This is a genomic window from Autumnicola patrickiae (assembly GCF_031846525.1).
Taxonomy (GTDB): Bacteria; Bacteroidota; Bacteroidia; order Flavobacteriales; family Flavobacteriaceae; genus Autumnicola; species Autumnicola patrickiae.
This window is the reverse complement of the sequence record NZ_JAVRHM010000012.1, coordinates 115,343-156,371: the sequence shown is the minus strand read 5'-3', so window position 1 is coordinate 156,371 and position 41,029 is coordinate 115,343. Positions and strand designations below refer to the sequence as shown.

Annotated in this window: 34 protein-coding genes and 1 tRNA gene; 16 read left to right on the top strand and 19 right to left on the bottom strand. The window is 38.3% G+C overall.

Annotated features, from left to right (window positions below):
* Window positions 1–15 precede the first annotated feature (15 nt).
* The 4 genes from RM549_RS11755 to RM549_RS11740 form a co-directional block, all read right to left on the bottom strand.
* Window positions 16–252, bottom strand: coding sequence for a DUF6327 family protein (locus tag RM549_RS11755; protein ID WP_311685034.1), 237 nt, complete (start codon window positions 250–252; stop codon window positions 16–18).
* Between the two features lie 6 nt (window positions 253–258).
* Complete coding sequence (locus RM549_RS11750) at window positions 259–603, bottom strand: phage holin family protein (protein ID WP_311685031.1); 345 nt, start codon at window positions 601–603, stop codon at window positions 259–261.
* An 8-nt stretch (window positions 604–611) separates the two neighbouring features.
* Window positions 612–1,055, bottom strand: a complete 444-nt coding sequence (locus RM549_RS11745; RefSeq protein WP_432264714.1) for a YtxH domain-containing protein — start codon at window positions 1,053–1,055, stop codon at window positions 612–614.
* Window positions 1,056–1,184: 129 nt separating this feature from the next.
* On the bottom strand, window positions 1,185–2,867 hold the full coding sequence (locus RM549_RS11740) for a glutamine--tRNA ligase/YqeY domain fusion protein (protein ID WP_311685029.1): 1,683 nt from the start codon (window positions 2,865–2,867) through the stop codon (window positions 1,185–1,187).
* A gap of 155 nt (window positions 2,868–3,022) precedes the next feature.
* Here RM549_RS11740 and folB point away from each other — a divergent pair, with 155 nt between their 5' ends.
* Window positions 3,023–3,379: a dihydroneopterin aldolase gene (folB, locus tag RM549_RS11735; RefSeq protein ID WP_311685028.1), complete on the top strand. Its 357-nt coding sequence runs from the start codon at window positions 3,023–3,025 to the stop codon at window positions 3,377–3,379.
* Between the two features lie 51 nt (window positions 3,380–3,430).
* A tRNA-Cys gene (locus RM549_RS11730) sits at window positions 3,431–3,501 on the top strand.
* Between the two features lie 51 nt (window positions 3,502–3,552).
* On the opposite strand, the gene RM549_RS11725 is transcribed toward RM549_RS11730, so the two are convergent.
* Genes RM549_RS11725 through rnr form a run of 3 tightly spaced genes read right to left on the bottom strand, consistent with a single transcriptional unit; the run spans window position 3,553 to window position 7,185 of the window.
* Window positions 3,553–4,278 carry a LysE family translocator gene (locus RM549_RS11725; protein WP_311685026.1) on the bottom strand — a complete coding sequence of 242 codons (726 nt, stop codon included), beginning with the start codon at window positions 4,276–4,278 and terminating at the stop codon, window positions 3,553–3,555.
* 30 nt (window positions 4,279–4,308) lie between these two features.
* A complete protein-coding gene (locus RM549_RS11720; protein ID WP_311685024.1) occupies window positions 4,309–4,977 on the bottom strand; it encodes a head GIN domain-containing protein in 669 nt (222 codons plus the stop codon).
* Window positions 4,978–4,983: 6 nt separating this feature from the next.
* Window positions 4,984–7,185, bottom strand: coding sequence for a ribonuclease R (gene rnr / locus RM549_RS11715; RefSeq protein WP_311685021.1), 2,202 nt, complete (start codon window positions 7,183–7,185; stop codon window positions 4,984–4,986).
* Window positions 7,186–7,415: 230 nt separating this feature from the next.
* On the opposite strand from rnr, the gene RM549_RS11710 reads away from it, so the two are divergent.
* From RM549_RS11710 to RM549_RS11690, 5 genes are all read left to right on the top strand, one after another.
* Entirely contained in the window at window positions 7,416–7,586 is a 171-nt protein-coding gene (locus RM549_RS11710; RefSeq protein WP_311685018.1) for a hypothetical protein, read from the top strand.
* A gap of 32 nt (window positions 7,587–7,618) precedes the next feature.
* Window positions 7,619–7,861 (top strand): putative signal transducing protein, encoded by a 243-nt coding sequence (locus RM549_RS11705; RefSeq protein WP_311685015.1) that lies wholly within the window; start codon window positions 7,619–7,621, stop codon window positions 7,859–7,861.
* 514 nt (window positions 7,862–8,375) lie between these two features.
* Window positions 8,376–8,810: a ribose 5-phosphate isomerase B gene (gene rpiB / locus RM549_RS11700; protein WP_311685010.1), complete on the top strand. Its 435-nt coding sequence runs from the start codon at window positions 8,376–8,378 to the stop codon at window positions 8,808–8,810.
* Window positions 8,811–9,719 carry a cation diffusion facilitator family transporter gene (locus tag RM549_RS11695; protein WP_311685008.1) on the top strand — a complete coding sequence of 303 codons (909 nt, stop codon included), beginning with the start codon at window positions 8,811–8,813 and terminating at the stop codon, window positions 9,717–9,719.
* 12 nt (window positions 9,720–9,731) lie between these two features.
* Window positions 9,732–10,172, top strand: a complete 441-nt coding sequence (locus RM549_RS11690; protein WP_311685003.1) for a GNAT family N-acetyltransferase — start codon at window positions 9,732–9,734, stop codon at window positions 10,170–10,172.
* A 1-nt stretch (window position 10,173) separates the two neighbouring features.
* Here RM549_RS11690 and RM549_RS11685 read toward each other — a convergent pair whose 3' ends face one another.
* The 6 genes from RM549_RS11685 to RM549_RS11660 all read right to left on the bottom strand — a co-directional run bounded on the left by RM549_RS11685 (window position 10,174) and on the right by RM549_RS11660 (window position 18,675).
* Entirely contained in the window at window positions 10,174–11,805 is a 1,632-nt protein-coding gene (locus RM549_RS11685) for a S41 family peptidase (RefSeq protein ID WP_311685001.1), read from the bottom strand.
* On the bottom strand, window positions 11,793–12,173 hold the full coding sequence (gene rnpA / locus RM549_RS11680) for a ribonuclease P protein component (RefSeq protein ID WP_311684999.1): 381 nt from the start codon (window positions 12,171–12,173) through the stop codon (window positions 11,793–11,795). The genes RM549_RS11685 and rnpA overlap by 13 nt, the downstream gene beginning before the upstream one ends.
* Window positions 12,174–12,353: 180 nt before the next feature.
* Window positions 12,354–14,240 carry a M1 family metallopeptidase gene (locus RM549_RS11675; RefSeq protein ID WP_311684997.1) on the bottom strand — a complete coding sequence of 629 codons (1,887 nt, stop codon included), beginning with the start codon at window positions 14,238–14,240 and terminating at the stop codon, window positions 12,354–12,356.
* 52 nt (window positions 14,241–14,292) lie between these two features.
* Window positions 14,293–15,987 (bottom strand): S8 family peptidase, encoded by a 1,695-nt coding sequence (locus RM549_RS11670; RefSeq protein ID WP_311684994.1) that lies wholly within the window; start codon window positions 15,985–15,987, stop codon window positions 14,293–14,295.
* Window positions 15,988–15,995: 8 nt separating this feature from the next.
* Complete coding sequence (locus RM549_RS11665; RefSeq protein WP_311684992.1) at window positions 15,996–16,862, bottom strand: MBL fold metallo-hydrolase; 867 nt, start codon at window positions 16,860–16,862, stop codon at window positions 15,996–15,998.
* A 31-nt stretch (window positions 16,863–16,893) separates the two neighbouring features.
* Window positions 16,894–18,675 carry a cation:proton antiporter domain-containing protein gene (locus RM549_RS11660; protein WP_311684990.1) on the bottom strand — a complete coding sequence of 594 codons (1,782 nt, stop codon included), beginning with the start codon at window positions 18,673–18,675 and terminating at the stop codon, window positions 16,894–16,896.
* Window positions 18,676–18,917: 242 nt separating this feature from the next.
* Here RM549_RS11660 and RM549_RS11655 point away from each other — a divergent pair, with 242 nt between their 5' ends.
* Together RM549_RS11655 and RM549_RS11650 are read left to right on the top strand one after the other, a co-directional pair.
* Complete coding sequence (locus RM549_RS11655) at window positions 18,918–20,948, top strand: cation:proton antiporter (RefSeq protein ID WP_311684988.1); 2,031 nt, start codon at window positions 18,918–18,920, stop codon at window positions 20,946–20,948.
* A gap of 157 nt (window positions 20,949–21,105) precedes the next feature.
* Entirely contained in the window at window positions 21,106–22,989 is a 1,884-nt protein-coding gene (locus RM549_RS11650) for a cation:proton antiporter domain-containing protein (protein ID WP_311684986.1), read from the top strand.
* Between the two features lie 2 nt (window positions 22,990–22,991).
* Here RM549_RS11650 and RM549_RS11645 read toward each other — a convergent pair whose 3' ends face one another.
* The 4 genes from RM549_RS11645 to lepA form a co-directional block, all read right to left on the bottom strand.
* A complete protein-coding gene (locus tag RM549_RS11645) occupies window positions 22,992–23,750 on the bottom strand; it encodes a YebC/PmpR family DNA-binding transcriptional regulator (protein ID WP_311684984.1) in 759 nt (252 codons plus the stop codon).
* 137 nt (window positions 23,751–23,887) lie between these two features.
* Window positions 23,888–24,190 (bottom strand): type II toxin-antitoxin system RelE/ParE family toxin, encoded by a 303-nt coding sequence (locus tag RM549_RS11640; RefSeq protein WP_311684981.1) that lies wholly within the window; start codon window positions 24,188–24,190, stop codon window positions 23,888–23,890.
* Window positions 24,190–24,390: an addiction module protein gene (locus tag RM549_RS11635; RefSeq protein WP_311684977.1), complete on the bottom strand. Its 201-nt coding sequence runs from the start codon at window positions 24,388–24,390 to the stop codon at window positions 24,190–24,192. Before RM549_RS11635 ends, RM549_RS11640 begins: the two co-directional genes overlap by 1 nt.
* 47 nt (window positions 24,391–24,437) lie before the next feature.
* Window positions 24,438–26,234, bottom strand: a complete 1,797-nt coding sequence (lepA, locus tag RM549_RS11630; protein ID WP_311684975.1) for a translation elongation factor 4 — start codon at window positions 26,232–26,234, stop codon at window positions 24,438–24,440.
* A gap of 325 nt (window positions 26,235–26,559) precedes the next feature.
* Between lepA and RM549_RS11625 the strand changes: the two genes are divergently transcribed.
* The 4 genes from RM549_RS11625 (at window position 26,560) to RM549_RS11610 (ending at window position 31,660) form a co-directional block, all read left to right on the top strand.
* Window positions 26,560–27,828 (top strand): sugar MFS transporter, encoded by a 1,269-nt coding sequence (locus tag RM549_RS11625; RefSeq protein ID WP_311684972.1) that lies wholly within the window; start codon window positions 26,560–26,562, stop codon window positions 27,826–27,828.
* Window positions 27,829–27,918: 90 nt separating this feature from the next.
* Window positions 27,919–28,737: an N-acetylmuramic acid 6-phosphate etherase gene (murQ, locus tag RM549_RS11620; RefSeq protein ID WP_311684969.1), complete on the top strand. Its 819-nt coding sequence runs from the start codon at window positions 27,919–27,921 to the stop codon at window positions 28,735–28,737.
* Between the two features lie 6 nt (window positions 28,738–28,743).
* Window positions 28,744–30,351, top strand: coding sequence for a glycoside hydrolase family 10-like protein (locus tag RM549_RS11615; RefSeq protein WP_311684964.1), 1,608 nt, complete (start codon window positions 28,744–28,746; stop codon window positions 30,349–30,351).
* An 88-nt stretch (window positions 30,352–30,439) separates the two neighbouring features.
* Window positions 30,440–31,660 (top strand): C40 family peptidase, encoded by a 1,221-nt coding sequence (locus RM549_RS11610; protein WP_311684961.1) that lies wholly within the window; start codon window positions 30,440–30,442, stop codon window positions 31,658–31,660.
* 12 nt (window positions 31,661–31,672) lie between these two features.
* Here RM549_RS11610 and RM549_RS11605 read toward each other — a convergent pair whose 3' ends face one another.
* Window positions 31,673–32,623, bottom strand: a complete 951-nt coding sequence (locus RM549_RS11605) for an N-acetylmuramoyl-L-alanine amidase (protein ID WP_311684959.1) — start codon at window positions 32,621–32,623, stop codon at window positions 31,673–31,675.
* A 132-nt stretch (window positions 32,624–32,755) separates the two neighbouring features.
* Window positions 32,756–34,693, bottom strand: coding sequence for a glucosamine-6-phosphate deaminase (nagB, locus tag RM549_RS11600; RefSeq protein ID WP_311684956.1), 1,938 nt, complete (start codon window positions 34,691–34,693; stop codon window positions 32,756–32,758).
* Between the two features lie 270 nt (window positions 34,694–34,963).
* Here nagB and RM549_RS11595 point away from each other — a divergent pair, with 270 nt between their 5' ends.
* The 3 genes from RM549_RS11595 (at window position 34,964) to dusB (ending at window position 40,948) form a co-directional block, all read left to right on the top strand.
* Complete coding sequence (locus RM549_RS11595) at window positions 34,964–36,727, top strand: glycoside hydrolase family 3 protein (RefSeq protein ID WP_311684953.1); 1,764 nt, start codon at window positions 34,964–34,966, stop codon at window positions 36,725–36,727.
* Between the two features lie 113 nt (window positions 36,728–36,840).
* A complete protein-coding gene (locus tag RM549_RS11590; protein WP_311684951.1) occupies window positions 36,841–39,246 on the top strand; it encodes a TonB-dependent receptor domain-containing protein in 2,406 nt (801 codons plus the stop codon).
* A 709-nt stretch (window positions 39,247–39,955) separates the two neighbouring features.
* On the top strand, window positions 39,956–40,948 hold the full coding sequence (gene dusB, locus RM549_RS11585; RefSeq protein ID WP_311684949.1) for a tRNA dihydrouridine synthase DusB: 993 nt from the start codon (window positions 39,956–39,958) through the stop codon (window positions 40,946–40,948).
* Window positions 40,949–41,029 lie beyond the last annotated feature (81 nt).

Here is a 41,029-nt window from a genome sequence, read left to right as displayed (position 1 = left end):
TAATTCTCTGGTTGGTTACTTCTTTGAACTTGCCACCATCTTCTTAATCCCCATTATTTTAGAAATAGCTTTAAGAATAAGTGCTTTCTGAACCACCGATCCAAATAGGTCACTACCAATAACCTTAGGTGAAATATTAGACTTCACTTGATCTACGCTTAATTTTACTTCTTCCTTATCTATATCTGTCTGAAGTTTTAATATCTTCAGATCTCTGTCAACTTGATCGTAGGAAGTGTATCTCTTTTTCATATCAATTTATTTAAAAAAGGATTCAGACGCCTTGGTTAAAATAAACTGTCCGATCTTCTTTCTTAAGAGTAAAATTAGGATTACTAATAGCAAATAAAATCCACCCACAATCCAGAATCCTGCACTGGGTGAATCTAATGCTGCGCTAATAGCAACTGCGCCTGCAATGGAGAGAAAAATTAAAGCGAACACTCCAAAGAAAAATATAAGTAAAAGGTTCACTACAGCAGTAACCCCCTTTACTCCACCTTTAAAGGCTTTTAATTTAAAATATTCGGCGTTGCTTTTGGAATAGGATTTAATATTTCCCTTTAATTCCTCTATGCTTTCGCTTAATTTTTCAAATGCCATAAGTTAAATTATAGTACTGCTTTTCCTGTTGTACCTGGTTTACCTACAACTGGTTCTCCGGGCTTAACCTGGCCAGATGTCGTATTTTCTGAGGTACTTAAAGAACCAGAACCTCCACTATTCGCTTCTCTTTGCAATTTCGCATTTTGCTTCTTTAATTCTTCAAGTTTTGATTCTAAAGCAGATAAAATATCATCTGCCTTATAGCTGGCAGAAGAAAGTGTTTCTTCAAGACGGCTTTCAAATTCAGCACGAGCCTTTTTTGCCTTTTCTGTAAGGTTAGATGAAGTTTCTTTGTACTTCTTATTTAGATCTTTTTGAGCTTTTTCAGCATCTCTTTTTAGTTTGCTTCTGGTTTCTTCACCACTACCCGGAGCATATAACAGTCCGATCCCTGCTCCAATAGCAGCTCCTGTAAGTAATGTAAGAAAAGTGCTTCCTGTATTTGCCATAGTTGTTTTGTTGATTTAGTTATTAATAACCACAAATATAAGGGAATAGCATCTCTGGCGCTGTTAATAACCGGTTAATATGTATATTTCCTTTGCTAAAATATTCTTAATTAAGACCGCTGCACAGCCTTAATTTCCAGACTTTTTAGCCCAGGAATCTCTTAGCGTGACTGTTCTGTTGAACACCAGGTTTTCTTTAGTAGAATCTTTGTCGACACAAAAATAACCTATGCGCTGGAATTGAAATTTGTCCTGTACCTGCGCTTCCTGAAGGCTTGGTTCCAAATAACCTTTTATGACTGTGAGAGATTCTGGATTAATAAGATCTACAAAATCCTTTTCCTTATTGGCATCAGGAGCTTCTTCCGAAAATAGCCGGTCATATAGCCTTACTTCAGCCTCAATAGCGTGCTTTACAGAAACCCAATGTAGTGTGCCCTTTACCTTCCGCAGCGATTCGGGAGTACCGCTACCACTTTTGCTTTTAGGATCGTATGTACAGTGAATTTCAATAATATTTCCGTCATCATCCTTTACAACCTCTTCACCTTTGATGATGTATGCATTTTTTAACCTTACTTCTTTTCCAAGGGTAAGCCTGAAGAATTTGCGATTAGCACTTTCTTTAAAATCTTCCTGTTCGATATAAAGCTCCCTGGAAAATGGCAATTTTCGAGTTCCTGCACTTTCATCTTCGGGATTGTTCTCTGCTTCCAGCCATTCTTCCTTACCTTCCTCGTAATTCGTAATCACAAGTTTTACAGGATCCAAAACAGCCATAACACGCGGTGCAGTTTTATTAAGATCTTCCCTGGCGCAAAACTCAAGATGAGCTACGTCAATAATATTTTCTCGCTTCCCTACTCCAATTGATTCAGCAAAATTACGAATAGAATCTGGGGTATAACCTCTTCTTCTTAATCCCGAAATGGTAGGCATTCTTGGATCATCCCACGAATTCACAATTCCCTTTTCTACCAGTTGCAGCAATTTTCTCTTGCTCACAACGGTATGACTCAAATTTCTACGGGCAAACTCTCTTTGTTTGGGTAAAAATTCTCCAGGTTTGCTCACTTTGTCCAGGAACCAGTTATACAATTCTCTATGCGGAAGAAATTCCAACGTACAGAAAGAGTGCGAAACCTGCTCGATAAAATCGCTTTCACCGTGTGCCCAGTCGTACATTGGATAAATTTTCCAACTGTCTTTTGTGCGATGGTGGCTTTTGTGTAAAATCCTGTACATTACAGGATCGCGCATTAACATATTTGGAGAAGTCATATCTATTTTAGCCCGTAAAACATGAGCACCTTCAGCTGTTTCACCGTTCTTCATTTGCTCAAATAGCTCCAGATTCTCTTCTACGGAACGTTTACGGTATGGACTTTCTTTTCCAGGTTCTGTTGGTGTTCCTTTTTGATCTGCAATTGCTTCTGAAGCCTGGCTATCCACATAAGCATAACCATTTTTGATAAGCTTCACCGCCCAGTCATATAGCTGCTGGAAATAATCTGAAGCATAACATTCCTTTGCCCATTTAAAGCCTAACCATTCCACATCACGTTTAATGGCATCTACATATTCCTGTTCTTCTTTTATAGGATTAGTATCGTCAAAACGTAAGTTCACAGGCGCATTATACTTCTCCCCCAGTCCAAAATTTAGACAAATGGAAGAGGCATGGCCTATATGCAAATAACCGTTTGGTTCTGGCGGGAAACGAAATTTTAGATCTTCATTTTTATATTCAGATTTTAAATCTTCTTCTATAATTTGCTCAATGAAATTGAGGGATCTTTTTGCTTCAGACATAGTTGTATTTAAATAATAAACAAAGTTACCAAAAATAAGATGTCCGCGAATGCTCAGGACAATTAAGAATATATAATTTTACTTCAATAATTTAAATCGGAAATTAATATAGTAGCAGAAACTTCTTCAGCAGTTATATTTGTAAAAAAATAATAGTGGGAAAAATTAAATTAAAGAATATTAGAGTATTTGCATATCATGGTTGCCTGATTGAAGAAGGTAAAATAGGTAGTGATTATCGTGTAGATTTAACTGTAAATGGGGATTTATCTCACTCTTCTAAAACTGATAATCTGGAAGATACCATAGATTATGTTCATTTAAATAAAATAGTGAAGGAAGAAATGGCTATACGTTCCAAATTGCTTGAAAACGTGGCAGAAAGGATCATTAATCGTACTCTTGAAGAAATCCTTCTTGTGCAGAAGGTGAAAGTCGAAGTTTCTAAAATTAACCCACCAATTGGAGGAAATGTTGCCATGGTTACAGTTAGCAGAAGTAAATCCCGCTAGATATTAGTTTTAGAAATTAAATTTTTATTACATTTGCCATCCAGAAAAAATGGCATCGTGGCCGAGTGGCTAGGCAGAGCTCTGCAAAAGCTCGTACAGCGGTTCGAATCCGCTCGATGCCTCAAAAAGCTTCCTTGTAACCAGGGAAGCTTTTTATTTTTCAAGCAATTCCTTTAAATCTCCAGATGTTCACTAATGATATCCCGAAAATTGCCATTTTCAGCAATAGTCTCAATTTGATCTTTTATATCGCCAGCCTGATCTGGAAAAGCTCCCTGGAAAATAAGAATTCCCCCAAAGAATATAAGTAGAACACTAATCCCTCTCTTCATATAATAGATGCGATTGGGTGTTAATTGATGATTCAGTTTTTTGGCAAGAAGGATTTTGAAAATATCAATAATTAGATAGGTTCCTAATACTGAAGAGAAAAATAGGATAATGCGATTGGTTTCCATGTCCATTTTTGGCGTAAAAACGATTACCAAACCCAACCAGAAGCCGAGTACTCCCACATTAATGAAATTGAGCAGAAAGCCTTTTGCTGCCAGCCCCAGGTAATCACTTTTACTGAGTTTCCTGATTTCTGGAGTTTCATCTTCTTCTCTATGAAAAATCCTTTTGGTTCTAATAAAACTCATTAAACCGTAAGTGGTAAGGATAGCACCTCCAAAAATAAAGAGGGCAGGATCATCTTTTATACTATTAAGAAGCTTGTTAGTACTGAAATAAGCTATAAACAAAAAAACAATATCTGCCAGAATCACTCCCATATCCAGGGCAAATGCCGCTCTAAAACCTTTTATAGCCGCAGTTTCCAGTAAAACAAAAAAAACAGGTCCAAATAAAAAGGCCAAGAAAAGACCTAATGGAAGACCTGCTAAAATATCCTGTAACATAATCTATATATGTTCCGCAAATTAAATGCTTCAGTTTCTTCTTATAATTTTTCCGCCGAGAAATGTTTGCTTATCAATAACTTCAGGATCACCATAAACGTTTACAGTTCCGCCTGCGCGTACTTTAGCTGTAACTTTATTTGAGGCATTAATATCTCCTACTCCACCGGCACTTACCTCTATTTCTACATTTTCAGATTTTAAATTTCCTGCATGGAATTTTCCTCCGGCCCTTATCGTCACCACCTGATTCACCGTTTCACCTTCTACCTCAATTTCCCCTCCCGTAAAAGCTTTGGAATTTAAATCCTTAACATCAACATTAGCAAAAATTAAAGATCCTTCCTGTACCTGCAATTCAAATTCCTGTTGCTCAATTTTATCCTTCAGTCGTATGGAAGAACTCTGAAATGCGTTTAGTTTTTGCAACTCATTGTAATAAATCTTTATCCTGGTATTATCCCGTTTCCAGATATTATCCAGCTTCATTTTTACCTTCAGGACCCCGTCTTCAGCGGTAATAGTAACTTCTTCCTTACTCTGCCCGCCTATAATGGCTCTATTGTTATCCCCACGAATGAGTTCAACTTCTAGTCCGTTATAAACTTTTACTTCTGAAAAATTTTCTAATTCCTGAACGATATCCTGCGCTGAAAGCATGCCGCTGAACAGCAACAACAGAAAAGTTATCTGTTTCATCTGAAATTATTTGTTTTCGACTTCTTCTTTTAATCCAAGTAAATTAAAATCGAGATGACGTTTAAGCAAATCGGCATTTTTAACGTTTACATAAACTTCATCTCCTAACTGGTAAGTTTTCTTAGTCTTCCTGCCTACTACAGCATAATTTTCCTCATCAAATTCGTAATGATCATCTTTTAAATCCCTTAACCTGATCATTCCTTCACATTTATTTTCGATAATTTCAACAAAAATACCCCAATCTGTCACTCCGGAAATAACCCCAAGAAAGTCTTTGTCCTGGTGATCCTGCATAAATTTAACCTGCATGTATTTAATGGAATCCCTTTCGGCACTGGTAGCCAAACCTTCCATATCACTGCTATGGTGACATTTTTCTTCATATTCATCCTGACTGGCAGTAGGATTATTGTCCAGATAACGCTGCAATAATCTATGCACCATTACATCGGGATAACGTCTTATAGGGGAAGTAAAATGTGTATAAAAATCGAAGGCCAAACCGTAATGGCCAATATTTTCTGTCCCGTAATACGCTTTACTCATGGTTCTGATAGTAAGTGTATCTACCATATTTTGCTCTTTAGTACCCTGAACATCCACAAGAAGTGAATTTAAAGAAGAAGCAATAGAATTTTTGTCCTTCAAATTAAGTTTATGTCCAAACTTTGAAACTATAGTCTGTAGTGATGCCAGCTTAGCATCATCAGGCTCGTCATGACAACGATACACAAAAGTCTTTTTAGGATCTTGTTTTCCTATAAACTCTGCTACTTTTTTATTGGCCAGCAGCATAAACTCCTCAATAAGTTTATTGGCATCTTTTGAAGTTTTAAAGAATACACCAACAGGTTCATTTTGTTCATCAAGTTGGAATTTCACCTCTACCTTATCAAAAGAAATTGCTCCTTCGCGCATTCTGCGGGAGCGCATTATTTTTGCCAGTCCGTTAAGCTCTGTAATCGCTTCTACAATTCTGTCATCAGCTTTATAAGCATCTTCTTTTATCGAAATGCCAGCAGGAATATCTCCTCCCCTGGTTTCGATAATATGTTGGGCTTCTTCATAAGCAAAACGAGCATCTGAGTAGGTTACGGTCCTCCCAAACCATTGTTCTACAACTTTTGCGTTCTTATCTATCTTAAATACTGCGGAAAACGTGTATTTTTCTTCGTTTGGTCTTAAAGAACAGGCATTGTTGGAAAGAATTTCGGGTAACATGGGAACTACCCTATCTACCAGATATACAGAAGTTGCTCTTTCATAAGCTTCTTCGTCCAGAATTGTATCGGGTTGAAGGTAGTGTGAAACATCTGCAATATGGATACCTACCTCAAAATGCCCATTATCGAGCTTCTGAAAACTAAGTGCATCATCAAAATCCTTGGCATCTTTAGGGTCTATCGTGAAGGTTAAAACGTCCCGCATATCTCGACGCTTTTTAATCTCAGACTCCTGGATAGAAGTATCTATCTGATTTGCAAACTCTTCAACCTCTGATGGGAAATCGTGGGGAAGTCCATATTGGGCCAAAATTCCGTGAATTTCTGTTTGGTGCTCTCCCGGAGTACCCAGTACTTTAGTTATTTTTCCGAAAGGAGAATCGGCTTTTTCAGGCCATTCCTCTATTTCTACAACGACTTTATCTCCATCTTTCGCATCCTGAATTTTGTTCTTCTGAACGAAAATATCAGTGTACATTTTAGGATCATCAATTTTTACAAAGCCAAAGTCTTTTTTAAGATCTAGAATTCCGACAAATTCGTTTCTTTTTCTGTTAATAATCTTTGTTACCTCCCCTTCAGACTTCTTCTTTCTTCTGTTGTTGTAGACATAAATTTCTACTTCATCGCCATGAAAGGCAGTGTTAAGATAATTTTGGGGAATAAAAACATCATCTGCTAGATCTTCAACCATTACATAACCAAATCCCTTTGTGGTCATGTCCAGTTTTCCTGTGTAGTAATTCTTACGCCCTTCTATTTTAAATTTCCCGCGTTCTACCTGTTCAATTTGCTTCTTTGCAGCTAATTGTGCAAGGTGTTTGGTAATTTGATTCCTGCTTCCGGGATCGTCTACTCCTAAAATTGATGCTATTTGTTTGTAGTTATATGCTTTACCTACGTTTTTACGTAGGATATCTATAATTTTCTTGGATAGGTCACCAAGATTTTTGGTAGAGCTGCTTTTCTTCTTTTTCTTCATAAATTATTTAAACCATAAAATTACAGCTTAAAAATTACATTAAAGATTTTTATAAGCAAAGTTTTGTGAAACAGCTAACCCGACACGTCTAAGTATAAGTATCAGGCACTCCAAAACTTAGGTAGTAAGAATATTAAAAAAAATTCGTAAAGTGTTATAATTATCTTAATAAATCCCTAATTTTGTAGTTCTATCTCTCCCCTTTGTTATGACAATTAAAAGACAATAGTATGGGACTGAGTAAATCAAATAAGGTATCACTTCTTTTCTTTTTTATATTCATTTTAGGAGTGATTGGATTTGTCACTTACATTAATTCATCACTTGATAAAAACTCCAGTGCAGATCCTATCTTCTCTCCTGATGATCTGCAAAATACCTCTTTAACCATTCAGGATTAAGTATTATATTTATAAGGCTATTTTTTCCTGCTATGAAAAATTTTAGTTGCCTTGCAACCTTCACTTATCCTCATGAATACCTGGTAATCCAGTCCATTTTTAATCAGGAAAATATACGTTATTTTCTTCAAAATGAGACTCTTATAGGTATATTCCCTTACTATTCCAATGCCTTGGGTGGAATAAGGCTTATGGTTCACCCAGAAGATATAGATCAGGCTAAAAAAATCCTCGATTCATTTACAGACAGATCTTCGCATTTAAAAATAGTATAGTTGTTAACAGCTATTATTATATTATTTATTTCTTCTTTTTTAAAAATCTAAAAATGTAGGTGATTATAGTGTGTTAATTTGTAGAACAATTTTTTCAGTAATTGTTTGTTATTTCACTTGTGATTTTTTCATAACAGTTTATCAACATAAATAAAGAATTATAAAGTCTTGATACTCTTATGACTTTAAGATTTACTTAACAGATGTAAATAATCAAATGTTAATATAAATATTCACTTTTTTCCAAAAAATATATGTTTATAACGTGAATTTATATGATGATAAGTTGCGCAAAAAAGAACGAGTTAATTTTTCATTATCCCGGTTATTTTTTGCTATTGAAATTATATTCTTCTTCACCAAAAAAGATTGTGAGATTCTCATCCCATGTTATCCACATAGTAGTGTCGATTAGAAGTACCTGAAAACAAAGGATTTTCAAAAAGTAATTAACAATTGAAAAAGTGTAGGTTAATAAGGCTTTTTTTACCTTTGTTTCTCTAATAATATAAAGATGAAAATAGCAATAGGAAACGATCACGCAGGTACTACCTACAAAGAAAAAGTAGTGGAATATCTTGAAGATAAAGGAATTGAAGTTATTAACTATGGAACAGATTCTGAAGATAGTGTAGATTATCCAGATTTTGTCCACCCCGTAGCCAAAGATGTTAGTGACAAAAAAGTTGATCTTGGTATCATTATATGTGGTAGTGGGAACGGGGCGAATATGACTGCGAACAAGCATCAGGCTATACGTTCTGCGCTTTGCTGGACTGCTGAAATTGCAGAATTAGCACGTAGCCACAACAATGCAAATATCCTAAGTGTGCCGGCACGATTTGTCTCTGTTCACCAGACAATAGATATGGTCGATACTTTTTTAAATACAAAATTTGAAGGAGGACGGCACCAGGATCGGATAGATAAAATACCTTCAAAAGAATAAATGGGGCACTATCATAGCCATAGTCACTCTCATGAGGTGCAGGGGAAAAACCTGCTAATTTCCATTTTTCTTAATATAGGTATTACAGTTGCACAAGTAATAGGGGGTCTCTTAAGCGGAAGCCTGGCCTTACTTTCTGATGCATTACATAATTTTAGTGATGTTGTCTCCCTTGTAATAAGCTATATTGCTAATAAACTTGTAAAAAAAGAGGCATCTTTAACCCGTACTTTTGGTTTAAAAAGAGCTGAAATTATTGCGGCTTTTGTAAATGCCGCTACACTAATAGTTGTAGCTGTTTTGTTAATAAATGAGGCCGCACATAGATTTCAGGAACCTCCAAATATTAATTCCAGTCTTGTTATCTGGCTATCATTACTGGCTATAGCGGGAAACGGTTTTAGCGTTCTTCTTCTAAAGAAAGCTAGTAGCACTAACATGAATATGCGTTCTGCATATCTTCATCTCCTAACAGATCTTATGGCTTCTGTAGCAGTTTTAATTGGTGGGATTTTAATGAAATATTTTCAGCTATTCTGGATAGACAGTGTTCTTACCCTTGCCATAGCTATTTATCTGATTGTTGTAGGATGGGACCTATTAAAATCTTCGGTAAGGGTGTTAATGTTATTTACACCAGATGATCTTGCTCTGGAAGAAATTGTAAAGAAAATTAGTGAAATTCCTGAAGTGAAAAATGTGCATCATGTGCACGTTTGGCAGTTAAACGAGGAAGAAACACATCTGGAAGCTCATATAGATTTTAATGAGGATATTTCCCTGTCTCAATTCGATATTATATTGGATAAAATTGAGGATTTGGTTTACCACGATTTCAACATTAACCACGTAAACATACAACCGGAATTTGGTAAATGCGATGATAAAGATCTTGTTGTACAGGATTAAAAATTAAAATGAATGAAAATAGAAGTCAAGCGTTTTCAGCAATTAACTACAGAAGAATTATATCAAATTTTGCAGTTACGCTCTGAAATTTTTGTGGTTGAGCAGGATTGTGTTTACCAGGATATAGATGGAAAGGATCAAAAAGCACTACATGTTTTAGGTTATAAAGACAACCATTTAGCGGCTTATACCCGTTGTTTTGATAAAGGTTTTTATTTTGAAGAAGCCTCTATAGGACGAGTTTTGGTAAAGGAAAACCAACGAAGACATAACTACGGACATAAAATAATGGAAGCATCTATAGAGGCAGTAAGAGAACACTTTAAAACGGCAAATATCAGGCTGTCCGCTCAACAGTATCTTATAAAATTCTATAATAGCCACGGATTTTCAACAACCGGTGAAGGTTATCTTGAAGATGGAATTCCGCATATAGCCATGGTAAACTCTTAAATTATTTCAGAATTTCAGAGTAACGTTGTTGATTTTTGAGTATTTCCTGAGCCTCAATTATTTCAGGATTGTGGACCACATAATAATCATAAAGGCCTTCTTTGTAGAAATATCTTTTAATAATTTCATCTGTAAGTAAACTGGTTATTTCAGGTTTTTTTTCTTCCAGTTCCTTTGTTTTATACTTTTCAATTTCAGAAAAAATATTTTTGTATTCCTGGATGATTTTATCTTCAAAACCTTCTTTTTGCGCCGTTAACAGCACTTCTTCCAATTCCTTTTCTGTGTTAGTTTGATAATAGAACCCTGAAGTTTCTAAAAATTTCCTGAAAGCGTCGTAATCATCTTGGGTTAATCTAAAATCCTGAAGGTTTTCCAAATCGTGCTCATAGTAAAATTCTGTGGCGAAATCAAAAATGGCTGACTGTGTTAACAAAGCCTGAGTGATTCCACTATATTCAGAAGTTTCCAGACGTATATCTGGTAATATTCCGCCACCATCAAATACTGTTCTGCCGTTTCTTGTGGTGAATTGATTGTAATCTTCAGTCTTTGTTCTAATCGCATTTCCTTCTTCATCCCTGCTGCGATAATCCAAAGCCTGGATACATCTTCCGCTGGGGGTATAATACCTGGAAATGGTAACTTTTAGCTGTGTACCATAAGCAAGTTCTTTTGGTCGCTGGACCAGTCCCTTCCCAAAACTTCTTGCGCCAATTATTACACCACGATCCAGATCCTGAATGGCTCCAGCCACTATCTCACTTGCAGAAGCACTTCTACCATCCAGAAGAACTACCAATGGAATTTTTGTATCAACTGGCTCCTTCTGTGAAAAATATTCTTTATTATACTTTTCAATGACAGATTTGGTAGAAACAATTAGCTCACCTTTATCAACAAAAATGTTGCTGACATTTATTGCTTCAGAAAGAAGTCCGCCGGGATTTCCTCTAAGATCAAGAATAATTTTTTCGGCACCTTTATTTTTTAAATCTTTTAGAGCTCTTGCAGTTTCCACAGAAGCTTTAGCATTAAACCTGGATAAGACAATATAGCCGCTGTTATCTTTTAATAATTTGTAAAACGGAACAGCCTTTAAATTCACAGATCCACGGGTAAGGGTTGTGGTTTTTATTTCTCCCTGTCGTCTATAAGTGAAATCTACTGTAGAATTATCTGCGCCATTTAGCAGTTCTCCCGCATCTTCTTCAAAGTCTGATACGTTGATATTCCCTATTTTAATTATTTCATCTCCTGCCTTTAATCCGGCTTTATCTGCAGGGTAACCTTTATAGGGTTCAACAACAGTAATAGCATCTTTTCCCATCTTTATGGTAGCCCCTATTCCGGTATATTCACCTGTATTATTAATTCGTGCCGCTTCCACGTCCTGTTCATTCCAGTAATTGGTATAAGGATCCAGATCCTGCAGCATGGCTTTAATGGCTGTATCCATTAACTGCGGGGGATTTGTTTCATCAACATAATTCATGTTGATTTCCTTAAAAAGGGTAGTAAAAATTTCAATTTGTTTAGCAATTTCAAAAAAGTCTGTTTTAAAACTTACGCTGCTAAAAAATATTACAATACCAATTGCGAGAACTCCTGCTCTTTTACCTAATTTTCCCATTTCTCTTTCTCTTTAAATTTCCCTATTAATTTCTCCATAGCTTTAAAAAGTTCTTCATAACCCATTTCTTTAGGAGTCATATAGAGAATCATAAAAGCATAAGAAGTCCCGGATGTATTGGTTACAAGATACTTATTTTTTCGATAAGCCTCACGCATTAAACGCTTTATACGATTGCGTTGCACTGCTGTTTTTACTATTCTTTTAGGAACAGAAACCCCCGTTTGAAACTGCACATTCTGTGTGTTCTCCAGCGGTATATAGATTAGCCGTAACGGAAAACTTTTCACTGATTTTCCACTTTGAAAAAGAGCTTCAATCAGCTTTTTACTCTTAAGTTTTTCTTTTTTTCCGAAGCTTTCATCCATGGGTCAAAAATAAGCATACAATTAAATCTGTTCCTTCGGAATCTCTTTTTTATGATCAAAAAAAGCCTGAAAGTAATTATTGTTGTTCAAAAGATATTCCGAAATCTATTTAGAAACAGAAATATCTTCTGAAGTAACAAATAAAACCTCCAGGCTTTCAGCGTAAGCTTTAGAAATTATCTATTCGTTAGAATTTTCTAATTCTGTTCCGTATTGGTTATTATTTCTGTCTATATCTGCCATTAACTGGGACTCATCTATAACTATGGACGATATTTGGCTTTTTTCGGCATCGATTTTTAAATCATAAGTGGGGTAAGCCCAGGCCCAGTCATCTTTCACAGTTCTGTTTGTTTCACCAGAAGCAGGTTTTTCCCATCTCATTATCTGCAAAGGAATGTAAAAAAGTTCTTCTTCACCATCGTTATAAGTAACGGTAACCTCTACCGGCATTGGCATAGCTCCATTTCTTTTTAAAGTGATATTGGTGGAGTCTCCTTCAGATTCAACAGATTCTATAGCGTAATCTATGACGTTTGTGGTACGTGTCCAGTCGGTTAAATACCAATCAAGTTCTGCTCCAGATAGCTTTTCAGCAATCCTTATAAAGTCGTTTGGAGTTGGATGTTTAAATTTCCACTCGTCGTAGTATCTTTTTAAAGTTTTCTGAAGATTTTCTTCGCCAATTATATATTCTAATTGGGCAAGGAAAACAGCACCTTTGGAATATGCTGCAGCACCATAGGCAAAATTATAATTGTAACGATCTGCATGAGTAGATTGAGGCTGTTCCACACCACTTTGGGCCAACTGATAATAACTGCGATAAGAACCTGTATGTGGGTTTTCCTCATTCGTGTTCATTACTTCATTCATAGCTTCGTCTGAAATGAAGGAAGTAAAACCTTCGTCCATCCATTCGTGTTTAGACTCATTGGTGGCTAATAGATGCTGAAACCAGGCATGTGCAAGCTCATGTGCGGTAACTCCCACTAGGCTTCCAAAACTTCTTTCGCCCGTGATAAGTGTTAGCATGGCATATTCCATACCACCGTCTCCACCCTGAACTACAGAATATTGATCCCATGGATAGGGTCCTATATGCTCATTGAAGAATAACAGAAGTTCTTCGGTTTTTGGCTGAAGGTTTTTCCAGTTTTCCTTAATTTCAGGATTATCCTTATAAAGAAAATGAAGCACCGTACCATCTTCTGCGGTTAACTTTTCATGTATATATCCGGGATCTGCTGCCCAGGTGAAGTCGTGAACTTGTGGAGCAACAAAGTGCCAGGTTAGGTTTTTACCTTTGTTTCTATTAACAGTTGTTCCTTCTTCTTCATAACCATAACCAATTTCATCTGCGTTCTGAAGGTATCCAGTGCTTCCAAGGATATAATCTTTATCTATGGTAATTTTCACATCATAATTACCCCATACTCCATGAAATTCCCTTCCGATATATGGATCTGCGTGCCATCCTTCAAAATCATACTCTGCTAATTTAGGATACCACTGGCTCATGGAAAGTGCAACACCTTCAGCACTGTTTCTTCCTGAACGACGGATTTGTAAAGGTACCTGGCCTTCAAATCCCATTTTAAAAGTGGTTTTCTCTCCCGGAAGAATTGGTTTTTCAAGATTTACTTCCAGCACGGTTCCCACCTCTTCAAATTGAAGATAATTGCCATTTTGAGAGAGTGATTTAACTCTTAAATACCCGATTTCATCTGACTCTAATTTAGAAATCCTACTCTCATACTGCGGATTCTCCCTTGTACCCAGGTTATTGGTCATCCTTGCATCTGGATCTGGAATAGTTTGAAGCCTGATATCCATTTCACTTCCCGGCTGAAAAGCATTAAAATAGAGATGATAAAAAACCTTATTTAGTGTGTCTGGGGAATTGTTTGTGTATTCCAACTCCTGGGTGCCGGTATATTTATAATTTTCAACATCCATCTCCACTTCCATAGTGTAATCTACATGTTGCTGCCAGTAATTAGTATTATTTTGAGCGTTTACTAAGGCAATAGTAAATATGCTTATGCTTAAAAGTATCTTTTTCATCTATCTGAATTTATTAAAAGACTGCTGGTTTTTTGATTTAATAATTTATTTCTTAAAGGTTGGTTTCACCTCTTGATACTTGATCTGCAAGAATAAAGGCATTATACATATTCACCATTTTACCAGATTTTGATAATTCGTTGAAGTTTTTGGTTTTTTGCCCCTGCTCTCCAACTAAGACCATAGTGCCGGTAGCAAGTCCGCTTTGCATAATAATTTGCTTTACCTGTGCCGCGCTTAATTTTGGATAATAAGAGCGTATCATTGCCGCAACACCGCTAACTGCCGGTGCCGCCATAGAAGTTCCCTGCAAGAATTCGTATTCATCATTTGGGGTAGTAGACCAAATTTTACTTCCGGGGGCAAAAACATCTACGTTTGTTCTTCCGAAGTTGGAAAACCCGGAAACCAATCCGGACCCATAATCGAAGTTTAGTGATCCTACAGTCAGGAAATTATTACTAATTTCCTGAGTTGCTTCAGGAGATTGATCATTAGGAAAAACCTGTGTCTGGTCCAGATCTAAACTTTCATTTCCTGCAGCATTTACAATAAGTACGTCATTTTCCGCAGCATATTTTATCGCATCCATCACCCATTCCGGATTTGGAGAAAAATATTTACCAAAGCTGGTATTTATAATTTTTGCTCCATTATCTACGGCATACCTTATGGCAAGTGCAATATCTTTATCATATTCATCTCCATCGGGAACGGCACGTATAGCCATAATTTCCACGTTATTGGCGACACCATCAATACCAATATTATTATCCCGTTGTGCAGCAATAATTCCGGCAACATGGGTCCCATGTTTTACATCTTCCTTATCTGGAGTAGGACCATCTACATCATTATTTCCATAGTTTGTGTCGTTAATATTGTAAGGGTCATCTCCCACTACTGCCCTGCCGTCCAGATCAAGATCAAAATGTGTATCTAACCTTTTGTCATAATACTCAATGGCCTCATCAAGTTCTTTTAAAGCTTCGGGAATATTCTCATTTACATTATTTTGAATTTGACCCAACATTCCTTTATACTGCGCCATTTGCTGATCTTCAGGCTGAAATGCTGAAAGTTCAGCTTTAGTATAATCTTCTTTCCCAAGTTTTGCAGAAACGGCTTTATGAGCTGTAGTAAGCTGTTCCTTTATTTGATTATACTGTTGCTTATTTTGATTGACTTCTGCCAGTTCTTTATTATATTCTTCTTTAGCACGCTGATACATAATATACTCTTCCCGGTCTGCTGTGCTTATGGAGCTGGCGGGTTTTCCGTCATATTTTGGTTTAAGACGTTTATATATACGTACATATTCCATATTCTCTTCTACCGCATCACCAAGAAAGTTCCAACCATGAATATCATCAACATATCCGTTTTTATCATCATCCTTCCCATTTCCGGGAATTTCATCTGAATTCGTCCAGATTACACTTTGCAGGTCTTCATGTTCAATATCAACACCGCTATCTATAACACCTACAATAACTGTTTTACCTTTATGGTTCTGTATAATTTCGTTATAAGTTCGATTAACACTCATTCCTGGAATGGTGTCATATTTTAAATCTGCAGCACTCCAATTCCTGAGTTGAGCTTCAGATAAATCTGTTACTTTTAACGGGATTGAATCTATTCTTTCAATAGGTGTAGATACAAGGCGTGGAGAAGTACTTCCACAAGCGGAAAGCATAGCTGCAGCTGTTAGCGCCAGGAAAGACTTATAAATAGGTATTTTCATAAATTAAATTAATTAAAAACTTCATCAAATTTTAGGGACTTGTCCATTCTCACTCCCTTTTCTGTATGTTTAAGAGTGATAATTTCGTTATTTGCATCATGTTCCATAAATAAAAAATACTCCTCATCTGCTGCTTTGTTCAGGAAAATTTTCTTTTCCGGAAGGGTAAGCAGCGGTCTGGTGTCGTAACCCATAACGTAAGGCAAAGGAATATGACCAGCGGTTGGCAGCAGATCTGCCATAAAAATCAGAGTTTTGCCTTTATATTTTATATGAGGGATCATTTGCTTATCTGTATGTCCATCTACAAATAATGCGCCAAACCCCAGGACATCAGATTCTGCGTAATTTTGTTTATCCCCGTTCCGTTCAAGAAAACGTAATTGTCCACTTTCCTTTATAGGAATAATATTTTCTTTTAAGAAAGAAGCTTTCTCCCGGGCATTGGGCTGTGTAGCCCATAACCAGTGTTTTTCATTGCTCCAGAAACTGGCATTTTTAAAAGCAGGCTCATAACCTGTTTGGTCTTTGTTCCACTGGATAGCACCACCACAATGGTCAAAATGAAGATGCGTCAAAAAGACATCTGTAATGTCATCCCGGTGAAAGCCGTGCTTTTTTAAAGATTTATCCATGGAATGTTCACCCCAGGGATAATAATAGCTAAAGAATTTTTCACTTTGTTTACTTCCCATCCCAGTGTCTATAAGAATAAGTTTATCACCATCTTCTATAAGTAAACAGCGGGCGGCAATATCTATCATGTTGTTGTTATCGGCAGGGTTTGTACGGGACCAGAGACTTTTGGGCACTACTCCAAACATTGCCCCTCCATCAAGTTTAAAATTTCCTGCTTCTATTGGATATAAATTCATGTGGTTTATTTTTAGATTTATTCAATACTACCTATTGAAGGTAAGTTACTATTTCTTCAGGATTAATAGTATCATTATAACGAAATGCCCGCTTATTTCCTTCACTATCGGTTATTAAAATGGGGAGGATACTATTATTATTTCTATGCTCCTTTACCCAGTCGCGGGTAGAAATAGCTTCTTCTATTTCAACAGTTTTTTCTTCAAAATTTCCGGAAGATATCTTTCTTGTCCATGGCTTCAATTCCGTTTTATCTGCAAACATGGAGGTGGCATTAATCCTGTCCAGCATATCGACATCTGCCCCACCTTTTTTAGGTGAAACAAGCACTATTTTGTTAGGTACATAAAAAGCTTCATTTGCTAATTGTGTGGCCAGAAAGTTAATTTCACTGTTATCTGTAAGCGCAATAAAAGTTCCTTTTTCTATAGCTTTGGCATCTTCAAAGGTCTCTTCCCTAAGGATATTGCCGTACATGCTATTAAATCCCTGATTTTTGGCTTCATTCACCAGGTCACGGTTAGCATCTATAATGATCACTTCATTCTTTTCCTGTAGATGTTTTGCCAAATAAAGTCCCAGAGGATTTGCTCCCAGGATGATATAACCGCTCCTGGATTCCTGATGTACCAGTTCTCCCCTGCTACGCAGCCAATTTGTTGTCCAGGTAAGAAATACTGGGACAGTAAGAGTTGTAAAAATAGCCATAAAGACTAAGATTGAAAAAATTTCGGAAGTGATAATGCCCATTTGCAGGCCAATTCCGGCAATAATAATTTCCACGGCTCCCCTGCCATTCATTCCTGTTCCAACAGTGATACCTTCACGCCATCCAAAACCGCTGGGGAGATAGAAAATAGCTGTACCAAAAATCTTACCTATCATTGCTACAAGGGTTACGGCAATTAACATAGCCAGGTCTGTTTGAAATACTTCCAGTGTTACATTAAAACCGGCTGAAACAAAGAAGATAGGCGCCAGAAACCCTATGGAGATATCATGAAAGATATTATTAATTTCTTTTGAAATTTGTCGGTTAAAAACACCATCCCTGATAAATAATCCAGCCATAAATGCACCCAGTATGCTGTGAAGGCCTGCAATTTCAGCAAGTTCAGAAAATCCAAAAACGATAATTAAGATAAGCGTGAAATGAAGGGTACGGCTATTAACATTCGCCTTCATAAGGTAATTTCCCAAAAGCGGAAGAAGATAAATTCCCGCAAGTGCTGTAAAAATGAAAAACAGAATAGCCTTTCCTGCAACCCAAATAAGACCCATGGTATCTATGCTGCCTACATCTACAAAACTTACTATACCCGCAAAAATTATTAATGCAAGAGTATCAGATATTAATGCACCGGCCATTAAAACATAGGCTATTCGGGTATTAAGGAGTTTGAGGTCCACGAGGATCCTGCTCTTTGTGGCCAGAGAAGTTACGGCAACGGCAATAGCTACAAAAACAGCAGCCAGAGGTTCACCTCCAAAATAAATTATGGTATAATATCCTAATGCAAACGGAACTACAAAACCTCCAATAGCTGCCAGAAGCCCGGGCCACGAAGCTTTTCCAAGGTCACGGAAATTTATTTCTATTCCAATATAAACCATTAAAAGAATAATCCCGACTTCAGCTAAAACACTTATCATTTCTGAAGTTTCCAGGATTCCGAAAAGTGCAGGTCCCAGTAAAATTCCTATTACCAGTTCTCCTAAAATAGCAGGATACCCGAGTTTTTTGGCTGCCGAACCCCCTATCCATGCGGCTGCAAGTATGATGAGGAGGTTTAAGATGTTTAATTCTTCCATAATGAACTTTAATCTTTAAAAATGGTTAATGCCTCTTTTTCAAATCCTACGATGCAATATAATCAAAGTGTTTTTAACAAATCTTTGAAAATTATTTCGCCTTTAAAATCAGAAAGTTTTAGTAGTATAGCCAAAAAAGCAAATTTTCGCAGTTTAAAGAATTTTATTAAAAGACAATGAGAATCAAAAACCTGTACTCGTCGTCTTTATTTTTTATTTCAATTTCCTATTCCCTATAAAATATGAATGAGTTCCTAGAAACCCTTCACCATGAGTTCGAATTACCATTAAGCAATCCGGTCCTCATTTTTGCACTTATCCTTTTAATTATTCTTGTTTCACCAATCTTATTGCGAAGAATAAATATACCCGGAATTATTGTTTTGATCGTCTCCGGAATAATTATCGGACCTTATGGGGTAGGCCTTCTGGAACAGAATACGGCAATTGATTTATTCTCAACCATAGGGCTACTGTACATTATGTTTATAGCAGGTCTGGAGCTTGATATGAATCAATTTAAAGTCAATAGGAATAAAAGTTTTCTTTTTGGGCTTTTTACTTTTGCCCTGCCGCTTGCAATTGGATTTCCAGTATGTTTCTATCTCCTTGGATATGATTTTAATGCCAGTTTCTTAACGGCCAGTATGTTTGCTACCCATACATTGCTCACTTATCCTGTAGTAAGCAAAATGGGAGTATCAAAAAATGAAGCAGTGGCCATAACTGTGGGCGGTACTATTTTAACCGATACAGCTGTTTTAATTATCCTTGCGGTAATTATGGGAAATGCCCAGGAAGGGGGCTTAACAGCAGATTTCTGGCTAAAACTTATAATTTCTTTAAGTATTTTTTGTGCCATTATGTTTCTAGTAGTACCAAGAATTGCCAAATGGTTCTTCACCAGTATGGAAAAAGAAAAGCACTCGCACTACATATTTGTTTTAGCAGTTGTGTTTCTTTCGGCCTTTCTTGCTGAACTGGCCGGGGTTGAAGATATTATTGGGGCCTTCCTTGCAGGACTGGCTTTAAACAGGTTAATTCCACACTCTTCTGCTCTTATGAACAGGATTGAATTTATGGGAAATTCGCTGTTTATTCCTTTCTTCCTTATAAGTGTAGGGATGTTGGTGGATATATCTGTAATTTTTAGTGGATATATGGCGATTGTTGTAGCAGCAACTTTATCTATAGTAGCTATTTCAGGAAAATGGCTTGCTGCTTTTTTTACCCAACTGGTGTTTAAATATTCTTCTTCTCAACGTAAAGTCATCTTCGGATTGAGTAGTGGTCATGCTGCTGCTACTCTTGCAGTAATTATTGTTGGTTATAATGCTGAAATTATTGATGAAAATATCCTTAATGGGACAATTATCCTTATTCTGGTCACATCTGTTGTAGCAACTCTGGCTACAGAAAATGCTGCAAAAAAAATGGCTGCAGAGGCTAAAGAAGTTATTCCGGAAGAGATTAAAAAATCAGAATCTTATAAGATGGAGTCAATTTTACTCCCATTAGCCAATATTACTAATCTTGAAAAATTACTCGATTTTTCCATTTTAATTAGAGATAAAAGTAGCTCAAATCCGGTTTCTATCCTTACTGTAGTACCAAACGATGAACAGGCAGAAGTAAATATTGCACAGGCCAGGACAAAACTTGAAGATTTTGTAAAGCAGGCTTCTGCAACAGAGACTGATGTGGATGTTACTGCTACTATAGACAAAGATATTGCCAATGGTATAGCGCGAAAATCCAAGGAAATTATTGCAGATTTAATTGTCATGGGATGGCCTACAAGCTCCGGTGAGAATAAAGTTATTGGTGATAAAATGAGTAAAATTATAAATCAAACTCGAAAAACCATTTTCCTCTGTCAGTCTGATAAACCCTGGGCGACACATCAAACAATTATTGTAGCTGCACCACCACGTTCAGAAGAAATGGACGGTTTTGAATTATGGGTGAAAAAACTGATTAAAATGGCGGAGGAATTAAGTATCCCCATTGTAATGAATTGTACTGCCGAAACGCAATCTGCTATTGAAACTTTTATCGATAAGCTTAATCTAAGGGCACCATTTAGTTTTAACACCTTCAGTAATTGGGAAGATTTTTTAATTATCGCAAAAGATGTGGGACCTGAAGACATACTTATGTTAATTACTGCGAGAAAAGGAACTGTAGCTTATTTACCTATCCTGGAGCAAATTCCCAGGAAAATGGAATCTTACTTTGAAGAAAATACAAAAATTATCGTTTTGCCTCATTAGTAGAACTACCGGTTATTTAATATAACTATTCTTTTATCTTCAGTTTTACTGGATTAGTACGGTATCCAGACTGATTTTTATCAGCAAAAGACATGATTTGCATTAAAAAAAGAATAACTTTCTCCCGATTTATTTTAGCACAGTTCAATTTTTTTAAATGATAGAATTAGCCGCACTTGTAATACTTGGAATATTAGCTCAATGGGTAGCCTGGAGACTTAAAATACCTGCGATTCTACCACTTATTTTAATAGGCATTTTTGTAGGGCCAGTTTCTACCTTACTTTCTGATGATGGTTCCAAGTGGCTTGAACCTATCTGGAATGGAAATGAAGGATTATTTCCAGGTGAAAGTTTATTTTACTTTGTTTCCCTTGCAATTGCCGTCGTTCTCTTTGAAGGTGGTCTAACCCTTAGAAAGAAAGAAGTATCTAATATAGGACCCGTAATCCTGAAATTAATAACCATAGCTGTTGCTGTTACATTTGTGGGAGCAGGATTTGCGGCCCACCTTATTTTTGGATTATCCTGGCAAATTTCCTTTCTCTTTGCCGCCCTTGTTATAGTGACCGGACCCACCGTTATTGCGCCTATTTTAAGGAATATTCCGTTAAAAAAAGATATTTCATCAGTACTAAGATGGGAAGGTATATTAATAGATCCTATAGGTGCATTAATTGCCGTTTTAGTTTTTGAATTTATACGTATTGAAGACGGACAGGATTTTACCAGCAGGGCACTTATGGAATTTGGCCGCATAGTTTTATTTGGTTGCACCTTTGGCTTTGCCTTTGCACATGCTCTTGTTTATGCTATAAAAAAAAATATTATTCCCCATTATCTTCTAAATGTCTTTACCCTTGCCGTTGTAATTGGTGTTTTTGTCTTAGCAGATAATTTTGCCCATGAAAGCGGTTTATTAGCAGTAGTAATCATGGGTATGGTTATGGGAAATATCAATCTCCCTAACTTAAAAGAATTGCTATATTTTAAAGAATCGCTAAGTATACTTCTTGTCTCAATTTTATTTATCCTATTGGCTGCTAATATGCAAATGGAAGAGATGATGCTGGTATTTAATCAGGAGGCATTAATTCTTTTCGCAGCCATAGTCTTTATATTAAGGCCACTGGGAGTATTTTTAAGTTCTATTAATTCCGGGCTAAACTTTAGGGAGAAATTATTTATAAGCTGGGTTGGGCCAAGAGGTATAGTGGCAGCAGGTATCGCATCACTATTTGGTTTAAGGTTGGCAAGACAGGGTGTACCCGGGGCAGAATATATTACACCATTGGTATTTATGGTGGTTCTGGGAACCGTGTTGTTAAATGCTACAACCGCAAGATATGTAGCTAAATTACTGGGCGTTTTCCTCAAAGATTCTAAAGGTATTTTAATTGTAGGCGCCTCTTCTATATCACGTTTAATTGCAAAATATCTACAGGATAACCAAAGACACGTTGTTTTAATTGACAGTAACCCAGATAATGTAAAGAAGGCACAGGATTTAGATATTGAAGCTATTGAAGAAAGTGTTTATTCAGATGATTTATTAAATAATATCGAACTTAATGATATCGGTTACATCATGGCGATGACTGGGAATAGTGATATCAATAAAACTGCAATTTCCAAGTTTTCGAAGCAGTTTGGTGAAAATGGCTCTTTTAGGGTTATCTCTTCAGATGAAATGAATAATCCTGAAAAAAATCCTTCTGAAGGGCTTTTCTCCCATACAGATGATTATATAAAATTAACTGAAGTTTCCAGGGCTTTTCCCACTATACACGAAGTAAGATTGAACAGCCAGTCACATTATGGCGGACTTATTGAAATTTCAAAAACAGATCCTGACATTATACCCTTATTTGTAAAAACCCTATCAGGGGACTTAAAAATAATACCTTCAAACTCTTCTGAAGTAGAAATAGAGGAAGGATATGAACTTGTTTATTTAGGTAAGGAAATCCAGAAGGAAAAACTTATGGAAAACAAAGAGCATTACGAAGAAACAGTCGAGGAGGTAGATAAAAATAAATAAGATTATTCTTTTTCCAGTTCTTCTATAAGTTCATCATTAATTTCCAGGTTATGATAAACATTCTGCACATCATCGTCTTCTTCAAATTTATCTACTAGGGCGAGGATTTTCTTAGAATCTTCAACCGGAAGTTCAATGGTGTTCAAAGGGATCCGCTGTACTTCAGAATTTTTTGGTTCGATGCCTAATTCTTCCAATTTTGAGGACATCAGTCCAAAATCTGTAAATTCTGTGTAAACAGTAATGTAATCATCTTCTTTTTCTATAGTTGTAGCGCCACCTTCTATTAGTTCAAGCTCTAATTCTTCCATATTTCGCTCAATTTTCTCCTTTTCCAGCACAAAAACGCCTTTTTTGTCGAAAAGAAACTCCAGAGAACCATTAGTTCCAAGACTGCCTCCGTTTTTGGCAAATATCGACCTTACAGAGGCAACTGTCCTGTTGGTATTGTCTGTGGTACATTCAATAAAAAAAGCTATTCCGTTGGGACCATAACCTTCGAAGGTAACCAGTTCATAATTGTCGGCATCGGCACCGCTAGCCTTCTTTATAGCGCGTTCTATAGTGTCTTTGGGCATGTTTACACCTTTGGAATTAGATATGGCGTTACGAAGCGCCGGATTGGCTTCAGGATCTGGTCCTCCTCCTTCTTTTACGGCAACACTAATATCTTTTATTGCCCTGGTAAACTGTTTCGCCCTTCTCTTGTCCTGCGCTCCTTTACGGTGCTTAATATTTGCCCATTTACTGTGTCCGGCCATTGTTCTCTAGTTTTTTAGTCTGTAGACGGTAGACTGTAGTTTGATCTACCGATATTTGTAATAGAACAAATTTAAGAAAATGTATAAAACCGAAAAATTGGGGGGTTATCAGACTGTAATTGTCTCTAAAAATTTGACTAAGGAACTCTATTAAGAACTTTGCTGGAATCCTGTCGCGTATGAAGAATTGCAAAAATGATTACTTCCTGGTGTCTTACATGGTAAAAAATAGCATAAGGAAATCTATTCACTAAAGCCTTTCTTAAGTTACGATATTGAACTTGATAATGTTCAGGCCGCTGCTTAATATATGCTATTTCAGAATTTACTTCCTTTTTAAAATTATTGGCAAGCTGTATTCCTCCCTTTTGTGAATAATAACTTTTTGCTTCGGAAAGATCATGTTTTACTGCGGGTAAAAATTTAACCGAATAAACCATTACCATTCTTCTTTAAAACTGTCCCAATCTAAAACACTCTCAGGATCCTTTTCAAAGTTTTTTATTCTTATGTCAAGTTCTTCTTTTTGTGCAGTTGTAATATCAGAATCGAGAATTTTTTCAATATGCTCTATAAGGTGCTCATCTGTAATTTTAGTGAGCTTTTGAATTAAATTATATTTTCTGATTACAAGATCCATAGTTCCTAATTTAAACTAAGATACAAAAATAGCTGATAATCAACTTTCTAATCGTTCAGTTTCAAAACGGCCATAAATGCTTCTTGCGGGATTTCCACATTTCCTACCTGGCGCATACGTTTCTTACCTTTTTTCTGCTTTTCGAGAAGCTTACGTTTACGGGAAATATCCCCACCGTAACATTTTGCGGTAACGTCTTTACGGAGTGCTTTTACTGTTTCACGGGCAATAATTTTTGCACCAATCGCAGCCTGGATTGGAATATCAAATTGTTGACGCGGAATAAGTTCCTTCAGTTTCTCGCACATCTTTTTACCAATATCGTAAGCATTATCCACGTGAAGCAAGGCAGAAAGTGCATCTACTGTGTTTGCATTTAACAGCACATCAACTTTTACCAGTTTTGACTGTCGCATTCCAATTGGAGAATAATCGAAAGAAGCATAGCCACGGGAAACCGTTTTAAGCCTGTCATAAAAATCAAATACAATCTCGGCAAGCGGCATATCAAAGGATAATTCCACCCTTTCTGTAGTCAAATATGTCTGATTGGTAATCTCTCCTCTTTTTTCGATACAAAGAGACATTACGTTTCCAACATAATCAGATTTTGTAATGATGGTAGCCTTTATAAAAGGTTCTTCAACCCGGTTAAGGGAGGAAGGTTCAGGTAAATCTGAAGGGTTGTTTACCAGCAGCACTTCATCGGGATTTCTATTGGTGTAAGCGTGGTAAGACACGTTTGGTACGGTAGTGATCACCGTCATATCAAATTCACGCTCCAGCCTTTCCTGAATAATCTCCAGGTGCAACATTCCAAGGAACCCACATCTAAAACCAAAACCTAAAGCCGCAGAACTTTCCGGAGTAAAAACAAGGGAAGCATCATTTAACTGAAGTTTTTCCATCGAAGCCCTTAGTTCTTCATAATCTTCAGTATCTACGGGATAAATTCCGGCGAAAACCATCGGTTTTACATCTTCAAAGCCTGCTACCGCTTCCGTTGTTGGATTTTTAGCATCGGTAATGGTATCTCCTACTTTCACTTCCCGGGCGTCCTTTATACCCGTGATTAGATATCCAACATCCCCGGTTTTAATTTCTTCCCGGGGGAATTGCTTTAATCGTAAAGTTCCTACTTCATCTGCAGAATAATTTTTGCCCGTAGCAACAAATTTTATGTTCTGATTCTTTTTTATGGAACCGTTAATTACCCTAAAATAAGTTTCCACACCACGAAAAGGATTGTAAACTGAATCAAAAATTAGCGCCCGCAAAGGAGCATCTACTTTTCCACTTGGCGCAGGTACTTTTTTTATAATGGCGGCCAGTATTTCCTCAATTCCCAATCCTGTTTTAGCACTGGCAGGAATAATATCTGAATGTTCGCAGCCTAAAAGATCAACAATATCATCACTCACAACTTCGGGATTAGCACTCGGCAAATCCACTTTGTTAAGAACAGGAATAATTTCAAGATCGTTTTCCAGAGCAAGATAAAGGTTCGAAATCGTCTGTGCCTGTATACTCTGCGCGGCATCTACAACCAGTAAGGCCCCTTCACATGCCGCGATAGAACGGGAAACTTCATAAGAAAAATCTACGTGTCCTGGAGTATCGATGAGGTTCAGCACATATTTTTCACCTTCATATTCATAATCCATCTGTATGGCGTGGCTTTTAATGGTAATCCCACGTTCACGCTCCAGATCCATGCTATCTAAAAGTTGTTCCTGCTTTTCACGATCGGTAACCGAACCTGTAAAGTCCAGCAACCGGTCTGCCAGGGTACTTTTTCCGTGGTCAATATGGGCGATAATACAAAAGTTACGTATGTTCTTCATCGATAATTTAATGTTGTGGATCTAACAAAAGATCAGCAAAAATTGGCTACAAATATAGTTTATTTACAAGTCATTAAAGAATATTTGTAAGACAGTGATAAATTCCTCTTTACGAGCAAACTTCATTAGTAACTCTGATCTTTTTATAACATAAATTTTTAAGATATAAATTATAATGAATTAAAGTCATTATAAAGAACAGTTTAAGATTTTGTGTGATTTAACTTTCTTAATTAAAAAAAGATATTCTTTATTTGTCATGAAGAAGAAAAATTAATCATCAAAAACTCTTTAAATCAGGCAATAACCAGCAACATAATTTTACATGGCAAACTTAAATACTGTAGAAGAAACTAAAGTTGGACGTTCTTCGGGAGATTCTAATCGTTCTATAATTATTATTGGAGCACTGTTTTTTATCTTCGGATTCGTTACCTGGCTTAACGCACTGTTGATTCCGTATCTCAAGATTGCCTGTGAACTCACCACGTTTCAATCTTACTTTGTCACCTTCGCCTTTTATATTGCCTATGTTGTGATGGCGCCTGTTTCCAGCAGAGCTTTAAATTATTTCGGGTTTAAGAATGGAATGTCTGTTGCCCTGATTGTAATGGCTTTGGGTGCTTTACTTTTTATTCCTGCAGCGATGACCCGTTATTATCCTTTATTCCTTACCGGTCTTTTTGTGATGGGTAGCGGACTGGCAATTCTGCAAACGGCATCCAATCCTTATGTGACTATTGTTGGGCCGGCGGAAAGCGCTGCGAAGAGAATTAGTATCATGGGGATTTGTAATAAGCTTGCAGGTGCGGCTGCTCCCATCATTATAGGATCATTTTTGCAATTGGAAAAAGCTGAAGAACTTTCAGGAACTACCAATGCATCTGCCTTAGACGAGATGGCGCTAAGGGTAATTCCGCCTTATATAGGGATTATTGTAGTACTGCTTCTTTTAGCTCTTTGGGTTTATAAATCCAGTCTTCCGGAAGTGGAGGCTGAAGAGGAAGAAGATGAAGATTCTGTTGCAAAGGGTAATAAAAGTGTTCTGGATTACCCTCACGCTGTCCTGGGAGTGCTTACCCTTTTCATTTACGTGGGAGTGGAAGTAATCGCTGCCGATACCATCATTGATTATGGTATTTTCCAGGGATTCGATTTCGAAACTGCCCGGAATTTCCCTACGGGAACCATGGTATCGATGATTATGGGTTACATTATAGGTATTATTGCCATCCCAAGGTATATTAAACAGGAAAATGCTTTAAAAGTATGCGCTATTCTTGGAGTTGCATTTTCTATAGGGGCAATTTTTACTTCCGGCTTCATTTCGGTAGCATTTATCGCCTTACTGGGGCTGGCAAATTCTTTAATGTGGCCGGCTATCTGGCCTTTGGCTTTGGCTGATGTAGGAAAACTTACCAAAGCCGTATCCTCTTTACTCGTGATGGGAATTGCCGGGGGAGCCATCATCCCGCTGGCTTACGGTGCTCTTGCAGGAGTGGGGGATCAGCAATCGGCTTATTGGGTTGTGGTACCGCTCTATTTGTTCATTCTTTATTACGCCGTTGCCGGACATAAAATCAGGAAAGCATAAAGACGGGAATTTCTAAACTTTCTATTTCAGAAATAAAAAATTCCTTCGGAAAAATTAAATTTTAGCTAAACCTTTGCCTCAAACTTTTACATGAAAGAAAATAAACCCGATACTGAGCGATCATCAAAATATAACGATCTGGAAAAAATGAGCATTTCGCAGCTGCTATCCAGTATTAATGCGGAAGATAAAACCGTTCCCGAGGCGATTGAAGAAGTTATTCCCGAAATCGAGAAGCTCGTGGAGGTGATTGTTCAGAAAATGGAGCAGGGCGGAAGGCTTTTTTACATTGGTGCCGGTACCAGCGGAAGACTCGGCGTTCTCGATGCTTCAGAATGTCCGCCGACTTTTGGTGTGGATCACCATACAGTAATCGGACTCATTGCCGGAGGCGACGGAGCATTGCGGAAAGCTGTGGAAAACGCCGAAGATGATAAAGAGCAGGCCTGGAAAGACCTTCAGCAATACCAGATTTCAGAAAAAGATGTCCTGGTGGGAATAGCAGCTTCCGGAACAACACCTTATGTGATTGGCGGAATCAAAGATGCACGAAAAAACGGAATTGCCACCGGCTGCGTTACCTGTAGCTCCGGAAGTCCACTCGCAGCTGCTTCAGAATTTCCGGTGGAGGTGATTACAGGACCGGAATTTTTAACCGGAAGTACCAGGATGAAAGCAGGAACTGCTCAAAAATTGGTCCTGAATATGATCTCTACCAGCGTAATGATTAAACTTGGTCGCGTAAAAGGAAATAAAATGGTAGACATGCAGTTATCCAATAAGAAGCTGGTAGGCCGCGGCACAAGAATGATTATGGAAGAGCTTGGAGTTGATGAAAAAGAAGCCGCCAAACTATTGGAAGAACACAAAAGTGTAAGAAAAGTATTATCTGTTTATAAAAGAAGCTAGACCTTAATGTCCCAAAGAATATTATTAATTGCGCTATTTTTTTGCAGCGTCTTGTTGTTTAATTCCTGTAAAACCACCAAACCCGCTGTTTCTCCTACTTCTGAAACCACTAAACCTGAACCGAAGGATACACTTCCTTCTTCAGAAAAAGTGTCACCGCCACCACCGCCTGCAATTCCAGAGGTTGTAGAAGAGAGAATTGTGAAATCTGAAGCCCCGCTTAAAATTGCCGAATTTCGTGCTGCGTGGGTGACCAGCGTCGCAAATATTAACTGGCCCAGCCAGCGGAATTTGTCCACAAGTCAGCAACAACAGGAGGCGCTGGAGATCCTCGATTTTCTGGAAGAGCACAATTTTAATGCAGTGATCCTTCAGGTGAGGCCGCAGGCAGATGCTTTATATCAAAGTGATCTCGAACCATGGTCGTATTTCCTTACCGGCGAAACAGGAAAAGCACCGGAGCCTTATTATGATCCTTTAAAATTCTGGAGAGAAGCCGCTCATAATCGCGGGATGGAGTTGCATGTATGGTTAAACCCTTACCGCGCCTATCATACGACAGGTGGTGATATTTCCGAAAATTCGCTGGTAAAAACAAAGCCGGAGCTTATGACCAAGCTTAAAAACGGATTCTGGTGGATGGATCCTTCCAAGCAGGGAACTCAGGATCATGTTTCTGCCGTGGTGATGGATATTGTTAAGCGTTATGATATCGATGGCGTTCATTTTGACGATTATTTTTATCCGTATGCTTCTTATAACGGGAAGCAGGAATTTCCCGATAATGTTAACTGGGAAAAATATAAAACAGAAGGAGGAGAACTTCTCCGGGATGACTGGAGACGGGATAATGTGAATAAATTTGTAAAACGGATTTATTCTGAAATTAAATCTGAAAAACCGCATGTGAAATTCGGGATTAGTCCGTTTGGAATTTGGCGTCCCGGCTATCCTGCTTCTATAAAGGGAATGGACCAGTACAGCGAGCTTTATGCAGATGCCAAATTGTGGTTAAATGAAGGCTGGATCGATTATTTTACACCTCAGTTGTATTGGAAAATCAACCAGGTGGCACAGAGTTTTCCTGTTTTATTAAGCTGGTGGAAGGATGAAAATACTGAAAACAGGCATTTGTGGCCGGGTATTAATGACGCGCTTATCGGGGAAGAAGAGGAAAAAGATACCGATGAAATTACCAATCAGATCATGATTACCCGCGGAGTTCTGGACAGTCGGGGAGCGGTGCACTGGAATGTGGGCCCGATTATGAAAAATCCAGAACTGGCACATGCTTTAAAAGAAGGTCCGTACAGGAAAAAAGCACTGGTACCGGCGAGTCCGTGGCTGGATAACGAAGCTCCGGAAGTGCCAAAGCTGAATATTTCAAAAATGGAAGATAAATTAGAGCTAAATTGGGAACATCCGGACACGGAGGATGTTTTTAGATGGGTTTTGTACATCAAATATGAAAATTCCGGGTGGGATTTCAGAATTTTAAATCGGAATGAAAGGAATTTTACATTGCACAATGCTGAAAATTTCAGTAAAATCGGAATAACGGCCGTAGATCGTACCGGAAATGAAAGTAATTTTAAGGAAATTATACTTCAATAATTCCTGTACAAACAGGTTTTTAAGAGGGCCTTCAAATTTGCCAATTTTCGTACCTGTGGGATAGAAATGATGTATTTAAAGAATGACCATGATGAAATTGATTAATAAAATAAAATTACTCGGACTTTCTCTTTTGTTTATAGCAGTTTCCTGTGATCAAAAAGAGGAAAACAACGAGAATAAAGCCGAAAAAAGCATTGCTGAGGTGCGGCAGGAGTTTGCACCAGACAAACGAGTGGCACTTTTTGATATCCAGGCAGAGAAAAAGGAGGATATCTATGTTCTAAAAGGAGAATCCAATCTTCCTGAAGCCGTGAACAACCTGAAAAAAAAGTTAGAGGCCGAAAATGTCAATTTTCGGGATAGTATTAAAATTCTTCCGCAGGAGGAGATGGAGAATATGAAGCACGGAGTAATTAAAATCTCTGTTGCAAACCTGCGTGGCGAGGCAGCGCATTCTTCAGAACTGGTGACGCAGGCGACGCTTGGAACTCCCGTAAAAGTTTATAAAAAGGAAGATAACTGGTATTTAATCCAGACTCCGGACAATTATTTATCCTGGGTTGATGGGGGAGGAGTTCAGATTTTTTCTGATGCAGAATTTAAGGACTGGAAATCTTCAGAAAAGCTGATTTACCTTCAGCCCTTCGGAAATTCTTATGCTGAGGCAGATGAAACTTCAGGAGTTGTTTCAGATTTAGTGGCGGGTGCTATTTTTGAACTTTCCGGAGAAAAAAACGGATATTTTCAGGTGAAATATCCTGATGGAAGGACGGCTTATATTCAGCAAAATGAAGCGAAAAAGTATATGGATTGGCTGGAAAATCTTGATCCTGAAGGTGAAGACCTGATTGCAACTTCAAAAAAACTGATGGGACTACCGTATTTATGGGGAGGAACTTCAGCTAAAGGCGTGGATTGCAGCGGCTACACAAAAACCGTCTTCTTTTTAAACGGAATGGTGATTCCGCGGGATGCTTCCCAGCAGGTCCACACCGGAAAACTCATCGATTCTACCCGAAATTTTGAAAAACTTATTCCCGGCGACCTTTTGTTCTTCGGAAGACCGGCTACAGATTCAACTTCAGAAAGAGTAGTGCACGTGGGAATGTGGATTGGGAACAACGAGTTTATTCACTCTTCCGGAAGTGTTCATGTGAGCAGTGTGGCTAAAGAGGCACCTAATTACGACGATTTTAACTACAACCGCTACCTCAGGACTAAGCGTTTGCTGGATGAAGAGGGAGAGGGGCTAACTTACCTTCGGAAAAAGGACATTTTTACCAATTCTTCTTCAAACGAAGAGTAAAAAATGTAAATTCTAGAAGGATTTTCGATAAACATCGTATAAAATCTTTAAATCGTAGTCGCTAAGGATTCCGTTTACGTCTTTTTGAATGAAATGAAGCTCAAAAGCCTGTATTGCCGAGCTTAAATTGGAGGTATCGTAGCCAATAATCTTTAAAGCATCTTTATAATTGAAATCTGAAGGAATTATATTCGGAAAAAGGAGACGGTCCAAAAATGTCAATTTTCGACCTAAAGGATTTAATTTCATTATCAGCAGTTGCTTGTCGTAATTGAAAAATTGCGATTCCAACTGAAGATTGTCAATAACCTCTTCATTATACCAGATTCCGAAGCCTTCTTCAGCTAATTTCTTCCATGGAAAGAAAACGCTGGGGTCTACTTTTCGCGAAGGAGCAATATCAGAATGGCCAATGACATTTTTCGCCGGAATTTTATATTTTTCCCTTAGCATTTTAAGCACTTCGATCAAACTTTCGATCTGCGCATCGCTGAATTCTTCAAATCCGTCGTTGTCGAGCTCAATTCCAATGGACGCGGAATTAAGATCTGTGGTGGTGCCCCAACTTCCTATTCCGCCGTGCCAGGCGCGGTAATAATCGTTGAGCATGTGGTAAACTTCGCCGTTGTGGCCAATCACATAGTGCGCGCTCACCTGCCTTTCGGGCGTTATGAACGTGTTTAAAGTCTGTTCTACAGAATCCTGGGCGGTATGGTGCAGGATCACGTAATTTGGCCTTCTCAGGTTAAAATTTGTGGTTCCAACCCAGTGTTCGCCGTATTTTATATCCGGATTCTTAGCAATTTCTTCTTCAGGAGAAATCTGTAATTCCTTCGCAAAAGTCTTTGTTTGTTTCTTATATACCCTGTTGGTTTTGGAGTACGGATTTGTGGCGCAGGAATTCAGCAGTAGTAAAACAGGAAGAAAAAGGGTGAGGCGGTACAATGTGCTAATGCTCTTCATAGAAACCGTAGATTATTTCCCGTAAAAATAATTAAAAGAACATTCCTTTACAGGAAAGTGCGATAAGGTTTTCCTAAAGCTTTTTCAGAATTTAACCTTCTGCGAGGTTAAAAAGAAACCTTGCAGGATTCATTACTTCTTCTTTTTCCCATCAAATTTCCACCTTACAAAAGCTTCCATGGCTTCATAATTTGCAAGTCCAAGGTTGTGGTAATCTACGGCAGTTTCCCTGTTTCTTTCTTCAGCTCTTACCCAAAATTCCCGCTCGTCGTCACCTGGAAATACGGGGCTATCTTTTTGAGATTGATGCTGAAAAATGGCATGTCTTTTTCTTTTTACTTCATTTGGAGAAAGCGGGACCGCCATTTCAATTTCGTGCGTTGGGAATTCCTGCCAGGCGCCGCGATACATCCAGAGCCAGCAATCTTTTGTCCATTCTTCGGTTTTCTGAAGCCTTTGCATGGCTTCCTTTAAAATTTCGAAACAAATGATATGAGTGCCGTGTGGATCTGCAAAATCGCCGGCTGCAAAAACCTGGTGCGGCTTAATTTGCTGAAGCAGTTCCATCGTTAGCTCCACATCTTTTTCGGTGTCTGGATTCTTGACATACTTTCCTTTTTCGTAAAAAGGCAGCGCCATAAAATGAATGTTTTTATCTTCCAGCCCGGCATATCGCGCCCCGGCGATGGCTTCAGACTTTCTTATAAAAGCTTTTACCTGCTGGATTTTCTCGATATCTACCTGATTTGGCTGCTTTTTTTCAAGGAAAGTCCGCATTTCTTCATAAGTCTCTTCCAGTTCAGAAGTATTTTTACCTAAACTTTTATCGAAATCTATCGCAAACTCTACATATCTCAAAACATCAGTATCCCAAACTGCAGTATTTCCGGAGGTTTGATAAGCTACATGTACATCGTGGCCCTGTTCCACGAGCCTGATAAATGTACCGCCCATAGAGATAACATCATCATCGGGATGGGGGGAGAAGATCAACGACCTCTTTGTTGCGGGAATTGCCCGCTCGGGACGTTGAGAATCGTCAGCATCAGGTTTTCCTCCGGGCCAGCCGGTGATACTGTGCTGTAGCTGGTTAAATACTTTTATATTGATGTTATAGGCAGGGCCTTTTTCTGTAGCCAGTTCTGCCATGCCATGGCTGTTGTAATCTTCGTCGGTAAGCTTGAGGATAGGTTTTTGAATTTTATTAGAAAGCCAGATAATTGCTTTTTTTATCTGCTCGTCTGTCCATTTACAGTCTTTTACAAGCCAGGGCGTATCAAACCTTGTAAGTTCTGAAGCGGCAGCTCTGTCCAGTACAAATTCAACATTATCTGTTAACTGAAGATAAGTGGCGGGAACCTCTCCGGAAATCTCCCCTTCCACAGCTTTTTTAATTATAGGAGCTTTTTTCTTGCTCCAGGCCATCAGGATAATTTCATGGGCTTTAAATATTGTGCCAATACCCATGGTAATTGCCTTGGTCGGCACATTTTCTTTACCTCCAAAGTCGCGGGAAGCATCCCTTCTTGTAAGGTCATCCAGCGTTACCAACCTTGTTCCGGAATTAGGAGCCGATCCCGGCTCATTAAAACCAATATGTCCAGTTCTTCCTATTCCCAGAAGCTGCAAATCCAGACCACCTGCTTCAGTGATTTTTTTCTCGTAATTAAGACAGTAATCTGTAATATCTTCCTTTTCTAAAGTTCCATCGGGAATATGGATATTTTCCCTCCTTATATCTATATGGTTAAAAAGATTCTCGTCCATAAACCGCACATAGCTTTGGGAAGCATCAGGTTGCATTGGGTAATATTCGTCCAGGTTAAACGTGATGACGCTTTCGAAACTTAGATTTTCTTCCTTGTGCATTCGTATTAATTCTTCATAGACCTGTACAGGGGTTGCTCCTGTGGCCAGTCCCAGAACCGTTTTTTCGCCAGCTTTTGTTTTGCTCCGGATAAGATCTGCAATTTTTTGAGCTACTTTTTTTGAAGCGATGTCCTCATTTTTATAAACACGAACGGGAAGTTTTTCAAATCTTGTTTCTTCCAGGAAGTTTAATCTGGCCATAGGTGAAGGTAGTTTTTAAGCTTAATATTTCGTTACATAAGTATAACTTGTTCTAAATTAAGAAGAAGAGTTTAATCTCACAGATTTTTATTTAAAAACATTTTGGTTTGATAAAAAGTGAAGATTTTTTAAAGATGAGCTTAAGGTACTCGCAGCCATAAATAGAGTTTAGCGTAATTTTTGGATTAAGTCTTGGATCTCTTTTCTTGCAGCGTAGCGATATTAATTCTTTTCAAATAGCTATTTTAGACTTCCGAAGAAATTAGCAACATGAAGAGGAAATTTTTACTATACATTTTATTAATCATTATTAGCGCACCAGTATGGTCGCAGCAATTGGCAGCCGGGAATCCAGATTTTCTGAAGTATCAAAACAATAAATGGGTGGATTCTGTGATGACCACGCTGTCTCCGGATGAACGGATTGCGCAGCTCATTATGGTGGCGGCTTTTTCCAACAGGGGAGAGGAGCACAAAAAGGAAATCCTGGAATTGGTAGAGGAGCAAAAAGTGGGAGGACTGTTGTTCTTTCAGGGTGATCCCGAAGCGCAGGTAAAACTAATGAACGAATATCAGCGAGCTGCCAATGTTCCGTTGTTGGGAGCTATAGATGCCGAATGGGGCCTGGGAATGCGCCTGGACAATACGATAAGTTACCCATACCAGATGGCTTTGGGTGCAATTCAGGATGAGGAATTGATCTATAAAATGGGGATGGAAATTGCCCGGCAGATTAAGAGGGTGGGGCTGCATTTAAATTTTGCCCCGGTGGTAGATGTGAACAATAATCCTGAAAATCCGGTGATCAATTACCGCTCCTTCGGGGAAAATAAATACAACGTGGCACAAAAAGGTGTTGCTTATATGAAAGGCCTGCAAGATGGGCGGGTACTGGCAACAGCAAAGCATTTTCCCGGCCATGGCGATACCGATACAGATTCGCATTATGGACTTCCGCAGATAAATCATCCATTTCCGCGGTTGGATTCGCTGGAATTGTATCCGTTTAGGGAATTGATTAGGGCCGGAGTGGGAGGAATGATGGTCGCGCACCTGGACATTCCCGCGCTGGATTCCACCGGAGTCGCTTCTACATTGTCTAAACCTATAATTACAGGGCTTTTAAAGCAAAGGCTCGAATTTAAAGGCTTGATCGTGACAGATGCCATGAACATGAAGGGCGTTACTTTGGGAAATCTTCCCGGAGTGGTGGATAAAGACGCGATTTTGGCAGGGAATGATATGTTGGAATACAGCGAGGATGTTCCTAAAGCTATTGAAGAAGTGCGGACTGCAATAAATGCGGGGCTTATCACTCAGGAAGAAATTAACGACAGGTGCAGAAGAATTTTGGCTATAAAACAATGGGTAGGAATGGATGACTATCGGCCATCGAAGTCAACCAATATTCTGAAGGAACTTAATACTCGTAAAGCTAAAGACCTTAATGAAGATCTTGCAAAAGCATCCCTTACTGTGTTGAAAAATGAAAATATGCTGTTGCCGCTTCAGCAGAAGAAGAGGAAGATAGCATCAATTTCCATTGGAGTGGAGGAAGAATCTTTTTTTCAGAAGAATTTGAAGGAGAATTACGAGTTGGAAAATTTTCAGCTTTCGGAAGAAGCAGACGAAGAGGAGGTTAAAGATATATTACGAAAACTGGCAAATTTTGAGGTCCTCCTGGTGGCGATTCACGACACTCAGTCGCGACCACGAAATAATATAAATTTCTCTGAAGATGTTGAAGAGCTAATCCTTCAGCTTGCTAGTAGAGAAAATACTATTTTCAGCCTTTTTAAAAATCCATATGTTATAGACAAAATTGAAGGAATAGAAAATGCCGATGGATTGATCCTCGCTTATCAGGATTCTGAAGCAGCACAAAGAATGGCGGCCGGTTTTATTGCTGGAAATTCTATGGCTTCAGGAAGGCTTCCGGTAAGTATTGGAAACAAATTTAAAGCAGGGGATGGTTTTACCATTAGAAATGTACCCGCACTTTTAAGGCTTTACAGGAATTTTCTCTTGTTCTAATTTCTCTTTTTAAGAATGAATGTAAATAATTCAAGGTTTTGGCTAAATGTCTAAGCTATTATTTAGGAAAGTTTATATTTGCGTGATTTTTTGATATTTAGAAGAATATTTTGATGTTTAAGAACCCCATCACCCCTCTGTTTCTCTTAGTTGTTTTAGTCTGTAACCAGTCTTATTCTCAAAATGAAGTTAAGGGAAAAATAGTATCAACCGGCGCACCTGTCGCTTATGCCAACGTTGTTTTACTAAATGCTCAGGATTCTGTTACCTTTTATAAAGGAGCGATTTCAGATGAAGAGGGCAATTTTATTCTTCAGGATATAGCATCTGATGATTATTTATTGCAAGTTTCTTTTGTTGGTTATCAGGAATATCAGAAGAAAATAAATGTAGATGGCAATGCAAGTTTAAATACAATTCAGTTACAGGAAGCATCTTCAGATCTGGATGAAGTTACCATCACCACCAGGAAACCAAAAATTATAAAAGAAGTAGACCGGCTTGTTTTTGACGTGGAAAACTCAACACTTTCTACCGGCAGTACCTGGGATATTTTAAGAAGTACGCCCGGTGTTATCCAGGTGCAGGGAGATCTTTTGGTGAAGAATGAAGGAGTAGCTGTTTATATTAACGATCGTCAAGTACAACTGACCTCTGACGAACTACGGACATTGCTTGAAAGTTATTCTGCAGCAAATATAAAATCTATAGAAGTGATCACCAATCCTCCTGCAAGGTATGAGGCTGAAGGTGGTGCAGTTCTTAATATTAATACTTCAAAAGCACTCACGCCTGGTTATAAAGGTAGTGTTGAAGGAAATTACACGCAGGCTATTTATCCAAAATATCAGTTTGGGACCAGTCACTATTTTAAGACTGATAAGCTCAACGTCTTTGCCAATTACAGTTTTAGTCCGCGTAAGGAGATTAAGCAGGATGACAGTCATATAAATTTCAGAAATGATAACGGAGACATTTTCTCCCGGTGGAATACAGATTTTGACAGGGTGACGCGCTCACGGGCGCATAATGCCAACGCGATCCTGGATTATTACCTGGATGACAAAAACACCCTGAGCTTTACTACTAATATCATGATTTCGCCAAATATCGATTGGGATAACAATGTTTATTCTGAATTCCGGGATGCGCAGCGAATATTGGATTCTACCTTAGTGACCGATAGTAATGTAGAGACCGATCAAAAAAATATTGCGTTTGACCTTCAGTATACCCACGATTTTGATAGTGGCGCACAATTTTCAGCTAAGGGACATTTTACAACGTATGATCAGGATCGATTACAGATGGTAAATTCAGATTATTTCGATGCAGCCGGAAATTTTATTCAGAATATAAATTTTAATACAGATGCCAACCAGGAAATAGAAATTTATACTGCACAGGCAGATTTTACTTCGGCCCTTGGAGAAGCGAGTTTTGAAAGCGGACTTAAACTTTCTTCCATTAATTCTGAAAGTGCGATTGATTATTTTGATACCGCAACGTTACGAATTATGTATGATAATCTTTCTGATGAATTCCTTTACGACGAAAAAGTTTATGCTGCTTATGCAAGTATTGCCCGGGATTGGGAAAACTGGAGTTTTAAAGGAGGGCTTCGTGGGGAATATACAGATCTGGAAGGGAATTCGCTTTCTATGAACGAGGTGAACAGTCAGGAATACGTTGAATTATTCCCAACGGCCTACCTTCAGTATCAGGTATCAGCAAATCACAGTTTTACGTTTGATTACAGCCGCAGGATTTCAAGACCAGATTATAATAGCCTGAATCCTTTCCGATACTTTCTGAATGAAAATGATTTTAACGCCGGAAATCCTAACCTCCGTGCTTCTATCAGTAACAACTTCAATTTAAATTATTCGCTGAAGAACCAGTACTTTTTCGATTTATACTATAGAGATTACGGAAGGTCACCTGAAGTGCTTTCTTTCCAGGATAATATTTCGCAAAATTTAAGAAGGGTAAGTGTAAACCTGCTCGGCAGCGTTTCTTACGGAATAGATTTTCTCCACGGCCGTTCGATTACCAGTTTCTGGTATGCGCAGGCGTATACTTCTGTTTTTCATGATGAAAATACTTTTGTAGCATTAGAAAGCGATAACCAGGAAGTGACCAATGAAGTTGATGGTTTTTATGGCCAGCTCTACAATAGCTTTACCCTTTCTAAAGACGGGACCTTCTCCGGAACACTTACGGGAGTATATATTTCAGATTTTATTTCGGGATCTTATCAGCTGGAGCCAATGGCGATACTTTCTGTAGGTCTTCGGAAAAGTTTGTGGAACAACCGCGCCGTTCTAACGGTGAATATTGAAGATATACTCAACAGAACCAACACCCGACTTACTTCCAGGTATCTTAATCAGGACAATTCCTACCTCGCTCAGGAAGAAACGCAGTATGTGCGGGTAGGCTTTAAATATAACTTCGGAAACTTCAGGCTGAGCGATAATGAGCGTCAGATTGAAGCTGCGGAAAGGGATAGATTGTAAAAAATGCCCCCTCCGCCCCCGAAGGGGGAACTTTTATTCTCAAGGTATATTCTGCAGTGATAATTCGAAGTTTTAGTCATGCGCTAAAAATGGCAATTATCGACCTGCTATAAGTCACCCTGAGCCTGACGAGGTTTTTGATATACAATCTGTTTTCGCCTTCACTAGCATTGACGTCATTCTTAAATAAATATCCTCTCCCTTTGGTCGTTAAAAAATTTCCTTCCCATTTATAATTGTTCATTTTTTTGCCTGTCCAAAAAAACGAACCAAAAAAAGGACACTTTTTTGTAGGTGTTTCCAATTTTGCTATCGCAAATTGAAACCGTACTTCCCCGGCTAAATTTTCTCCAAGGCTTCAAAAATTTTTAACGCCGGGGAAGTACTACACTTGCAAAAAAGAACTAAAGAACAAAGTTTTTTACACACCTAATTAGTTATACCCTTAGATAAATAAAAACCTCAAGCTGATTCTTAGGTAGATTCCCTATCCTATTTCGAGACTTTTTGCGAAGATTTAGGTGACGACCCGAAAATGCCAATTATCGACCTGCTATGAGTCACCCTGAGCCTGTCGAAAGGTGTCTTGTTTCTTGCAGTGCAGCGATCTTTATTCTTGTCCCTAATAAAATGATTTTATCCAGGTTTTTATAAACTTCTTGGGGATGGACTGCTTATTGCTTATTTTTGCACACTCAAAATAATTATTGTGGCTAAGATTGGAGACATAGATGTAGGAGAATTTCCGTTGTTGCTTGCACCAATGGAAGATGTTAGCGATCCTCCTTTTAGAGCGCTTTGTAAAGAACAGGGCGCAGATGTGGTTTATACCGAATTCATTTCTTCTGAAGGGCTTATTCGCGATGCAGCGAAAAGCGTTATGAAGCTTGATATTTACGAAAAAGAACGGCCTGTGGGCATTCAGATTTTTGGTGCCAACCTGGAATCGATGCTGCAGTCGGTTGAAATTGTGGAAAAATCGGGACCCGATATTATCGACATCAATTTTGGTTGTCCGGTGAAAAAAGTGGTTTCCAAAGGAGCGGGAGCAGGAATTCTGAAGGATATCGACCTTATGGTTTCCCTTACAGATGCCATGGTTAAACACACCAACCTTCCTGTAACAGTAAAAACACGACTGGGCTGGGACCATGATTCTATAAAAATCCTGGAAGTAGCAGAAAGGCTTCAGGATGTGGGATGTAAAGCAATTTCGATCCATGGACGTACACGGGCGCAGATGTACAAAGGAGAAGCCGACTGGGCGCCAATTGCAGGGGTTAAGAATAATCCGCGGATGCATATTCCGGTTTTTGGAAACGGAGACGTAGATACGCCTGAAAGAGCTATGGAAATGCGGGACAAATTCGGATTGGATGGCGCGATGATCGGTCGGGCCAGTATTGGTTATCCGTGGTTCTTCAGGGAAGTAAAGCATTATTTCGAAACCGGAGAACACCTTGCGCCGCCAAGTCTTCAAGAGCGGGTTGATGCTGCGAGACGCCATTTACAAATGTCTATCGACTGGAAAGGGGAGAAGCTGGGCGTTTTTGAAACCCGCCGCCATTATACCAACTACTTCAAAGGAATTCCGCATTTTAAAGAATTCCGCATGAAAATGGTGACCAGCGATGATGCAGCCGATGTTTTTGCTGCTTTTGATGAGGTGGAAAAGGAGTTTGCCGGATTTGAATTTGCCTAAGGAAAAAAGAATAGAAACCGCTTCGCTGCAAGAACAAAGAATCAAGACAGATAGAAGAAGTTAAAAAGCCCTCCGGCCTAA

Excerpts from the sequence above, each read along its gene's own strand:
- RM549_RS11755 (WP_311685034.1), bottom strand. The coding sequence starts at position 252 with ATGAAAAAGAGATACACTTCCTACGATCAAGTTGACAGAGATCTGAAG.
- RM549_RS11750 (WP_311685031.1), bottom strand. The coding sequence starts at position 603 with ATGGCATTTGAAAAATTAAGCGAAAGCATAGAGGAATTAAAGGGAAAT.
- RM549_RS11745 (WP_432264714.1), bottom strand. The coding sequence starts at position 1,055 with ATGGCAAATACAGGAAGCACTTTTCTTACATTACTTACAGGAGCTGCT.
- RM549_RS11740 (WP_311685029.1), bottom strand. The coding sequence starts at position 2,867 with ATGTCTGAAGCAAAAAGATCCCTCAATTTCATTGAGCAAATTATAGAA.
- RM549_RS11725 (WP_311685026.1), bottom strand. The coding sequence starts at position 4,278 with ATGTTACAGGATATTTTAGCAGGTCTTCCATTAGGTCTTTTCTTGGCC.
- RM549_RS11720 (WP_311685024.1), bottom strand. The coding sequence starts at position 4,977 with ATGAAACAGATAACTTTTCTGTTGTTGCTGTTCAGCGGCATGCTTTCA.
- rnr (WP_311685021.1), bottom strand. The coding sequence starts at position 7,185 with ATGAAGAAAAAGAAGAAAAGCAGCTCTACCAAAAATCTTGGTGACCTA.
- RM549_RS11710 (WP_311685018.1), top strand. The coding sequence starts at position 7,416 with ATGGGACTGAGTAAATCAAATAAGGTATCACTTCTTTTCTTTTTTATA.
- RM549_RS11705 (WP_311685015.1), top strand. The coding sequence starts at position 7,619 with ATGAAAAATTTTAGTTGCCTTGCAACCTTCACTTATCCTCATGAATAC.
- rpiB (WP_311685010.1), top strand. The coding sequence starts at position 8,376 with ATGAAAATAGCAATAGGAAACGATCACGCAGGTACTACCTACAAAGAA.
- RM549_RS11695 (WP_311685008.1), top strand. The coding sequence starts at position 8,811 with ATGGGGCACTATCATAGCCATAGTCACTCTCATGAGGTGCAGGGGAAA.
- RM549_RS11690 (WP_311685003.1), top strand. The coding sequence starts at position 9,732 with ATGAAAATAGAAGTCAAGCGTTTTCAGCAATTAACTACAGAAGAATTA.
- RM549_RS11685 (WP_311685001.1), bottom strand. The coding sequence starts at position 11,805 with ATGGGAAAATTAGGTAAAAGAGCAGGAGTTCTCGCAATTGGTATTGTA.
- rnpA (WP_311684999.1), bottom strand. The coding sequence starts at position 12,173 with ATGGATGAAAGCTTCGGAAAAAAAGAAAAACTTAAGAGTAAAAAGCTG.
- RM549_RS11675 (WP_311684997.1), bottom strand. The coding sequence starts at position 14,240 with ATGAAAAAGATACTTTTAAGCATAAGCATATTTACTATTGCCTTAGTA.
- RM549_RS11670 (WP_311684994.1), bottom strand. The coding sequence starts at position 15,987 with ATGAAAATACCTATTTATAAGTCTTTCCTGGCGCTAACAGCTGCAGCT.
- RM549_RS11665 (WP_311684992.1), bottom strand. The coding sequence starts at position 16,862 with ATGAATTTATATCCAATAGAAGCAGGAAATTTTAAACTTGATGGAGGG.
- RM549_RS11660 (WP_311684990.1), bottom strand. The coding sequence starts at position 18,675 with ATGGAAGAATTAAACATCTTAAACCTCCTCATCATACTTGCAGCCGCA.
- RM549_RS11655 (WP_311684988.1), top strand. The coding sequence starts at position 18,918 with ATGAATGAGTTCCTAGAAACCCTTCACCATGAGTTCGAATTACCATTA.
- RM549_RS11650 (WP_311684986.1), top strand. The coding sequence starts at position 21,106 with ATGATAGAATTAGCCGCACTTGTAATACTTGGAATATTAGCTCAATGG.
- RM549_RS11645 (WP_311684984.1), bottom strand. The coding sequence starts at position 23,750 with ATGGCCGGACACAGTAAATGGGCAAATATTAAGCACCGTAAAGGAGCG.
- RM549_RS11640 (WP_311684981.1), bottom strand. The coding sequence starts at position 24,190 with ATGGTTTATTCGGTTAAATTTTTACCCGCAGTAAAACATGATCTTTCC.
- RM549_RS11635 (WP_311684977.1), bottom strand. The coding sequence starts at position 24,390 with ATGGATCTTGTAATCAGAAAATATAATTTAATTCAAAAGCTCACTAAA.
- lepA (WP_311684975.1), bottom strand. The coding sequence starts at position 26,234 with ATGAAGAACATACGTAACTTTTGTATTATCGCCCATATTGACCACGGA.
- RM549_RS11625 (WP_311684972.1), top strand. The coding sequence starts at position 26,560 with ATGGCAAACTTAAATACTGTAGAAGAAACTAAAGTTGGACGTTCTTCG.
- murQ (WP_311684969.1), top strand. The coding sequence starts at position 27,919 with ATGAAAGAAAATAAACCCGATACTGAGCGATCATCAAAATATAACGAT.
- RM549_RS11615 (WP_311684964.1), top strand. The coding sequence starts at position 28,744 with ATGTCCCAAAGAATATTATTAATTGCGCTATTTTTTTGCAGCGTCTTG.
- RM549_RS11610 (WP_311684961.1), top strand. The coding sequence starts at position 30,440 with ATGATGAAATTGATTAATAAAATAAAATTACTCGGACTTTCTCTTTTG.
- RM549_RS11605 (WP_311684959.1), bottom strand. The coding sequence starts at position 32,623 with ATGAAGAGCATTAGCACATTGTACCGCCTCACCCTTTTTCTTCCTGTT.
- nagB (WP_311684956.1), bottom strand. The coding sequence starts at position 34,693 with ATGGCCAGATTAAACTTCCTGGAAGAAACAAGATTTGAAAAACTTCCC.
- RM549_RS11595 (WP_311684953.1), top strand. The coding sequence starts at position 34,964 with ATGAAGAGGAAATTTTTACTATACATTTTATTAATCATTATTAGCGCA.
- RM549_RS11590 (WP_311684951.1), top strand. The coding sequence starts at position 36,841 with ATGTTTAAGAACCCCATCACCCCTCTGTTTCTCTTAGTTGTTTTAGTC.